General features: G+C 61.0%; 51 protein-coding genes and 2 riboswitches (1 of these 53 running past the window's edge). Of the genes, 33 read left to right on the top strand and 18 right to left on the bottom strand.

All coding sequences use genetic code 11. The features are described from left to right. On the top strand, window positions 1–159 hold the final stretch of the coding sequence (locus J3350_RS11740) for a hypothetical protein (RefSeq protein ID WP_207686746.1). It extends 543 nt beyond the left edge of the window; the window shows 159 of its 702 coding nt (coding positions 544–702); the start codon falls outside the window, past its left edge; its stop codon occupies window positions 157–159. Further along, entirely contained in the window at window positions 146–964 is an 819-nt protein-coding gene (locus J3350_RS11735) for a hypothetical protein (RefSeq protein WP_207686745.1), read from the top strand. The genes J3350_RS11740 and J3350_RS11735 overlap by 14 nt, the downstream gene beginning before the upstream one ends. A gap of 134 nt (window positions 965–1,098) precedes the next feature. On the opposite strand, the gene pflA is transcribed toward J3350_RS11735, so the two are convergent. From pflA to J3350_RS11705, 6 genes are all read right to left on the bottom strand, one after another. Beyond that, a complete protein-coding gene (pflA, locus tag J3350_RS11730; protein ID WP_097791362.1) occupies window positions 1,099–1,848 on the bottom strand; it encodes a pyruvate formate-lyase-activating protein in 750 nt (249 codons plus the stop codon). Next, window positions 1,835–4,087: a formate C-acetyltransferase gene (gene pflB / locus J3350_RS11725; protein ID WP_207686744.1), complete on the bottom strand. Its 2,253-nt coding sequence runs from the start codon at window positions 4,085–4,087 to the stop codon at window positions 1,835–1,837. The genes pflA and pflB overlap by 14 nt, the downstream gene beginning before the upstream one ends. A 546-nt stretch (window positions 4,088–4,633) precedes the next feature. Next, entirely contained in the window at window positions 4,634–5,668 is a 1,035-nt protein-coding gene (locus tag J3350_RS11720; RefSeq protein WP_207686743.1) for a lysylphosphatidylglycerol synthase transmembrane domain-containing protein, read from the bottom strand. A gap of 284 nt (window positions 5,669–5,952) precedes the next feature. Further along, window positions 5,953–7,554: a glycosyltransferase family 4 protein gene (locus J3350_RS11715; protein WP_207686742.1), complete on the bottom strand. Its 1,602-nt coding sequence runs from the start codon at window positions 7,552–7,554 to the stop codon at window positions 5,953–5,955. 16 nt (window positions 7,555–7,570) lie between these two features. Continuing rightward, on the bottom strand, window positions 7,571–8,392 hold the full coding sequence (locus tag J3350_RS11710; RefSeq protein ID WP_207686741.1) for a hypothetical protein: 822 nt from the start codon (window positions 8,390–8,392) through the stop codon (window positions 7,571–7,573). Between the two features lie 57 nt (window positions 8,393–8,449). After that, window positions 8,450–9,586, bottom strand: coding sequence for an acyltransferase (locus tag J3350_RS11705; protein ID WP_207686740.1), 1,137 nt, complete (start codon window positions 9,584–9,586; stop codon window positions 8,450–8,452). Window positions 9,587–9,961: 375 nt separating this feature from the next. On the opposite strand from J3350_RS11705, the gene J3350_RS11700 reads away from it, so the two are divergent. From J3350_RS11700 to J3350_RS11690, 3 genes are all read left to right on the top strand, one after another. Continuing rightward, window positions 9,962–11,473, top strand: a complete 1,512-nt coding sequence (locus tag J3350_RS11700; protein WP_242700272.1) for a class I adenylate-forming enzyme family protein — start codon at window positions 9,962–9,964, stop codon at window positions 11,471–11,473. A 182-nt stretch (window positions 11,474–11,655) separates the two neighbouring features. Next, on the top strand, window positions 11,656–11,898 hold the full coding sequence (locus J3350_RS11695; protein ID WP_097791356.1) for an acyl carrier protein: 243 nt from the start codon (window positions 11,656–11,658) through the stop codon (window positions 11,896–11,898). Window positions 11,899–11,903: 5 nt separating this feature from the next. After that, entirely contained in the window at window positions 11,904–12,041 is a 138-nt protein-coding gene (locus tag J3350_RS11690) for a hypothetical protein (protein WP_207686739.1), read from the top strand. Between the two features lie 46 nt (window positions 12,042–12,087). Here J3350_RS11690 and J3350_RS11685 read toward each other — a convergent pair whose 3' ends face one another. Genes J3350_RS11685 through J3350_RS11675 form a run of 3 tightly spaced genes read right to left on the bottom strand, consistent with a single transcriptional unit; the run spans window position 12,088 to window position 15,303 of the window. Then, complete coding sequence (locus J3350_RS11685) at window positions 12,088–12,894, bottom strand: TPM domain-containing protein (RefSeq protein WP_207686738.1); 807 nt, start codon at window positions 12,892–12,894, stop codon at window positions 12,088–12,090. 13 nt (window positions 12,895–12,907) lie between these two features. Then, window positions 12,908–14,005, bottom strand: coding sequence for a Trm112 family protein (locus tag J3350_RS11680; protein ID WP_207686737.1), 1,098 nt, complete (start codon window positions 14,003–14,005; stop codon window positions 12,908–12,910). 14 nt (window positions 14,006–14,019) lie between these two features. Further along, the gene (locus J3350_RS11675) at window positions 14,020–15,303 is read right to left on the bottom strand and encodes an SPFH domain-containing protein (RefSeq protein WP_207686736.1); all 1,284 of its coding nucleotides are present in this window, start codon (window positions 15,301–15,303) and stop codon (window positions 14,020–14,022) included. 120 nt (window positions 15,304–15,423) lie between these two features. Next, a riboswitch (TPP riboswitch) is annotated at window positions 15,424–15,531 on the top strand. Between the two features lie 176 nt (window positions 15,532–15,707). On the opposite strand from J3350_RS11675, the gene thiW reads away from it, so the two are divergent. The 4 genes from thiW (at window position 15,708) to thiC (ending at window position 19,280) form a co-directional block, all read left to right on the top strand. After that, window positions 15,708–16,223 carry an energy coupling factor transporter S component ThiW gene (thiW, locus tag J3350_RS11670; RefSeq protein ID WP_097791352.1) on the top strand — a complete coding sequence of 172 codons (516 nt, stop codon included), beginning with the start codon at window positions 15,708–15,710 and terminating at the stop codon, window positions 16,221–16,223. Between the two features lie 10 nt (window positions 16,224–16,233). Then, window positions 16,234–17,049: a hydroxyethylthiazole kinase gene (gene thiM, locus J3350_RS11665; protein ID WP_097791351.1), complete on the top strand. Its 816-nt coding sequence runs from the start codon at window positions 16,234–16,236 to the stop codon at window positions 17,047–17,049. Beyond that, window positions 17,033–17,665, top strand: a complete 633-nt coding sequence (gene thiE, locus J3350_RS11660) for a thiamine phosphate synthase (RefSeq protein ID WP_207686735.1) — start codon at window positions 17,033–17,035, stop codon at window positions 17,663–17,665. The genes thiM and thiE overlap by 17 nt, the downstream gene beginning before the upstream one ends. A gap of 304 nt (window positions 17,666–17,969) precedes the next feature. Continuing rightward, the gene (gene thiC / locus J3350_RS11655) at window positions 17,970–19,280 is read left to right on the top strand and encodes a phosphomethylpyrimidine synthase ThiC (protein WP_097791349.1); all 1,311 of its coding nucleotides are present in this window, start codon (window positions 17,970–17,972) and stop codon (window positions 19,278–19,280) included. Window positions 19,281–19,356: 76 nt separating this feature from the next. Here the strand turns inward: thiC and J3350_RS11650 are convergent, their stop codons facing one another. The 5 genes from J3350_RS11650 to J3350_RS11630 all read right to left on the bottom strand — a co-directional run bounded on the left by J3350_RS11650 (window position 19,357) and on the right by J3350_RS11630 (window position 23,975). Next, complete coding sequence (locus tag J3350_RS11650) at window positions 19,357–21,462, bottom strand: heavy metal translocating P-type ATPase (RefSeq protein ID WP_207686734.1); 2,106 nt, start codon at window positions 21,460–21,462, stop codon at window positions 19,357–19,359. Between the two features lie 61 nt (window positions 21,463–21,523). Further along, entirely contained in the window at window positions 21,524–21,811 is a 288-nt protein-coding gene (locus J3350_RS11645) for a DUF6110 family protein (protein ID WP_097791348.1), read from the bottom strand. Window positions 21,812–22,004: 193 nt separating this feature from the next. Beyond that, window positions 22,005–22,160: a hypothetical protein gene (locus tag J3350_RS11640; RefSeq protein WP_207686733.1), complete on the bottom strand. Its 156-nt coding sequence runs from the start codon at window positions 22,158–22,160 to the stop codon at window positions 22,005–22,007. Beyond that, window positions 22,157–22,894, bottom strand: a complete 738-nt coding sequence (locus tag J3350_RS11635) for a response regulator transcription factor (protein WP_118553968.1) — start codon at window positions 22,892–22,894, stop codon at window positions 22,157–22,159. Before J3350_RS11635 ends, J3350_RS11640 begins: the two co-directional genes overlap by 4 nt. 1 nt (window position 22,895) lies before the next feature. Next, window positions 22,896–23,975, bottom strand: a complete 1,080-nt coding sequence (locus J3350_RS11630; protein WP_097791346.1) for an ATP-binding protein — start codon at window positions 23,973–23,975, stop codon at window positions 22,896–22,898. Window positions 23,976–24,203: 228 nt separating this feature from the next. Between J3350_RS11630 and J3350_RS11625 the strand changes: the two genes are divergently transcribed. From J3350_RS11625 to J3350_RS11615, 3 genes are all read left to right on the top strand, one after another. Continuing rightward, window positions 24,204–25,226, top strand: coding sequence for a low specificity L-threonine aldolase (locus tag J3350_RS11625; RefSeq protein WP_207686732.1), 1,023 nt, complete (start codon window positions 24,204–24,206; stop codon window positions 25,224–25,226). A 118-nt stretch (window positions 25,227–25,344) separates the two neighbouring features. After that, a complete protein-coding gene (locus tag J3350_RS11620) occupies window positions 25,345–25,860 on the top strand; it encodes a PTS glucose transporter subunit IIA (RefSeq protein ID WP_207686731.1) in 516 nt (171 codons plus the stop codon). Window positions 25,861–26,044: 184 nt separating this feature from the next. After that, window positions 26,045–27,388 (top strand): dicarboxylate/amino acid:cation symporter, encoded by a 1,344-nt coding sequence (locus J3350_RS11615; RefSeq protein ID WP_207686730.1) that lies wholly within the window; start codon window positions 26,045–26,047, stop codon window positions 27,386–27,388. A gap of 92 nt (window positions 27,389–27,480) precedes the next feature. Here the strand turns inward: J3350_RS11615 and J3350_RS11610 are convergent, their stop codons facing one another. Then, the gene (locus tag J3350_RS11610; RefSeq protein ID WP_207686729.1) at window positions 27,481–29,025 is read right to left on the bottom strand and encodes an alkaline phosphatase; all 1,545 of its coding nucleotides are present in this window, start codon (window positions 29,023–29,025) and stop codon (window positions 27,481–27,483) included. A gap of 323 nt (window positions 29,026–29,348) precedes the next feature. Between J3350_RS11610 and J3350_RS11605 the strand changes: the two genes are divergently transcribed. Further along, window positions 29,349–30,863 (top strand): beta-glucuronidase, encoded by a 1,515-nt coding sequence (locus J3350_RS11605; protein ID WP_207686728.1) that lies wholly within the window; start codon window positions 29,349–29,351, stop codon window positions 30,861–30,863. Between the two features lie 67 nt (window positions 30,864–30,930). On the opposite strand, the gene J3350_RS11600 is transcribed toward J3350_RS11605, so the two are convergent. Beyond that, on the bottom strand, window positions 30,931–31,146 hold the full coding sequence (locus J3350_RS11600; protein WP_370569319.1) for a hypothetical protein: 216 nt from the start codon (window positions 31,144–31,146) through the stop codon (window positions 30,931–30,933). A 20-nt stretch (window positions 31,147–31,166) separates the two neighbouring features. Beyond that, a complete protein-coding gene (locus J3350_RS11595; RefSeq protein WP_097791340.1) occupies window positions 31,167–32,858 on the bottom strand; it encodes a M3 family oligoendopeptidase in 1,692 nt (563 codons plus the stop codon). Between the two features lie 293 nt (window positions 32,859–33,151). Continuing rightward, window positions 33,152–33,247: riboswitch (THF riboswitch) on the top strand. 141 nt (window positions 33,248–33,388) lie between these two features. Here J3350_RS11595 and J3350_RS11590 point away from each other — a divergent pair. From J3350_RS11590 to J3350_RS11555, 8 genes are all read left to right on the top strand, one after another. Next, window positions 33,389–33,904 (top strand): folate family ECF transporter S component, encoded by a 516-nt coding sequence (locus J3350_RS11590; protein WP_118553961.1) that lies wholly within the window; start codon window positions 33,389–33,391, stop codon window positions 33,902–33,904. A gap of 67 nt (window positions 33,905–33,971) precedes the next feature. Next, window positions 33,972–35,252 (top strand): folylpolyglutamate synthase/dihydrofolate synthase family protein, encoded by a 1,281-nt coding sequence (locus J3350_RS11585; protein WP_207686727.1) that lies wholly within the window; start codon window positions 33,972–33,974, stop codon window positions 35,250–35,252. Between the two features lie 805 nt (window positions 35,253–36,057). After that, window positions 36,058–37,434 carry an MATE family efflux transporter gene (locus J3350_RS11580; RefSeq protein WP_207686726.1) on the top strand — a complete coding sequence of 459 codons (1,377 nt, stop codon included), beginning with the start codon at window positions 36,058–36,060 and terminating at the stop codon, window positions 37,432–37,434. An 18-nt stretch (window positions 37,435–37,452) separates the two neighbouring features. Continuing rightward, window positions 37,453–38,205, top strand: a complete 753-nt coding sequence (locus J3350_RS11575; RefSeq protein WP_097791336.1) for an exodeoxyribonuclease III — start codon at window positions 37,453–37,455, stop codon at window positions 38,203–38,205. 37 nt (window positions 38,206–38,242) lie between these two features. Continuing rightward, the gene (locus tag J3350_RS11570) at window positions 38,243–38,725 is read left to right on the top strand and encodes a small multi-drug export protein (RefSeq protein WP_097791335.1); all 483 of its coding nucleotides are present in this window, start codon (window positions 38,243–38,245) and stop codon (window positions 38,723–38,725) included. A gap of 89 nt (window positions 38,726–38,814) precedes the next feature. Continuing rightward, window positions 38,815–40,203, top strand: a complete 1,389-nt coding sequence (locus J3350_RS11565; protein ID WP_207686725.1) for a Sapep family Mn(2+)-dependent dipeptidase — start codon at window positions 38,815–38,817, stop codon at window positions 40,201–40,203. After that, window positions 40,203–40,625 (top strand): DUF3842 family protein, encoded by a 423-nt coding sequence (locus J3350_RS11560; protein ID WP_207686724.1) that lies wholly within the window; start codon window positions 40,203–40,205, stop codon window positions 40,623–40,625. Before J3350_RS11565 ends, J3350_RS11560 begins: the two co-directional genes overlap by 1 nt. 79 nt (window positions 40,626–40,704) lie before the next feature. Next, a complete protein-coding gene (locus J3350_RS11555) occupies window positions 40,705–41,805 on the top strand; it encodes a glycosyltransferase family 2 protein (protein ID WP_207686723.1) in 1,101 nt (366 codons plus the stop codon). Between the two features lie 99 nt (window positions 41,806–41,904). On the opposite strand, the gene epsC is transcribed toward J3350_RS11555, so the two are convergent. Continuing rightward, on the bottom strand, window positions 41,905–42,576 hold the full coding sequence (epsC, locus tag J3350_RS11550) for a serine O-acetyltransferase EpsC (RefSeq protein ID WP_097791331.1): 672 nt from the start codon (window positions 42,574–42,576) through the stop codon (window positions 41,905–41,907). A 440-nt stretch (window positions 42,577–43,016) separates the two neighbouring features. On the opposite strand from epsC, the gene J3350_RS11545 reads away from it, so the two are divergent. The 12 genes from J3350_RS11545 (at window position 43,017) to J3350_RS11490 (ending at window position 55,777) form a co-directional block, all read left to right on the top strand. Then, window positions 43,017–44,207: a dihydroorotase family protein gene (locus tag J3350_RS11545; RefSeq protein WP_097791330.1), complete on the top strand. Its 1,191-nt coding sequence runs from the start codon at window positions 43,017–43,019 to the stop codon at window positions 44,205–44,207. Between the two features lie 181 nt (window positions 44,208–44,388). Further along, entirely contained in the window at window positions 44,389–45,255 is an 867-nt protein-coding gene (gene pyrF / locus J3350_RS11540) for an orotidine-5'-phosphate decarboxylase (RefSeq protein WP_207686722.1), read from the top strand. Then, window positions 45,236–46,009, top strand: a complete 774-nt coding sequence (locus J3350_RS11535) for a dihydroorotate dehydrogenase electron transfer subunit (RefSeq protein WP_118553950.1) — start codon at window positions 45,236–45,238, stop codon at window positions 46,007–46,009. Before pyrF ends, J3350_RS11535 begins: the two co-directional genes overlap by 20 nt. Continuing rightward, window positions 46,009–46,935 (top strand): dihydroorotate dehydrogenase, encoded by a 927-nt coding sequence (locus J3350_RS11530; protein WP_207686721.1) that lies wholly within the window; start codon window positions 46,009–46,011, stop codon window positions 46,933–46,935. Before J3350_RS11535 ends, J3350_RS11530 begins: the two co-directional genes overlap by 1 nt. Before the next feature lie 145 nt (window positions 46,936–47,080). Next, window positions 47,081–47,674, top strand: a complete 594-nt coding sequence (gene pyrE, locus J3350_RS11525) for an orotate phosphoribosyltransferase (protein ID WP_097791326.1) — start codon at window positions 47,081–47,083, stop codon at window positions 47,672–47,674. 33 nt (window positions 47,675–47,707) lie between these two features. After that, window positions 47,708–48,814 (top strand): carbamoyl phosphate synthase small subunit, encoded by a 1,107-nt coding sequence (locus J3350_RS11520; protein ID WP_207686720.1) that lies wholly within the window; start codon window positions 47,708–47,710, stop codon window positions 48,812–48,814. Between the two features lies 1 nt (window position 48,815). Further along, window positions 48,816–52,055, top strand: a complete 3,240-nt coding sequence (gene carB, locus J3350_RS11515; protein WP_207686719.1) for a carbamoyl-phosphate synthase large subunit — start codon at window positions 48,816–48,818, stop codon at window positions 52,053–52,055. A 141-nt stretch (window positions 52,056–52,196) separates the two neighbouring features. Beyond that, a complete protein-coding gene (locus tag J3350_RS11510) occupies window positions 52,197–52,508 on the top strand; it encodes an HU family DNA-binding protein (protein ID WP_055190838.1) in 312 nt (103 codons plus the stop codon). Between the two features lie 126 nt (window positions 52,509–52,634). Beyond that, window positions 52,635–53,822, top strand: coding sequence for a DEAD/DEAH box helicase (locus J3350_RS11505; protein ID WP_207686718.1), 1,188 nt, complete (start codon window positions 52,635–52,637; stop codon window positions 53,820–53,822). Window positions 53,823–53,929: 107 nt separating this feature from the next. Next, entirely contained in the window at window positions 53,930–54,583 is a 654-nt protein-coding gene (locus tag J3350_RS11500; RefSeq protein WP_207686717.1) for a MerR family transcriptional regulator, read from the top strand. Continuing rightward, window positions 54,564–54,875 carry a heavy metal-binding domain-containing protein gene (locus tag J3350_RS11495; protein ID WP_097791320.1) on the top strand — a complete coding sequence of 104 codons (312 nt, stop codon included), beginning with the start codon at window positions 54,564–54,566 and terminating at the stop codon, window positions 54,873–54,875. The genes J3350_RS11500 and J3350_RS11495 overlap by 20 nt, the downstream gene beginning before the upstream one ends. Then, the gene (locus J3350_RS11490; RefSeq protein WP_207686716.1) at window positions 54,872–55,777 is read left to right on the top strand and encodes a CPBP family intramembrane glutamic endopeptidase; all 906 of its coding nucleotides are present in this window, start codon (window positions 54,872–54,874) and stop codon (window positions 55,775–55,777) included. The genes J3350_RS11495 and J3350_RS11490 overlap by 4 nt, the downstream gene beginning before the upstream one ends. Window positions 55,778–56,381 lie beyond the last annotated feature (604 nt).

The raw sequence follows: 56,381 nt of genomic DNA, 5'->3' as shown, positions 1-56,381 counted from the left end.
GCGGAAGAGGACTTTACTGAATACCAGCCGGCACCCAAAAAGGTGAACGTGCAGGCCATCCTGAACAGCATCAACCGCAGGAGCGCAGAGGACGACGAAGCGGCTGCCGGGGAGATGGAGACCGGCGACACCACGGAGGGCAACGATGGAATCGAATAAGACCGAGAAAGTTCCGGTGCGCCGGGTGGGCAGCCTGACGCTGGGCTTCGGCCTGATGGCGGTGGGCGTGTTCTTCCTCTGCTATTATTTCGTGCCGCAGTTCAACTGGGAGCTGGCCCTCAAGATCGCCCCGGCGGCAGGGCTCTGCCTGCTGGGCGGCGAGGTGCTCTACTTTGCAGCGAAGCCGGAAAAGTGGAAGTACGATTTCCTGTCCGTCTTCTACTGCCTGCTGCTGATGGTCGTCTGCCTGTGCGTGGGGGCACTGCCCGTGATGCTGGACCGCTTCGGCCCCGAAAACGAAATGCGGGTGACCAAAATCACCACTGAATACGAAGAGGGACTGTACCATGCCATCGGTAAAGAAGCCCCGGAGATCGAACTGCGGAACCTTTCCGCCTGGCTGCAAAACTACTACGGCGATGCCGAGACGGTGGACGCTGCCGCAGCGGAACTCAACAGCGGCCTTGGCACATTGCAGCTGAACATCGAACTGTTCGGCCCCTATGAGCAGAAGGCGGCGTTTGCCATGGACTGCCGGAAGCTGACCGACATCATCCAGAAACAGGCGGCCCGGCCTGCTTCTGTGACCTTCTTTTATGACGGCACCGCGGGGAACGCGGAAGAAGACCTGAACAGCGGGAGCGTGAAGCCGGGGTGCAGCTACACCCTGACGCTGAATGGCGAAGTCCAGCTGGACTGGACCAGCGACATGATGACCAAGCAGACCGAAGCCACCGCACTGCTGGAGGAAGAAAACGACAGCGTTGCAGAATATGAGGCTGCGGAAAGCGAAGCCGCGGCCTGAACCACGAACAGCCACTGCACGTTTGGTGCGGTGGCTGTTTTGGTGTACGGAAAAGGCCGGAAAAACAACACCCCCGCCCCTCAGAGCGCTGCAACGCACCGAAGGGCGGGGGTGGTTTGATTCAGAGAGGACCGTCAGCCGGGGTATCTCCGGACCTCCAGCAGGTCCTCAGCCCGGCGGACCTGTTCCGCAGTGGGCGGAACCGCGTCGGGCAGGGGATAGGGGATGTTCAGCTTCTGCCACTTGAACAGCCCCAGTGTGTGATAGGGCAGCACCTCCACCCGCTGCACGGTCTTCAGCGAACGGATGAAGTCTGCGGTCCTGCGCAGACCCTCTTCGTCGTCGGTCAGGCCGGGCACCAGCACATGCCGGATCCAGAGCGGGACGCCCAGGTCGGAGATGTGCCGGGCCATGGCAAGGATGTTGGCGTTGTCCCTGCCGGTGAGCTGGCGGTGCTTTTCGGGGTCGATCTCTTTCAGGTCCAGGATGACCAGGCTGGTGGACTGCATGAGCGCGTCGAAACGGGCGAGATACGCCGGGTCCTGCCGGAACGGCTCCCCGGCGGTATCCAGCGCGGTATGCACGCCTTTGGCGCGGGCCAGCTGGAACAAGCGGGTCACGAAGTCCATCTGCCGCAGCGGTTCGCCGCCGCTGACGGTGATGCCGCCCTTTTTGCCCCAGTAATTGCGGTAGCGGTAGACCCGCTGGAACAGCTGTTCCGGGGTCCACTCTTCCCCGCCGTCGGCCCAGGTCTCCGGGTTGTGGCAGTATTTGCAGCGCAGCGCGCAGCCCTGCAGAAAGACCACGAACCGGACGCCGGGCCCGTCCACAGAGCCGAAGCTCTCCAGCGAGTGGACGTACCCGATGGGGTTACAGGGCTGCATGGCAGGTGCGGGAGATGACGTCCATCTGCTGCTCGCGGGTCAAGTCGATGAACTTGACCGCGTAGCCGGAGACGCGGATGGTGAAGTTGGCGTACTCTTCCTTTTCCGGGTGCTCCATAGCGTCCAGCAGCTTCTCCTTGCCGAAGACGTTGACGTTCAGGTGGTGGGCACCCTGGTCGAAGTAGCCGTCCATGACCTGGACCAGATTCTCGATGCGCTCGCCCTCGCTGTGGCCCAGTGCGTCGGGGTTGATGGTCTGGGTGTTGGAGATGCCGTCCAGTGCCCAGTGATAGGGCAGCTTGGCCACGGAGTTCAGAGAGGCCAGCAGGCCGTTCTGCTCGGCACCGTAGCTGGGGTTCGCGCCGGGGGCAAACGGGGTGAAGGCGGCGCGGCCATCGGGCAGAGCGCCGGTGTACTTGCCGTAGACGACGTTGGACGTGATGGTCAGGATGGAGGTGGTCGCCTCGGAGTTGCGGTAGGTGTGGCGCTTCTTGATCATCTCCAGGAAGGTCTTCAGCAGCCAGACGCCGATCTCGTCGGCGCGGTCGTCGTCGTTGCCGTACTTCGGGAAGTCGCCCTCGATCTCAAAGCCGGTGGCAAGGCCGGTCTCGTCGCGCAGGGCCTTGACCTTGGCGTACTTGATGGCGCTCAGGGAGTCGATGACGTGGGAGAAGCCTGCGATGCCGGTGGCGAAGGTGCGGCGGACATCGGTGTCGATGAGAGCCATCTCAGCCTCTTCGTAGTAGTACTTGTCGTGCATATACTGGATGAGGTTCAGCACATTGACGTACAGACCGGCCAGCCAGTCCAGCATCTGGACGTACTTGGGCAGAACTTCGTCATAGTTCAGGTACTCGCTGGTGATGGGGGCGTAGTTGGGGCCGCACTGCTCGTGGCTCTTCTCGTCCACGCCGCCATTGATGGCGTACAGCAGGCACTTGGCCAGGTTTGCGCGGGCACCGAAGAACTGCATCTCCTTGCCGGTCTGGGTGGCAGACACGCAGCAGCAGATGGAGTAGTCGTCGCCCCAGACGGGCTTCATCACATCGTCGTTCTCATACTGGACGGAGCTGGTGTCGATGGAGACCTTGGCGGCGTACTTCTTGAAGGCTTCGGGCAGGGCAGAGGAGTAAAGAACGGTCAGGTTCGGCTCCGGGGCAGGGCCCATGTTTTCCAGCGTGTGGAGGAAGCGGTAGCAGTTCTTGGTGACCATGCTGCGGCCGTCCATGCCGATGCCGCCCACTTCCAGGGTGGCCCAGACCGGGTCGCCGGAGAAGAGCTGGTTGTAGCTGGGAATGCGGGCGAACTTGACCATGCGGAACTTCATGACCATGTGGTCGATGAGCTCCTGGGCCTCGCTCTCGGTCAGGATGCCCTGGTCGAGGTCGCGCTGGATGTAGATATCCAGGAAGGTGGAGATGCGGCCCACGCTCATGGCAGCGCCGTTCTGGGTCTTGATGGCGGCCAGGTAGCCGAAGTAGAGCCACTGGCAGGCTTCCTTGGCGTTCTTTGCGGGCTGAGAGATGTCGTAGCCATAGGCCTCGGCCATCTTCTTCATGCCCTTGAGAGCGTTGATCTGGCGGGCGATCTCCTCGCGCAGGCGGATGACGTCATCGGTCATGGTGCCGTCGCCGCAGTTGGCGAGGTCTTCCTGCTTGAACCGGATCAGCGCGTCGATGCCGTACAGTGCCACGCGGCGGTAGTCGCCGACGATGCGGCCGCGGCCGTAGGTGTCGGGCAGGCCGGTGATGATATGGGTGTGACGGGCCTTCTTCATTTCGGGGGTGTAAGCGTCGAAGACGGCCTGATTGTGGGTGCGGGTGTAGTCGGTGAAGATCTTGTGCAGCTCTTCGCTGGGCTGGTAGCCGTAGGTGGTGCAGGCCTGCTCTGCCATCTTGATGCCGCCGTAGGGCATGAAGGCGCGCTTGAGGGGCTTATCCGTCTGCAGACCGACGATCTGCTCCAGATCCTTCAGCGATTCGTCGATGTAGCCGGGGCCGTAAGAAGTCAGGCTGCTGACGACCTCCGTCTCCATATCCAGCACGCCGCCTTTGGCGCGCTCTTCCTTCTGGAGCTTCTGCAAAGCTCCCCACAGCTGGTTGGTCGCCTCGGTGGGGCCGGCCAGGAACGACTCGTCGCCGTCGTACGGGGTATAGTTCTTCTGGATGAAGTCGCGGACGTTGACTTCCTCTTTCCAGATGCGGCCCTCAAAGCCTTCCCATTGTTCAAAATCGATCATTGGAACCTCCTTGCTCTTTACCATTTCCTCGATGGTTAGCATAATCTAACTAATGAGCCTTTGAAAAACCGCTTCTCGGCGGTTTTCTGGGGGCGTACGAATGAGCTGCAAGGCGCAGGCAGATGCAGACACCCAGCAGCCTTAAGAATATAATATCAGTGTTTTTTTCAAAAAGCAAGAGGGAACGGATGGATTTTACACAAAGGCGGGAAAGGTTTCTTAGTACAAGTGTCCAATTTTTGGAGAAAAAGCTTTTTCCGCAAAAAAATTTCAAATCGGGGCTTGACAGGCATGACAAACTATGGTATCCTGTTGTCACGGCAAGGTTAGTTAAATCTAACCGAGGCTGCGAAACCCTCTGCAAAGGGTTCCGATTCCTCCATTCCATACTCTCTTTTTCTTTTGGCAGGGTGCGGCATTCTGGTTTGCTCCGCCCCTCCTGCGCGGCAAAGGCGGCTCTGGTACAGCGGCCTTTGCGAAAACAGAAAACAAAAACGGGACGCACAGCTTGACCACCTGTGTGCCCCGATTTTTGTTTGTAACGGTCTATTTCTGTGCATCCATCCGGTCCAGATGCTTCTGGGCGAAGAGGGAGGCCACGGCGGAAAAGCCGAAGACGAAGTAGTAGCTGGCGATGCGGAAGAGCATCAGGGTGCTCATGGCCTCGCCGCGGGTCATAAAGGAGCCGAAGACGAGGAGAAAAGCCGTCTCGATGGAACCCATACCGGCCACGTTGGGCAGAGCGTTGGAGAGGAAGAGCATCAGGCTGGCGAGCAGCTGCACCTGCCAGAAGCTGAGGCCGCAGGGCAGGCCCATGAACCGGATGCAGAGATAGGGCAGGGTGTACATCAGAAAGAGCTTGAGGGTGTGCAGCGCGAAGATCTGGATGCAGCGGCCCTTGTCGGCGAGGAGGTGGCGGCTCTCGGTGCCGAGGGTGTCCAGCTGCTCCAGCCATTTTTCCCGGCGGGTCTGCCAGGAGTCAGTCCTGGGCAGGTAGCCCAACGCCCAGCGGGCCAGCCGCTGGATGAGGGGCGATACGCAGACCAGCACCAGCGCCACGATGATGACGGCTACCACGGCATAGGCCATGGGCAGATAGTTCATCACGCCGGAGGTGTTGGCGGCGAGCCACCGGTGCTGCAGCAACAGCATCACGGTGGCGTAAAGCAGAACGGTGGTCTTATGGAAGACGTATTGCAAGGTCATCAGGCCCACGCCGGGGCCAAGCGGCAGGCCGCTGCGGTAGAGGTAGTAGGACTGCATCGGCATGGCACCGGCACCCAGACAGATGACGTTGCCGAAGGTGCCCATGAACGACGATTCCAGCGCCTGCCGTACGGTGAAGCCGGGCATCCGGCTGCGGATGATGACCCAGCTGACCAGACCTTCCAGCACCGGGTAGGTCAGGCCCACGGCCAGCACGAGCAGCACCTGCCAGAAGCGCAGCTGTGCCAGCGCGGCAGAGATCTCGGCCCAGTGGCGCTGGAAGATCCAGAAGACGATGCCGGTGAGCACCACCAGAACGGTGAGCGAGAGGATCGTTTTTTTGCGGGACGGCTGCTGCGGGGTGGACTGGTCCATCAGAGAAGGCTCCTTTCGAAATCGTTGGTTGCAGTATACCACAGCAGCCGGAGCGGTTTGTGAACTTGTACGAAATTTTTCTCGTCAATTTGAGCGAAGTGATAAAAAATCCTCCGTACAACCTCTCAGTCTCGCTCACGCTCGACAGCTCCCCTGGTAGGGGAGCCTCTGGCGAAACCATTGACTTTGCGAGGACTGCCAGTGCCTTCCCTACAAGGGGAGGTGGCATTGCGAAGCAATGACGGAGAGGTTGTACGAAGGAAAAGTGAATCACAAATAAAACGTTAATGCCCTTCGGTCAGCTCTTTCACCGCGGCGGTGAGAGTGTCGGCGAAGGATTGCTTGGAATAATGTGCTTCGTAGAGCTTCCGGCAGTCGGCCCGCATGGCAGCGAGCTTCTCCGGGTGGAGGATGGCCCACTCCAGAATGGAGGCCAGCTTTTCCGGGTCGTCGTCCGGGTAGGTGAAACCATCCACGCCCTCGGTGATGAGACCGGCGGTGCCGGTGTGTTCCGACACGATGGAAGGTTTGCCGAAGATGAGACCCTCGGTGACGAAGGTGGGCATCGGGTCGTCGCGGGAGGCGCAGACGAGGCAGGTGCACTGCTCCATCAGGTTCTTGATCTCATCCCGGCTGAGCCGCTTGCAGTAGAAGACGTTGGCCGGGTGTTCGGTGGTCAGGGTGCGGACGGCGTCCATCATCTCCTGGTCGGCAGCTTTGCCCACGAAGAGGAAGGTTGCTTTTTCCCGCACGGCGTCGGGCAGCAGGCGGATGGCCTTGCAGAAGATGTCCTGCCCCTTTCGGCGCTCGAACGAGCCGACCGTGGCGAAGAGGGGCTTGTCGGCGGGGTAGCCCAGGTCGCAGCGGGGGAAATCCTCAGCGGCATAGTCCGGCAGGCCGTAGATGAGGGGGCGGATGTCGAACTGGGGGCGGACCGAGTGCATGGCGGCGGCAGCGTGTTTGCCGACCGAGTAGAGCTGCACATTGGGCGCAATGTGCTTGGGGATCTGGTGCGCGATGTGGGGGTAGCCCGCAAAGGCGTCGTGGAGCCACCAGAGCACCGGCACCGGCGCGTCACTCAGGGCGCGGATAACGCGGGCCTCGACCACGGTGTTGGCCAGCACGAAGTCGGCGCAGAGCGCCAGCCCCCAGAGGGTGTTCGAGGAGGTGCAGCCCGCGCGGGTGATGACGGCGGCTCCGGCATCCACGAAGAGCTGGAGTGAGCCGGAATCGTCCGGGCCGAGGACCACGACCTCATAGCCCATGCTGCGGAGCACCGGCACGGCGCTGACCAGCACGATGGGGGCACCGGTCATGTCCAGCACATGGCTCATGACGAAGGCCCGCTTGCCGGAGGCAGAATAGGCATCCTCGGCGCAGATGTCCCGCTCGTAGTGGAGCAGGGCCTGCGGGATGCAGACCGGGGCCTGGCAGAGCTGCGCGGCCAGAGCCAGCAGCTCGGTGACGCTTTCGGGGTCCCGCGCGGCGGCGCGGCAGCGGGCCAGCAGGCCGCGGCTGACGAGGGCGAACTTGCTCTCGGCCAGATGTCCATGGCTCTGGTAGAGGGCCGTCTGCCCCGAAAAGCCGAAGACCGCGTTGCAGACGGCGTAGTCCGCGCCGTCCCGCAGGGCCTGGGCGAAATAGGTCAGGGTGGTGGAGAGGCAGGCAACATCCTCGCTGACGAGGAGCACACCGGCCACCGCGTCGGTCAGCTCTCCGGCCAGATGGTCCACCAGACGGAATTTGCGGTGGAGCTGGTCCTGCAGAGCCTGCGCCAGAACGCGGCTGCGCAGCGGCGCATAGACGAGCAGATAGGTGCTCTGGGTGTCGGTGTAGGTCTGCTTTGCCAGCTGTTCCCGCTGCAGGGAAGTGTAACTGTTGTACATGCGCGTCCCTCCCGGCTCAGTGGCGGAACAGCCCCAGCAGGCGGCGCAGGGGCCGTGTCAGCCTCCAGCTGCTGCTGTTCAGGACGCCTTCCAGCGAAGTCTCGTAGGCTTGGCGGCGGGCTTCCGCCTCGGCGTTCTTCTGGTGCAGTTCGCTGATCTGCTGCTGCAGCGCGGCAATGGCCTGCTGCTGTGCGGCGATCTGGTTGTTGAGGCCGGCGATGTGCTGGGCCTCGTTGTCTCTGGTCTTCTGGTAGAACTGGAGGCCCTCCAGCACGGTGTTGAAGAGCGGCTTATCGGCCAGCGTTTCCAGCGGGCAGTAATGGTAGGAGACGCCCAGCTTCATCCCGGCGGGGAAATGGGTCACACCATCCAGCAGATAGTTGGGGTCGCGGTCGAGGAAGAGGGTGCTGTCGCTGGGCAGAGTCAGGCCGTTGGCCGGGCGGCAGAGCACCCGGTCGTCCGAAAGGCTCAGGTTGGTGATGCAGCAGGGCAGCTCGCCCGGATCGAGCCGCAAGGCGCGGGCGGTCACGGGCAGCTCAAAGGTCGCGGTGACAACACTCGTCAGCTCGTCCACCTCATAGTCCGGGGCGGTGAGGGTGTCTTTCTCCGAAAAGCCGAAACCCGCATCAAAATAGAGGGTGGGCTGCAGCAGAGCGGGGGAGTCGGTGTGCTTCTCGTTCTGGGGATGGGCCGCAAGGTAGGACTGCACTTCCTGTTCCAGCCCAAGGCAGCGTTCTGCCAGACGGGAGACGCCCTCGTCCGAGAGCTTGAGCTGCTGTTCGAGGTCCGCGATGCGGGCCTGCAGGGCAGCCGTGGAGGCAGGAGCTTCGTTGTTCATAACCGGATTCTCCTCATCATATATAAATTCACTTCAGCGGGGAGACCCCGCAAAAATTCAATGTCTGGCCGCATAACGCCGCTGCGCCGGGCCCGCACGTCGGGCGGCCGCATTCCGGGCAGCGGTGCGCTGGAGCTTCCAGTCGCGGCGGCGGAGCAGCAGCTCGCAGATCAGCAGGATCGAACCCATAGACACCGCAAAGTGGGTCACAAGGCCCAGAGCCTCCCGGCCCGCAAACTTCTGCGCCATCAGATACCAGGGGATGGCGGTGAGCTCCACGGTGTGGATGCAGAAGATGTACAGCGACCGCTGGCCGATGGCCTGCACGCCGTGGGTGATGAAATTGTCCACATGGCGCTGGAAGAAAAGCAGCAGCGACAGCATACCCAGACCGGTCATCGCATCCAGCAGGATGCTCACGGGGCCGAAGGTCCATTCAGCCATCGAGACGCAGTCGGTGCTCTGGGTGGCCAGCACAAGGCCCGCCACAGCCAGCGTCGAGGCGATCATGCCGAGCTTGAGCTTCCAGGACAGGGGCCTGTCGAAGAGCTTGTGCTGCTTGGCCAGATACCCGACGTAGAGCGCCGGAACCGTGACCATGCCCTGGCCGATGCAGAAGGGGACCTCCCAGGTGATGCAGATGCCCCAGCCCAACAACATGGTGCCCAGCACGGCCCAGGGTATGTATGGTTCGGGGAAGATGTTCAGGATGACGTCCAGCAGGATCCACGCGATCATCAGCGAGAGCAGATACCACATCGGCCCGCAGGAGAAGAAGGTCTGCCCGGCGTAGATGGAGGTATGGGGCAGGCCCAGCGCAAAACCGCCGAAGACCTTGAGGGTCTCTCGGACAGCGCCCTCGACCGAGCCGAAGGTGAGATAGTGGATGAGAAAATGGAAGAACGTCGTGGCAAGCCCGGTATAAAGGTAGGGCTTGAACACCGTTTTGAACTGCTGGTCGATGCACTTGCCGATGGACCGCTTGCGGAAGCCGTAGCCGCTGGCGATGTAGAACGCCGCCATCAGTGACTCCCGGTAGGCGAACAGATAAAAGGTCATGGGCGTGATGGTCGTCGTGGCACCCACCGGATACAGCTCGGCGGAGTGTGCGAACACGATGGTCAGCATTCCGATGCCCTTGAGAAGATCAAACATGCCCAATGAATTGGCTGTGCGGGGTTTGGTACCCTCCATGAAATGCCCTCCTTTGCGCCGAGATCACCGGGGGAGTGGCAGATGCCGAATTCGGGCGCAAGATGTTAAAAGTTACAAAATCGTTATAAATAAGTATAATGCTTTTTTGAGGTTCTGTCAATCAAAGACGGACAGCCTGCAAAAAGCCCTCCCGGTGCAGAAAAAAGTGTACCACACCCGCTGCCCCTGCGCAATGAATGGGAGCAAATCCCATCTGTCTGCACAAGTTGGATGCAAGCTTATGTTGCATATTTGTGCAATTAAAACTTGCATTCGGCTCCGGAATGCGGTATACTGAGAACCATAGCCCCCAAACTTTGCCAAAAAGCGGGATTCATTGGAAAAAACGTCAAACAAACAAGGAGTGTATAAAATATGACCAGAGAAGAGTGCTGCGCCGTTGTTGCTGAAAAAGACATGCCGAGGACGGTCTATGATATGATCGTTGCCATGCAGGAAAAATACGCCGAGCGCCCGGCATTCCGCTGGGTGGATGACGCCACCAAGACCGTGCAGGAGAAGACCTACGGCCAGTTCGTGGAGGACATCCGCAAGATGACCAGCTATCTGCAGGCAAATGTTGCCGATGTGAAGGGCCAGCGCATCGTCATCCTGAGCCGCACCAACTACGAGTACGGTGTGGTGACCTTCGGCACTGTGATGGCCGGTGCCGTCATCGTGACCCTGAACCAGAAAAAGACCTGGCCGGAACTGGAGTATGAGCTGGGCCTGAGCGAGCCGGCCCTCATCTTTACCGACGGCATCGATTACGGCTATGCCGACGAGCTCAAGGCCGCCTACGGCGACAAGCTCCGCCCCATGAACGCCTATGAGGGCAGCACCCCGGCCGAGCTGGCCAACCGCATCGACACCAACGCCCTGATGATGCTGATGTTTACCTCCGGCACCACCGGCCGCAGCAAGGGCGTCATGCTCAGCGAGAAGAACTACTTCAGCGCCGTGCGGATGTATGTTGCAGGCCAGGCAGCCGTTATGAGGAAGGCCCAGGAACTGGCCCCGAAGGATATGGACAAGCCCTTCAGCCACTTCACGCTGGTGCCCATGTTCCACCTGTCCGGCTTCATCTGCTACTTCGCCTACGGCATCCATGGCTGGACCCTGAACCTCTGTGCGGACCCGCGCGACGTGCGCCGCGATATGTCCATGATGCACAGCGACGCCATGTCCACCCCGCCGGTGCTGGTGGAGATGATCTACAATGAGATCCGCCGCGGCAATCAGGACAAGCTGAACGGCCTGTGGAACCTGAGCTGCTCTTCTGCCATCCTCGACCCGGAGATCCTGAGCTACCTCATCGCCCACGGCTTCTACATCAATCAGTGCTACTCCATGACCGAGCTGGCCGGCTATGGCCTGCTGAACATTGCGCAGGAGGGCGAGCACCTGCGCGCTCTGGGCAAGCCGGACGGCTTCTGCGAGATCAAGCTGGATGAGACCGGTGAGATCTGCGTCCGCGGTGATGTCGTCATGCTGGGCTACTACAAGGACCCGGAGGCCACCGCCGAGGCCATCGACAAGGACGGCTGGCTCCACAGCGGCGACCTGGCCCGCGTGGACGAGGACGGCTTCTACTACATCACCGGCCGCAGGAAGAACCTCATCATCTTGGACAGCGGCGAGAACGTCAGCCCCGAAGAGCTGGAGAAGCTGCTGGGCAAGTGCACCGACATCAAGGAGTGCGTCGTCAAGGAGATGGGCAAGAAGATCGGTGCCGTCATCTGCTGCGAGCCGGACAAGGAGCAGACCGTCCGCGCCTTCGTCACCGAGCTGAACCGCACCCTGCCGCTGTACAAGCGCATCAGCGCGGTGGAGTGCACCGCAGAGCCGCTGCCCCGCAATGCCATGGGCAAGCTGCTGCGCAAGTAAGAGCGCATTTGTAGAAAATCTGTAAAGCTGTACGGCGAAATATTGCAATTCCCCTGAAAAACGGGTATTATAAAACTGCATGACGTCGGTATAGGCCGGGACCAGAATGGGAAAACCGGGCCGCGCGGGGCATCCCCTTGCGCTGCGACGCTGAAATCCATCATGGAAAGGAAGATTTTTTGATGCAAAGAGCAGAAATCGTGTCCCAGATTCTCGCGGTCCTGGAGGACGTGGCAGAGATCAGCCCGGAGGACGTGAACGAAGACAGCGTCCTGATGGACGACCTCGACCTGTCCTCGATGGAGATCCTGACCATTGTGGCGGATCTGGAAGAGACCTTTGGTCTGCGCATCCCCGAAAAGGAGCTGCGCAACTTTGTGACCATCGCGGACGTGGCAGATTATCTGGCGGATAACGCGGGGTGAACTGATTGAATGAGACGCAGTGCGCCGTTTTTCAGGGCATCGTGTATGATTACCGCGCCAATCAGGTGATCTGCCGCTATCAGATCGCCCTGCACGACCCTGTGGACCCGGTGCTGGAGGCAGCGGAACTCAACGAACAATAAAAAAGGTGTTGCTGCGAATTTCTTGCAGCAACACCTTTTTTGGTTTTCAGAAGGAACCGCCCGACGAGCCGCCGAAGCCGTCGCTGTCGGTGGTGGAACCGCCGGAGTCACTTTCGGGCTGGGGCGGGTCGTAGACCTCGACGCGGTCGGTGTGGGTGTAGCGGTCGGTCTTGACCCGCAGCTTGAGCCCGGCGCCGATGTAGTCGTCGGCCTCGGTCTTGAGCTGGGCCGTCTTCATCCGGCTGTACAGGATGCCGCAGACCACGGCGGCGATGAGCATCGGGATGCCCACCACGATGAGGATGCCGATCAGGCCGAGGCCGCCGTCCGGGTCGTTGTCGTAGTCCAGCGGCTCGCCGTTCTCGGCGTAGAAGTCCAGTGTGCTGGCGCAGAGGTCGATGTAGGTCTGGGCAGCGTCGGCGTAGTCACCGTCTGACAGCAGGGGCACGACCTCGTCTTCCAGCTGCTCGATGCGGTAGTCGGTAAAGGCGGTGACGCCCCCGCCGTAGGTGATGGTGACGTACTTGCGGGAGCCGAGGGCGATCATGAACAGGATGCCGCTTTTTCCGCTGCCGGAGCCAAGGTCGTTCTGCACATAATAGTTCTTGGCGTAGGCGCGCTGGTCGGTGTCGCCGATGCTGTCCACCGTGAGGAAATAGACGTCGCAGTCATGCCCGGCGGAAGCGTCCTCGGCGCTGGATTCCAGCTGGGCAAGGGTGTCGGCGTCGAACAGGCCGTACTCATCCCGCACAAGGGGCGCGTCGGCCAGTGCCGGGCAGGCGAGACAGGCCGCAAGGACCAGAGCGGCAAGGAATGCGCAGAGGCTGCGCAGGCAATGGGTGTGAGGATTCATTCTGCGCACCTCCTTATAAGTAGAGCAGCCAGGTGAGGAAGGCCATCAGCGGCAGGCTGATGGCGGCGAACCACGCGGCCACTTTGGCTTTGTCCACAGGCAGGTCGCCGATGAGTCGCCCAGTCTGGCCGTTCATCGCGAAGAGAAAGTCGTTGTCCTTCCAGCGGGTGTGGAGCATCCAGACCGGCAGCAGGGCGTAATGCGCCTTGAGCTTGCTGAGGTTGATGTCCTCGTGCAGGGTGTTGACCTCCGAATAGCCGTGGGTGGTCTCGTGCAGAGCCTGGGCCGTGGAGTTCAGCATCCGGGTGCGGGCCCGCTCGGCGCAGGCGTTGGAGTCCTCGTCGTAGCGGTCGGCCAGAAAGCCCGGCAGATACGCAGTGGAAAAGGGCTTCAGTTCGCTGTAATCAAACGGCTCAATGGCGTCCATGTGGGCGTTGGGCATCTTGCTGGAGCCGTCCACCGGAACGCGGGTGAAGACGGCGGTGCCCTCGCGCCGGACGTCGTAGTGCTGGGTGGTGGTCACGTTGTAGTCGCCCTCGCGGTGGCTCTCGGTCGTCAGGCCCTCGTAGCTGCCCCGCGCATCGGCCTCGGCATCGTAGAGCCAGAAAGGGACATAGACGCCCTGCAGCTCAGCGATGTGGTTCTGGCTCTTGAACGCCTTGGGCAGAAAGGCCTTGCCTTTATAGTAGTGGGTCAGCTGGGCGATGGCGGCATTCTTGTCCAGCTTGAAGGGCAGGATGTACTCCGGCTTGAGCTTGCCGGAGAGCTTGCCGCCCAGCACGGTGGGGTTGCCGCAGTAGGGGCAGTTGGTGGCGGCGGTGGTGGCGTCGCAGACAAGCTCAGCCCCGCAGGTAGTGCAGGTGTAGCTGGTCAGGCTGGCAGCCTCCATCTCATCCCAGACGGGAGCGGCTGCTTTGCGCCGCGCTGCCTTTTTCTGGTCTGCCTCGGCGGCGGAGTCGGCCTTTTTCTGCTTGGCCGCATACTGCGCCTCGATGTCTGCCACCTCATACGCCGAGCCGCAGTAGTCGCAGACGAGCTTGCCGGTGGCGCTGTCGAAATGCAGGGGGCCGGTGCAGGCCGGGCATTGGTAATTCGTTACTTTATCAGCCATTCAGGATGCCTCTCTTATGCGCCGAAGGGGCTGCCGCATTCCGGGCAGAACTTCGGCGGGTGGGCCGGGTCGGCAGGGGTGAAGCCGCAGTTCGGGCACTTGCCAGCGGGCTTCGGCTTGCCGCACTCGGAACAGAATTTGCCGCTGTTCTTTGCGCCGCAGCTGCACACCCAGACAGTGGGCGCTTCGGGCCGGGGCTTGCCGCAGGCGGTGCAGAACTTTCCGGTGTTGCCGCTCTGGCCGCAGGCGCAGGTCCAGCCGGATGCCGGGGCGGCAGGCGTTGCGGGCTGCTGGGCCCCCATCTGGTAGAGGGTCTGGGCGTTGACGCCGCCCGCCGCTGCCGCCTGATTGACCCCCATGAAGGCCATGGCCGGGCCGGCAGCGGTGTTGGAAGCAGCCGCCTGCATGGCAGCGGCCTGTGCGCCCACCAGATGGGCGGCGGCGCGGGTGGGATCCATGAAGGCGGCACTGCGCTGCAGGTCCTTGATCATCTGTTCGTCTTCTTCGCTGGCCTTGACGCCGGACACGCCCAGCGAGACGATCTCGATGCCGCGCAGCTTGCTCCACTTGGCGCTGAGGGCCTGGTTGAGGGCGTCAGCCAGCTCGGTGGTGTGGGCGGGCAGAGAGGAGTAGCGGATGCCCTGTTCGCTGATGCGGGCAAAAGCAGGCTGCAGGGCGGTCATCAGCTCGGTCTTGAGCTGGCCGTCCAGCGCGTCGCGGGTGTAGGCGTTTTCCACATTTCCGCAGACGTTGGTGTAAAACAGGATGGGGTTGACGATGCGGTAGCTGTACTCGCCAAAGCAGCGGATGGCAATGTCGAGGTCGATGCCGGCGCGCTGGTCCACCACACGGAAGGGCACCGGGTTGGGGGTGCCGTACTTGTTGCCCACCAGCTCCTTGGTGTTGATGTAGTAGATGCGCTGGTCGGCAGCGGCCTGCCCGCCAAAGCCGAACCGCTTGCCCATCTCGGCAAAGACGCCGTCGATGTCCTTCAGCCCGCCGCTGAGCAGGGAGGGCTGGGTGCCGGTGCTGTAGGTGTACTCGCCCGGCTCGGCGCACAGCTCCACCACCTTGCCCTGCTCCACGATCAGGGCGCACTGGCCCTCCGCGACGGCTACGACGGAGCCGTCGGAGATGATGTTCTCATTGCCGTGCTTGTTGGCAGAGCGGCGGTCGGTGCGCTTCTGCCCCTTGACGGCCAGCACTTCGGCCGGGAGGGCATCGCAATAGAAAAACTCTTTCCACTGGTCGGCCATCACGCCGGAGGCCGCGTTCATTGCAGCCTTTACAAGACCCATATTCCAAATCTCCTTTGAAGTGGTTTCGGTTGCGGAACTGTTCCTAGTATAGCACAGAAGCACTGCAAAAGGAAACTGCCTCTTGCAATTTTGGCACGATGGGTGTAGAATACTCCCGACAACAAAATACAGGGGAGCTCGTCATGCGGGCTGAGAGGAAGTGCTCAAACTTCGACCCTTTTACCTGATGCGGATAATGCCGCCGTAGGAAGTCATCACGATGCGTTTTCACAGGGGCTTCCGCAGAGGGAGCTCCTGTTTTTGTTTTCTGCCGCAGCCGCCGTGTGGGCGGCTCCGGGCCGAGGGGGAGCGCCCTGGGCCTTGAATCGACGCGATGGGAAGCCGTGTTCCGGCGTGAGAGGAGACCAGAAAGTCTCGACCGCTTTGCAATAGGAGGAATCCTCATGAAAGCACTCTCTACGAAAAAGCTGGCTCTGGCCGGGATGCTCTGCGCCCTGGCCGTTGTGGGCAGCGTGTTCAGCTTCCCCATTTTTGGCAGCAAATGCGCCCCGGTGCAGCACATGGTCAACATCCTGTGCGCCGTGCTGCTGGGCCCCTACTACGGCATCGGCGTGGCCTTCGTGGCCTCGCTGCTGCGCAACCTGCTGGGCCTGGGCAGCCTGATGGCCTTCCCCGGCAGCATGTTCGGTGCCCTGCTGTGCGGCATCGTCTACCACAAGACCGAAAAGCTGCTGCCCACTCTGGTGGGTGAGGTGTTCGGCACCTCCATCCTGGGCGGGCTGTGCGCCTACCCGGTGGCCATCCTGCTGATGGGCAAGAGCGCGGGCGATATCGCATTCTATGCCTACATCGTGCCCTTCCTCGTCTCGACCGCAGGCGGTGCGGTCATTGCAGGTGTGCTGCTGGCTGCGCTGCAGCGCTCCGGCGCTCTGCGCTCCATGCAGACCAGCCTGAGCTGAGGAGGGCACCGTGACAGCGTTTGGAGCTCTTTTCGACCGGGTGCGGGAAACCTCGCCCCTCGTCCACTGCATCTCGAATCTCGTCAGCGCCAACGACTGCGCCAACATCGTGCTGGCGGCCGGGGCGTCGCCCATCATGGCGGATGACCCGGAGGAGGTGGAGGAGATCACGGCGCTGAGCCGGGCTCTCTGCCTGAGTCTGGGCACCCCGAACCCCCGCAAGGCCGAGGCCATGGTCAAAGCGGGCCGCACCGCCGCCCGGCTGGGCCTGCCGGTGGTCTTTGACCCGGTGGGCGTGGGCGCATCGCAGTTCCGCCAGAGCATCGCGGCCGAGGTGCTGCGGGAAGTGCCCGTCACCGTGCTGCGGTGCAACGCCTCGGAGCTGCAGGCGCTGAGCGGGCTTGCGCAGGTCTCGCGCGGGGTGGATGCCGGCAAGACCCTGCCGCCGGAGGCCCTGCGGCCGCTGGCTGAGCAGTTTGCCGCGCAGCACCACTGCGTCGCGGCAGTGACCGGGGCCGAGGACATCGTGACGGACGGGAAGACGACCCACATCCTCCGCAACGGCACTCCGCTGCTGCGGCGGGTGACCGGGGCGGGCTGTATGTTGTCGGTCCTGACGGCGGCTTTCGTGGGGGCCAACCCCGACCGCCCGCTGGCCGCGGCGGCCGCCGCCGTCTGTGCGATGGGCCTTTGCGGCGAGACTGCCGCTGCCCGCCTGACCGGCGAAGAGGGCACCGGAACGCTGCGCATGTATCTGATGGATGCCGTGTCCAACCTGACCGGCGAACAACTTGACCAAGGAGCAAACGATGAACTATACTGCTGAGATGCTGCGGCTCTATGCCGTGACCGACCGCGCCTGGGTGGGCGAACAGACCCTGCCCCAGCAGGTGGAAGCTGCCCTGAAGGGCGGGGCCACCTGTGTGCAGCTGCGGGAAAAAGATCTGGGCGACGCGGCCATTCTGGCAGAGGCGCTGGAGATCTCCGCCCTCTGCAAACGGTACGGCGTGCCGTTCATTCTGAACGACAATGTGGCGCTGGCCAGGCAGTGCGGGGCCAACGGTGTGCATCTGGGGCAGGAGGACATGGACCCTGCCGAAGCCCGGCGCATCCTTGGCCCGGAGGCCATCATCGGCGTGTCGGCCCACAATGTGGCCGAAGCCAGAGCCGCTGTGGAAGCCGGTGCGGACTATCTGGGCTGCGGGGCCATGTTTGCGACCGCCACCAAGATGAATGTGACCGCCCTGCCCAAAGAGACGCTGCGGGACATCTGCGCGGCGGTCCCCATCCCGGTGGTCGCCATCGGCGGCATTCATAAGCAGAACCTGCTCAGCCTTGCCCACTGCGGCGAAGCCGGTGTGGCGCTGGTCAGCGCCATCTTCGCGGCTAAGGACATCGAGGTCGAGTGCAGGGAATTGAGAGCATTGGTAGAACAGTTATAACTCCTTCCGTCATCGCTGCGCGATGCCACCTCCCTCCCAGAGGGAGGCTTTTGCGTCGGGGAGGCAATGAGGCCCCCTCCCAGAGGGGGCTGTCACCGCAAGGTGACTGGGGGAGTTATCGGCAGACCGGGGGCACCACCTTCTGCCGGAACAGACTTCATGCAAAGGAGTTTTGACATGAACACCGCAGGGTTTGTCTGCGGAGGCGCCGGAAACCACCCGTTTGATGGGCGAAGTCCGGCTCTTTCGTAACGATAGAAAAAAGAGTAAGAGTGTATCGACTTGTCAAACTGGAGGTAACAAGATGCAGAATTACACCACACAGATGGACGCGGCCCGCAAGGGCATCGTGACCAAGGAAATGGAGATCGTCGCCCAGAAGGAGTACCGCACCACGGAGGAGATCCGTCAGCTGGTGGCCGAGGGCAAAGTCGCCATCCCGGCCAACAAGCACCACACCTGCCTGAACCCGGAGGGCATCGGCAGCATGCTGCGCACCAAGATCAACGTCAATCTGGGTGTCTCCCGCGACTGCAAGGATTACAACATCGAGATGCAGAAGGTGATGAGCGCCGTGAACATGGGCGCAGAGGCCATTATGGATCTGTCCAGCCACGGCAACACCCAGCCCTTCCGCCAGAAGTTGACCCATGAGTGCCCGGTCATGATCGGCACCGTGCCGGTGTATGACTCGGTCATCCACTACCAGCGCGACCTCGCCACCCTGACGGCGCAGGACTTCGTTGATGTGGTCCGCCTGCACGCAGAGGACGGCGTGGACTTCGTCACCCTGCACTGCGGCATCACCCGCAAGACCATCGAGCAGATCCGCACCCACAAGCGGAAGATGAACATCGTCAGCCGCGGCGGCTCGCTGGTCTTTGCCTGGATGTGCATGACCGGCAACGAGAACCCGTTCTACGAGCACTTCGATGAGATCCTGGACATCTGCGAGGAGCACGATGTGACCGTCTCGCTGGGCGACGCCTGCCGCCCCGGCTGCCTGGCCGATGCCACCGACGTCTGCCAGATCGAGGAGCTGGTCCGTCTGGGTGAGCTGACCAAGCGCGCCTGGGCCCACAACGTGCAGGTCATGGTCGAAGGCCCCGGCCATGTGCCCCTGAATCAGGTCGCCGCCAACATGGAAGTCCAGAAGAGCATCTGCATGGGTGCGCCCTTCTATGTGCTGGGACCCCTCGTCACCGACATCGCCCCCGGCTACGACCACATCACGGCAGCCATCGGCGGCGCAGTGGCAGCGGCCAGCGGTGCAGCTTTCCTGTGCTATGTGACCCCCGCCGAGCATCTGGCACTGCCCAATGTGGACGATGTGAAGCAGGGCATCGTGGCTTCCAAGATCGCCGCCCATGCCGCTGACATCGCCAAGGGCATCCCCCATGCCCGCGACATCGACGACAAGATGGGCGATGCCCGCCGTGTGCTGGACTGGGATGCACAGTTTGCCTGTGCCATCGACCCGGAGACCGCCAAGGCCATCCGCGACGCCCGCCTGCCCGAAGACGACCACAGCGACACCTGCTCCATGTGCGGCAAGTTCTGCGCCGTCCGCAGCATGAACAAGGCTCTGGCCGGTGAATACATCGACATCCTGTAAGTTCTTCCTCTTTCAATAGAAAACACGAAGCCCCCTGCACGCGGTATGTGCAGGGGGCTTTGCTGTTGACTGGCGGTCAGCCTTCGAGCTGCGGTGCAGAAGAAGGCTTTTGGATGAGGTTCGTCATACTCCGGAGGCTGATGCCGATGGTGGACAGGTTGTGCAGCATGGCCGATGCGGCAGGCTGCAGGATGCCCAGAGCCCCCAGCGCGATGAGGGTGGAGTTGAAGCTGAGCACAAAGCGGTAATTCGAGCTGACACGGTGCTGCAGCGCATTGGCGATGGTCTTGAGGGTGACCAGCTCCTCCAGGCTGTCGGCCTTGATGGTGACATCCGCGATCTCGCGGGCGATGGCAGCGCCGGAGTTGATGGCGATGCCGATGTCCGCAGCCGAAAGGGCGGGGGAGTCGTTGATGCCGTCGCCGATCATGACGACGGTGCGGCCCTCGGCTTTGGCCTTCTGGACGAAGTTGGCCTTGTCTTCGGGCAGGACTTCCGCGAAGAACTGGTCCACGCCCACCTGCCGGGCAATGGCCTCGGCGGTGCGGTAGCTGTCGCCAGTCATCATCACGGTGTTCCGGATGCCCAGCTTGTGCAGCTGGCGCAGCACGGAAGCGGCTTCGGGGCGGAGGGGGTCTGCGATGCAGATGACGCCCACCAGCTGGCCGGAAGCAGCCATGTACAGGTGCGAGTATTCGGCGGGCATCTGGTCGAATTTTTCCTGCTCGTCGGCGGGAACGATGCAGTGCTCGTCCTCAAAGACGAAGTGGTAGCTGCCGATGACCACCCGCTCGCCGCCGACCCGGCTGGCAATGCCGTGGGCCACGATGTATTCCACTTCAGAGTGCATCTCTTCGTGGGACAGACCCTGCTCTCTGGCGGCGCGGACCACCGCGTTGGCCATGGAGTGGGGGAAATGCTCTTCCAGACAGGCGGCCAGACGGAGCACATCGTCCTTCTCGCTGTTGCTGAAGGGGATGATGTCCACCACCTGCGGGGTGGCGCGGGTCAGGGTGCCGGTCTTATCAAAGACGATGGTGTCGGCCTTGGCCAGCGCTTCCAGATATTTGCCGCCCTTGACCGTGATGTGGGCCATGCCGCACTCCCGCATGGCGGAGAGGACCGCCAGCGGCATCGAGAGCTTGAGCGCACAGGAGAAGTCCACCATCAGGATAGAGATGGCGCGGGTGACGTTGCGGGTGAGCGCATAGGTGACGACCGTGCCGGCCAGACACCAGGGCACCAGCTTGTCGGCCAGCTCCAGTGCGCGGTTCTCGGTGCTGGATTTGAGCTTTTCGGATTCCTCGATCATGGCCACGATCTTGTCGTAGCGGTTGGCACCGCCTGCGGCCTTGGCGAGGAAGACGCATTCGCCCTCCTCCACGACGGTGCCTGCGTAAACGGTGGCACCTTTTGCCTTGCGCACCGGCATGGATTCGCCGGTCAGAGCGGCCTGGTTGACCATGGCCTCGCCCTCGATGACGGTGCCGTCCAGCGGCACCATGTTGCCGGAGCGGACCACGATCTCATCGCCGGGCTGAACTTTGGTCAGGGGCAGGAGCACCTCGGTGCCCTGGCTGCGCACCCAGACTTTGTCCACATTCAGGGCCATGCTGCGGGCCAGGTCGTCCAGACTCTTCTTGCGGGTCCACTCTTCCAGCAGAGAACCAAGGTTCAGCAGGAACATGACGGAACCGGCGGTGCTGAAGTCACCGCGCAGGACGGAAACGCCGATGCTCAGAGCGTCCAGCACTTCGACTTCCAGCCTGCGGCGGAGCAGGCACCGGACCCCTTTCCAGACAAAAGCGATGGAGCGCCAGACTGTGTAGGCGGCGCGGATGGGTGCGGGCAGGAACAGCTTGCGGAAGAAGTGGCCCGCCACGAGGTCGCACATCTTCTCCTGATACTCCTGATTGAGCTTCCGGCTGTCGGCGGTGGTGACAAGGGCGTCCAGCTCCGGCTGGTCGAATTTGTAGCGGCTCAGCGCCTGGACTGCATCGGCGCGTCTGCCGCGGTAATACAGGACCACATCGCCGGTCCGCTCGTAGACAGTGGCCTTCTCGATGGCATCGTGGTGGTTGAGATAGGCTTCCAGCACATCGGCGCGGTGCAGGGTCATCCGCACGTTGCAGACATGCACGCGCATCCGGCCCCGGCCCTCATGTAAAATGGTGCATTTCATGATTACGTTATACCTTCCTCAATAGAAAGAGCCGCCCGCAGGCGGCTCAAGCGCTCAAAAATTATTCAGCGTCTTCGGCGGCAGCAGCCTCTGCGGCTTCGTCCTCGATGACGGCGGCCTCTGCCTTAGCGGCGCGGGCCTCGTTGATGGCCTTTGCGTCGGCCAGGATGTCACCGGCCTGCTCCTGGACCTTGTTGACGGTCTCCATGGTGGAGTCCTTCATGCGCAGGACGGCTGCGGTGGTCTGGGTGTAGACCTTCTTGGCATCGCTGCTGGACAGGAGCTTGAAGCCTGCCGAACCAAACACAACGCCGCCGACGAACAGTGCGATCTTTTTCACATCTACCATAATCGTTTTCCTACCTTTATCCATGTTATTGTAAGCCCCGGATGGGGCGGAAAAACCGAACAGCTTAGCTGTTTCTGCGGATATTGTAGCACGGATTTTGGAATTTTCAAGGGATTTTCAAAATGTTAATCGGTGTAAACTTTTTACGTACCGTAGTTAGAAATGCCTATCCTTAGGTGGATTTTCAACCGGACTACAGTTTGTAATCAAAAACAAACCGGCAAGCGCCGCCCAGCTGCCCCAGAAGCAAAAAGGCCCCGGCTCCGCCAAGGGCCGCAAAGGGCCGGAAGCGGGGCAGGGCCAGCATCAGGCAGTAGGTGAAAGCAAACAGGATCAGAGCAAGCGTCATGCGTTCTCCTCGTGGTCGGCGGGGGCGTCCGGGCCGTCATGGTCGGCATCGATCATCCGGTAGCCTACGCCGAGTTCGTTCATGATGTAGTTGTTGTGGCCGGGGCGGCTGCCCAGCTTGCGGCGGATGTTGGCCATGTTGACCTGCAGCTTTTTGGTGCTGCCGCAGTCGGTATCGCCCCAGATGGCCCGGACGATGGCGGGGTAGGTCATCACCCGGCCCGCGTGTTCGGAGAGGAAGGCCACGATGTTGTATTCGGTCTGGGTCAGCTTGATCTCCTCCCCGCCCACATAGACCTTGCGCCGCTCGTACTGGATGAGCAGGTCCTGTGCCTGAAAAACGCCGGTGGGGTTGGAGCTGAAGCGGTTGAGCCGCAGTGCGGCCCGCACCCGCGCCAGCAGCTCGCCGGTGCTGAAGGGTTTGGTGATGTAGTCGTTCGCGCCAAGGTCCAGGGCTTCGATCTTGTCCGCCTCGGTTGTGCGGGCCGACAGCACGATGATGGGCGTCATGAACTTCTGGCGCACATAGTGGATGAGCTCGCGGCCGTCGCGGTCGGGCAGACCCAGATCCAGGATGATGAGGTCGGGCAGGTAGGAGGTGAAGATGGATTTGCCCAGCTCACAGGTGGGGGCTACATAGGTCTTGTAGCCGTTGGTGTCCAGCAGGGTATAGATGAAGCTGCAGATGGTGGGTTCGTCTTCAACGATGAGGATCTTGAATTTGTTGTTGCTCATTTCAGATGTTTTCCTCCAGATCAGTGGATTCGTCCGTGGATTCGGTCTCCAGCCAGAAGCGGATGGTGGTGCCTTCGCCGGGGCGGCTCTCGGCCTTGATCTCGCCGCCGTGGGCCTTGACGATGGCCGCGCACACCGCAAGGCCGATGCCCATGCCGTGCTTGCCGGGGCTGGCCGTGTCGTCGGCGGGCAGCATCCGGGTGAACAGCCCTTTCAGCCGCTCTTTGGGGATGCCGCAGCCGTCATCCGAGACTTCAAAGATGGCGTGGTCGCCCAGCGTAAAGACCCGGAGGGTCAGCTTGGTCATTCCCTCGGCGTGGAGCACGGCGTTTTCCAGCAGGTTCATCAGCACCTGCGAGATGAGCATCGAGTCCATCGGGATGACCACGAAGCTGTCGGGCAGGTCTACCGTGACGTTCACATCCGGGTAGTGCTTCTGGAACCGCACCAGCACGGTGTCGATCAGCTCTTCCAGCACGGTGGGGGTCTTCTGCACCGAGACGGTGCCGGTGTCGAACCGGGTGACTGACAGCAGGTTCTCCACCATCCGGTTGAGCCACTGGGCGTCCGAACAGACTTCGCCGAGAAGTTTTAACTTCTGCTCTTTGGCCAGCGAGTCATAATTTTCAATGACCGTGGAGCAGGCACCGTAGATGGAGGTGAGAGGCGTGCGCAGGTCGTGGGAGACCGCGCGCAGAAGGTTGGCGCGCATCTTCTCGGTCTCGCTCTCCATCCGGAGCTGCTCCTGCAGCTTGATGCGGGTGGTAAGGGTGCTGGTCATGATGGAGACGACCAGCATCACCAGCGCGGAGAACAGGTTCTCCGGCAGGGTGAAGTTGAAGGCAAAGTAGGGCGAGCGAAAGGCGAAGTTGACCGCCAGCACACACAGCAGCGAGGCGGCCAGACCCCACAGATAACCATCGGTATACATCGAGATGAGAAAGACGGCCAGCACGAAGACCATGGAGGCTACGCCGTCGATCCGTCCGCTGAGCACCTGGATGCCGGACACCACCAGAAAGGCCGACGCGATGCCGGACAGCATCACCAGTGCATCGTGCCTGCGGGTGGAAGATCTCATAGAAATGTCTCCTTTCGGATGGATATTCGTTCGGTGTTCAAAGTATACCACACCGGCGGCTAAGAAACAGCAAAGGAGTCGGAAACAGGTGCCGAATGCCGCAGAGCCTGCCCCGATCATAGCACAAAAAGCGGAACGGTGCGAGCGCGGGCCGGGTTTTGCTGTTTGACATTTCCGCTGCAAAAGCATATCATAAAGGTACCTATTATAGAGAGGATGCAGAACACGATGTTTTACTTTGAGAACGACTACTGCGAGGGAGCCCATCCGGCCATCCTGCAAAAGCTGATGGAGACCAACTTTGAAAAGGTGTCCGGCTACGGCACCGACCCCTACTGTGCCAGCGCGAGGGAGAAGATCCGCGCCGCCTGTACCTGCCCGGAAGCGGATGTGACCTTCATCTCCGGCGGCACCCAGACCAACGCCATCGTCATCGCGTCGATGCTGCACCGGTGGGAAGGGGTCGTGGCAGCCTCCACGGGCCATGTCAACGGCCACGAGGCCGGGGCCATCGAGTACACCGGCCACAAGGTGCTGGGCCTGCCCCACAAGAACGGCAAGCTGGACGCTGCCGACGTCCGCGACTTCTGCGCCACCTTCTACGCAGACAGCAACCACGACCACATGGTCTTCCCCGGCATGGTGTACATCTCCCACCCCACCGAGTACGGCACCCTTTACACCAAAACCGAGCTGCAGGCGCTGCACGACGTCTGCCAGACGTACCACATGCCCCTCTTCGTGGACGGTGCCCGCCTGGGCTACGGTCTGGCGGCGGAGGGCACGGACGTCACCCTGCCCGACCTGGCCCGGCTGGCGGATGTCTTCTACATCGGCGGCACCAAGGTGGGTGCCCTCTGCGGCGAGGCTGTCGTCTTCCCTCATGGGGCACCGGCACATTTCATGACCATGGTGAAGCAGCAGGGCGCTCTGCTGGCAAAGGGCCGCCTGCTGGGGCTTCAGTTCGATGTCCTCTTCACGGATGACCTGTACCAGACCATCAGCCAGAACGCCATCGCCACGGCCAACGCCCTGAAGCAGGGGCTGGCCGCCAAGGGCTACCGCTTCTTCCTGGATTCGCCCACCAACCAGATCTTCATCGTTTTCTCCAACGAGCAGCTGGCGGCGCTGGAGGGCAAGGCCAAATTCGGCTTCTGGGAGAAGTTCGACGACACCCATACCGTCATGCGCATCGCCACCAGCTGGGCCACCCGGATGGAGGAGATCGACGGCCTGCTGGCCCTGTTGTAAGTGTCAAACATCGGCCCGTCTCTTTGTGCAGGATGCGGATTGCAATTTCCGGCACAGTATGATATCTTTATTCAGATGAAGGTCGCGCTGTGTGCAGCGCAGAAAGAAGGGCAATGATATGGGCTTTTTTGATAAGCTGTTCGGCGGCAAGGATGCAGCCGAGACGAAATTCAAGGGCGAAAAGAAGACGGTGATGATGCCGCTGGCAGGCAAGGTCATCCCGCTGGAGGAGCTGCCGGACGAGACGTTCGCATCGGCCATTCTGGGCGGCGGCTGCGGCATCGAACCCACCGGAGATACCGTTTACGCACCGTTTGACGGCACCGTCACTCAGGTACCCGAAAGCCTGCACGCGGTGGGCCTGATGAGCGATGACGGCATTGAGCTGCTCATCCATGTGGGCATGGATACCGTGGAGATGAAGGGCAACGGCTTCACCTCTCTGACGAAGGAAGGCTCCAAGGTCAAGGCGGGCACCCCGCTGCTCAAGGTCGACCTCGACGCCATCCGCGCCGCCGGTCATCCCACGGCAACGGCCATCATCGTGACCAACGGCGACGACTTGTCCGAAATGTCGGTCGTGGCCTCCGGCGACACCGCCATCGGTGTGCCGCTGCTCAAGTTCAAGGCATAAGTGTTCCCACCCGGAAGAGCTTCTTCCGGGTGTTTTTTTGCGGTCAACGCCTTAAAAGTATGACTATTGAAAGAAAATGCCGCATTTGGTCTATTTTTTTCTTGAAGCGGGGAACAGCTTATGATAGGATAGACAAAGTGCGGGCCTGGGCCCGGTATCACCAAGGATTGTGAGGAAAGGTATTATGGAAACGAAAAAACCTGGTATGTCTTTAGCAAAACGAATGGCCATTTCGCTGGTCTGCGGCCTGGCGGCGGGCCTCGCCTTCATGTTCCTGCGCGAGAGCCTCATCTCCGGCGGGAAGAGTGAGATCTGGACCACGATCAACGATCTCCTGTTCCAGGATATCACCGCAGAGGGCGCAGAGCGCTCCTTCGGCATCTTCTATATCATCGGCCAGCTCTTTATTAAGGCGCTGCAGCTGGTCATCGTCCCGATGGTGTTCACCTCCATCGCGCTGGCCATCGGCAGCATTGCCGACACCCGCACCATGGGGCGCATCTCGGCCAAGACCCTGTTCTGGTTCCTGCTGTGCTCTTTCCTGGCTTTGCTGCTGGCCAGCAGCGTGGGCTACATCACCTTCTCGATGGGGCTGTTCAACACCCACATCGAGGGCCTGACCGAGGCCACCGGCTCCACCGGCTCCAACCCGCTGAACGTGGTGCTGAACATCATCCCCTCCAACATCATCACGGCCTTTGGCAGCAATGGTGCAGTCCTGAGCGCCGTCTTCCTGGCAGTGGCCACCGGCCTGAGCATGAATGCGCTGGGCGAGAGCCGCACTGCCACCATGCGCCGCCTGCTGGGCGAGGTGAATGACGTGGTGGTCGTCTTCCTGAACTTCATCGTCAGCAAATTTGCTCCCTTTGCCGTCTTCGTGCTGCTCACCCGCACCTTTGCCATCTACGGCATCAACTACCTCAAGCCTGCACTGGTCTATGTGGTGGTCACGGTGATCCTGCTGCTGGTCTTTCTGGTGGTGGCCTACCCGCTGGTGATCGCTCTGGGTGCCAAGCTGAACCCCATCACCTTCATCCGCAAGATCGCCAATGTGGCTGTGTTCGGTTTCTCGACCTCGTCCAGCGCCGCCACCCTGCCCCTGAACATCAAGGTCTGCGAGGAGGAGTTCGGCGTGGATGAGAGCATCGCTTCCTTCGTGCTGCCTCTGGGCATGACCATCAATATGGACGGCACCGCCATCATGCAGGTCATCGCCACCGTCTTCATCGCGGGCTGCGCCGGTTATACAGTCACCCCCGGCCAGCTGGTGGTCGTGGCCCTGCTGGCTCTGCTGGCCTCGGTGGGCACCCCGGCTGCCCCCGGTGCAGGTGCCGTCATCCTCTTCACCATCCTGTCCGGCGTGGGCTTCGTCAACGACGGCGCTCTGCTGGCCTACTCCCTCATTCTGGCCATCAACCGTCCCATCGAGATGCTCGTCACCTCGCTGAACGTTGTCGGCGATGCCGTCGCCAGCATCTGTGTCGCCAGGAGCGAGGGCCTGCTGAAGGAAGAGGTCTATAACAAGTAATGGGATGAGGCTGCGCCCCATCTGAAATCGAAAAAAGCTCCGTCCCCCTCGCTGCCTCAGCGAAACGGGACGGAGCTTTTCTTGTGGGTCGGTTACTGCACGCCGGTCAGTTCAGCGAGCTTGTGATAGATCTCGGTGTTGTCGAAGACGCCGCGGAAGTTCTCTGCGCCGACGCCTTTGGCATAGAGGTTGACCATTGCGCCGGTGTGGGCGTAGGTGGTGTGGTCCATGCCGGACTTGTGGTTGATGGTGTGGCAGATGGCCATGGAGAACGGGATGTAGGTGCCGTAGAGCTCATAATCCTGCTGGCTCATCTTGCTCTGGGAGGAAGCACCGACTTCCAGCGTCCGCTCGTAGGCCGTGCGGAGATTTGCCACCTCGTAGTCGGTCAGCAGCAGCTTGCCGGCGCTGGCGGCATCGGGGTCGGTGGGCAGCGTCAGGCCGAAGTTGGCCTTGACGTCGGCCATGGCTGCCTCGAACGGGGTCTTGTTCGCCACATAGCCCTGCACATAGGTGGAATCGAACTTGGCGTAAGACATCTTCTGGTGGGTCAGATTGGTCAGGAAGGTGTCGTAGTTGGTGGTCTTGTAGCCGATGGCCATGCCGCCGGTCTCGTGGTCGGCGGTGACGAGAATCAGGGTCTCGTTCGGGTGGGCGTTGTAGAAGTCCACAGCGGCCTGCACGGCGTTGCTCATCTCCAGCACATCGTGGATGGAAGCCGCGGCGTCGTTGGCGTGGCAGGCCCAGTCGATCTTGCCGGACTCGGTCATCAGGAAGAAGCCCTTCTTATTTTCCAGCAGTTCGATGCCTTTCTTGACGTAGTCGGTCAGCTGCCACTCGCCAGCGGCGGCATCCATGGCGTAGTTCATGGCCTTGCCGTCGGCCAGGTTCTCGGCGATGATGAGGGTCTTGCCTGCACCGGCGGTCAGGGCTGCGGCCCCGGCCTGGGTGGTGACGACGTTGTAGCCGGCCTGTGCGGCAACTTCGTGGTTGTTGGGGCCGGTGCCGTCGCCGTCCATCTTCTGGAACTCGCCGCCGGCAAAGTACTCAAAGCCGGAATTGGCCAGCTCGACGCCGATCTGGTAGTAATTCTTGCGGGTGCTCTGGTGGGCGTAGAAGGCGGCCGGGGTGGCGTGGTCGATGTTGACGGAGGACACGACGCCGACCTTGTAGTTCTTCTGCCTGTGCAGCTTTTCGGCGATGGTCTCATAGGGCACATCGCGGGTCCAGGGGCACATGTTGATGACGCCGCTCTCGGTCTTGTTGCCGGTGGCGATGGAGGTCGCCGTGGAGGCGGAGTCCGGGCAGAAGGAGGTGCTGTCGTAGGTGGTGACGCTGCCGACTTCGGGGAAGGACGTGAAGCTCAGCTCCCCCTCGGTGACGGCACCGTTGTTCTCGGTGGTGCCTTTATAAAAACGTGCGGACTGGATCTGGGCGATGCCCATGCCGTCGCCGATGAACAGGAAAACATACTTGGGCTTTTTGGTCAGGCCGAGGATGCAGTTCTCCTCCTCAGCAGCAGAGGCAGCCGGTGCGGCTGCGCTGGCGGCCACCGGGGCAGCGCTCAACAGACCGGCAGCCGATGCCACAGCACCGACCTTCAGGAAATTGCGGCGGGTGATCTTGCTCTCTTTCATAGCATTTATCCTCTCTTTTCGGTCCTCCCGGACCTGTCTTCGCATACTCTCTGGGAACGGTTTCATTCTACCGTTTTATCCCGCCGCCCGAAACCATGGCCGGGAAAAGAGTGGGTAAAACCTTTGGGGCGGAACCGCCGGAAAGGTAAAGAAGAGGCTCGCTTTGTAAGTTTCTTGTGTTTTGCCGAAAACAGCGTCCGTGACAGCTCATTTCTTCAAAATTGAAATATTTTACGGTTTTATCACGAAATCGTCCTCATGGTCTGGCCGAAAAAATGGTATTATGGATGCAGACAAAAAACTTGAGAAAAGGAGAATTTTCCATGGCACAATTTGTGAACCTGAACTCCGGCTCCCTGCGCGAGCTGCACGTTGGCAACGAGCGGCTGGTCTCCTACAACGTCGAGATGACCGAAGTTACCGGCGGCACCTTCTGGAAGGCCTACACCCCCGCTCAGATCGCGGGCACAGAGCCGTTCGTCCTCAAGGGCGGCTTCCTCGGCAACGCGACCGCAAGCACCGACCTGATGCAGTATTATGACCCCATCGACCTCTCCGACAAGAAGCTGCGCAAGCTGGCCAAAGAGATCGGCCCGGCCTGGGTGCGCGTGTCCGGCACCTGGTCCACCAAGACCTATTACGACTTTGACGGCCATACGAACGGCGTCATCCCGGAGGGCTACAACGCCATCCTGACCCGCGAGCAGTGGCTCGGTGTGCTGGATTTCTGCAAGGACATCGGCGCAAAGCTCCTGATCTCGGTGGCTGACTGTGAGGGTCTGCACCACGCCGACGAGCCCTGGAACCCCAGCCAGGCAGAGCAGATCTTTGCCCTGAGCAAGGAGTACGGCAAGGCCATCGACGCGGCTGAGTTCGTCAACGAGCCCAACCTGCTGGCCATGTCCGGCTGCCCCAAGGGCTACACTACCGAGCAGTATGTCCGCGATCAGGACATCTTTATCCGCTGGCTGCATGAGAACTACCCCGACTGTTCCTTTGTCGGCCCCTGCTCCACCGAAGGTGTGCTGAAGAAGCACGGCGAGAAGGCACAGGGCGGCGGAGTCGGCGACATCCTGCCCCAGTGCTCGACCGACGACCTGATGAAGGGTGCCCAGGAGAAGCTGGACGTTTACAGCTACCACTATTACAATGGTGTGTCTGAGCGTCTGGAACCTGTGATGCCGTTTGCCCACTGGAAAGCCGACAAGGCACACACCGAAGAGTATCTGGCGGTCGCCTCCAATATGGCAAAGTTCCACGCCGAAAAGCGGGATATTTACTGCCCCGGCGGCGAGATGTGGGTCACCGAAGCAGGCGACGCGGGCGGCGGCGGCGACACCTGGGCTTCCACCTATCTGGATGTCTTCCGCACCCTGAACGAGCTGGGCAGCTTCTCGGTCGTGACCAAAGGCATCATCTTCCACAACACCTTGGCCTCCAGTGACTACGGCTATCTGAAGCCCGAAGTCTTTGACCCGCGCCCCAACTACTTCGCTGTGCTGCTCTGGAACCGTCTGATGGGCACCACCGTCTACGACGCCGCAGAGCCCATCCGCGAGGGTGCGCACGTCTACGCCCACTCCCGTGCGGACGGCAAGCCGGGCAAGGCGTATCTGGTCATCAACAACAGCCTGACGGAGACCACCACCGTTACCCTGCCGAAGGAAGCGGAGGTCTACCAGCTCTCCGCCGAGACCCTGCGTTCCCAGACCATGCTCTGCAACGGCAAGGCGCTGGTCCTGGGCGAAGGCAATGCGCTGCCGGAGATCACCCCGGCAGCAGCTCCGGCGGGCGAACTCGTTCTGCCTGCTGCGACCTGCACGTTTATTGTGCTGTAAGACAGGAAAGCATGACCCCCTCCATCCGGCCGGATGGAGGGGGTCGTTTTTGCATCTTGAAAACAGGTCAGTCGTTGATCTCCGGGAAACCTTCCAGCTTAGACGTGCAGTGGGGGCAGCGGACGGCCTTGATGGCGATCTCGCTCTGGCAGTAGGGGCCGACCTTGGTGGTCGGCTCTGCGGGAGCCTCGTCCTCGGCCTTCTTCTTGCTGAACAGGGCGTTGAAGGCCTTCAGGACCAGGAACAGCACGAACGCCACGATGAGGAAGTTGCGGGAACTCAAGAGGTTTCGTTCGGTTTCGCTCAGACCTGATGGGCGGCGATCCACTGCTCCATTTCCTCGGCGATGGCCTTGATGGAACCATCGGTGAAGGGAACCTTCAGACCGGCCGTCTCGCACAGTTCTGCGTAGCTGGCCATACCGGCGCGGCGCACCAGTCGGAGGTAGCGCTGCCAGGCGTCCTTGTGGTCCTTAAGGCTGAGCAGGAAGAACTGCAAAGCGGCCATGGTGGACAGGCAGTAGTCGATATAATAGAACGGACATTCATAGATGTGGAGCTGACGCTGCCAGCCTGCGCCGCGGCCGTAGAAGGGCAGGTTGTCGAAGTCGATCCAGGGGCGGTACTTGTGTTCCAGCTCCAGCCAGACGGCGTTCCGCTCGTCGGGGGTCAGGTCGGGGTTCTGGTACATCCGGTGCTGGAATTCATCCACAATGCAGCCATAGGCCAGGAAGAGGAAGCTGTCCTCGGCGTGGAGCAGGGCGTATTTCTCGGTGTCCTTGCCGAAGAGCAGATGATGCCAGGGGGCCGTCAGGAACTCCATGGCCATCGAGTGGATCTCGGCGCTCTCCATACCGGGGCATTCCAGGTCGGCGGGGACTTTCGGGTCCCGCTCGGCCACATAGCCCTCAAAGGCATGGCCGCACTCGTGGGTCAGCACGTCCACGTCGGCGGAGGTGTTGTTCCAGTTGGCAAAGATGAAGGGAGCCTTGTAGGCGGGCAGGCTGGTCATATAGCCGCCGGACATCTTGCCGGGGCGGCTCTCGACATCGAACAGCTCGTTGTCCTGCATGAAGTCGATGAATGCGGCGGTCTCCGGGCTCAGCTCATGGTACATGGTGCGGGAGGCGGCCATCCGGGCGTCGTAGCCCTCGATGGGCCTGGGGTTGCCGTCCCGGAAGGAGACCGGCAGGTCGGTGAAGGTCAGATGCTCGATGCCGGTGCGCTTTTTGCGCAGCTCGATGACCTTTTTCAGCTGGGGGACCACATCGTTGGCCACTTGGTCGCGGAACTTCCGAATCTCTTCCGGGCCGTAGCCGATGCGGTTCATCCGCACGTAGGAAAGGTCACTGTAATCGTGGTAGCCCAGGATCTTTGCCTGCTCGTTCAGGTTCTTGACGATCTTGGTGTACAGCTCGTCCAGTTCGGCGCGGTGGGCGTCGAAGTAACCGGCCTCGGCCTCGTAGGCGGCGCGGCGGACGGCGGGGTCCAGATTCTCCTTATAAGGGCCAAGCTGGGGGATGGTCAGCTGCTTGCCGTCGAACTCGACCAGTGCACCGCCGTAGACCTGCTGGTACTGACTGACCAGCGCGTTGTACTCCTTCTGGAGGTCGATGGTGCGGTCGTCCATGCCCAGCACGGCGTTCTTCATGCCGGCCACGCAGGTGGTGCCGAAGGCCTCGGTCAGGGCATCGACGTGGGGGTTGGCCAGGAAGGCCCGGCTGATCTCCACGCTGGCATTCTGCACGGCGGGGCCGTTGGCATCGAAGAAGTCCTGCTCAGCCTTCCAGGCGGCGTCGCGGGTGTCGCAGGTGTAGTGGATGGAAGCCAGGTTGGCGGCGGTGTTGTAATCGGCAAATGCGCGGCTCTGCTCGTAGTAGACCGCGACCAGCGCTTCGCCGGAGGCAGCGGATTCGGCTTTGGCGGCCAGCTCTTTGCAGCGGGCCAGCAGCGCGTCGATGTCCGGGCGGGTGTAAGTCATCTCACGGAATTTCATAGACGGATACGTCCTTTCTGTATCAAGTTTGTTCCATCTTATCACGTTTTGCGCCTACAGTCAAAGAAAACTGTGAATGGCTTGACTTTTCATCACAAGCGCGTATAATAAAAGTGCAAAGGAAATTGAATCTCCATGAGATTCACAAAAAGCAAGAAGCCCCTCGGTACTGCGAATACCGAGGGGCTTCTGCTTTTTTGGCAGAACTTCTAAAAAAGAATGCCTCAAATTGTGAAATCTGTGGCAGAGGTGCGATTGAAACCGCCCGAAAAAAGGCATATAATAGCAGTATCAACAGAGTAAGACCATGCGCGTTAAGTGCCGCATCAACGGGGAGTTGTGCTGCGGACGAAGGGAGACCCGCGGTGCATGGTCTGCATCCCGCTGCTGCATGGACTTGGGTGCAGGCGAGACCGGCTGCGGCCCTGCCTGGAAGTGAAACTTGTTGGATTCACGCCCTCCTTTGTGCGGTTCGTCACAGGGGAGGGCGTTTTGTCTTCTCCTGCATCATCCGGAATGGAGGATCAACGATGAATCATTCCAAATTGTCCGTTCGTACCCTGACGATGCTGGCCCTGCTCACGGCTATGAGCATCATCTTTGCCCGCGTGTTCACGGTGTCCACCGGATTCCTGCGGTTCAATCTGGGCGCTCTGCCCACCCACCTGGCAGCGGTCTGGTTCGGCCCGGCGGGCGGTTTTGTCGTGGGCGCACTGGCCGACATGATCGGCGGCACCCTGTCCGGCTATTCCATCAACCCGCTCATCACGCTGGGAGCCGGTTCGGTGGGTCTGGTGTCCGGCCTGCTGTACCGGTCTCTGCATGAGATGCGCCTGGGCCTGCGGCTGCAGATCAGCATTCTGGCAGGCCATCTGGTGGGCTCTGTGGTCATCAACTCGCTGGCCCTCCACCTCTTCTACGGCTACCAGTGGGCGCTGCTGGCTGCCCGCATCCCCAACGCGCTGGTGCTGAGCGTGGTGAACACCCTCCTCGTCCGCATCCTGCTGGAAAACAAGGCGCTGACCGCTCTGGTCCGAAAAGCATAAAAAAGCATAAACCAGACCCTCTCTGTCTGCATAGATGGAGAGGGTCTCTCTGAAGGAACGTGGCATCATGAACTATGAAGAAGCAATGCAATACATCCACGCGGTGCAGTGGGCGGGGCATAAGCCCGGCCTGACCCGCACCCGCACCCTTCTGGCTGCGCTGGGCGACCCCCACAAGCGGCTGAAGTTCGTCCATGTGGCGGGCACCAACGGCAAGGGAAGCACCGCAGCCATGCTGGCGTCCTGTCTGCAGGCGGCGGGGTATCGGGTGGGGTTGTACACCTCTCCCTTCATCAACCGGTTCAATGAGCGCATTCAGGTGAACGGCGAGCAGATCAGCGACGAGGAACTGGTGCGTCTGGTGGAAAAAATCCGGCCCGCCGCAGATGCCATGGCCGATGTGCCCACCGAGTTCGAGATCATCACAGCGCTGGGCATGCTCTGCTTTGCCGAGCAGCACTGCGACATTGTGGTATTGGAAGTGGGTCTGGGTGGTGCGCTGGATTCCACCAACGTCATCGACCCGCCGGAGTGTGCGGTCATCACGGCGCTGGGCATGGACCATGTGAAGGAGCTTGGCCCCACCATCGCGGACATCGCAGCGGCCAAGGCGGGCATCCTCAAGCCGGGCAGCCCGGTGGTGAGCTACGGCGGTGTGCCGGAGGCCGACGCCGTCATCGCCCGCACGGCGGCAGAGCAGAACGCCCCGCTCCATGTGGTCGATTTTTCGAAGCTGACCGTGGAAGGCGGCGACCTGGACGAGGTGACCTTTGACTTCGACGGCCTGAACGGGGTGCGCCTGCCGCTCATTGGCAGCTACCAGCCCCGGAATGCCGCCGTCGCCATCACGGTGCTGCGGGTGCTGCGGGAAAAGGGCTGGAACATCCCGGAGGAGGCCATCCGGCAGGGGCTGGAGACCGTCCGCTGGCCGGGCCGGTTCGAGCTGCTGCGGCACACGCCCGCTTTCCTGCTGGACGGCAGCCACAACGCCCACGGGATGCGGGCCACGGTCCAGAGCCTGAACGACCGTTTCCCCGGCCAGAAATTTGTCTTTCTGCTCAGCATCATGGCCGACAAGGACGTGGACGAGATGCTGGAGCTTCTGCTCCCGCTGGCAAACCGGTTCGTGACGGTGGCAGCGCATACCCCGCGCGCCATGCCCGCCGAAACGCTGGCGGAGCACATCCAGGTGCGGGGCGGCACGGCGGAGCCTGCCCCGTCCATCGAAGCCGGAGTGGCCCGCGCGGTGGAGCTGGGCGGCACCGGCCCCGTCTGTGCGTTGGGGACGCTGTACTTCTCCGGTGAGGTGCGGGAAGCGTTTCGGGAGATCTGCCCTCTCAGTCGCTGACGCGCCAGCTCCCCCAGAGGGGGAGCCACTGGCGAGCCGGTTTTGATTGTGCTGAATGAACAGAGTTTCTCGAAACCATAAAATAGAGTGCTCCGCTGTTTCGATTCACAGCATCTACAAAAACGCTCTTTTGTTAGAGCCATCGTGTAGATGCCGCTGGTCTTGACAGCGGAGCACTTTCGTTTACGGGATTCGAAAACGTTCAGCGTTCAGCATGGGGTTGCCCGGCCTGCCAATGGCTCTCCCTTTGGGAGAGCTGGCAACGCGAATGCGTTGACGGAGAGGGTACGAAAAAGCGCTTCCCCATGCAGGTTGGGGAAGCGCTTTTTCTGTCCCGTACAGGACAGGGTAAATGATAAGAAGGTAAATGAAGAAAATAGCAATATAAATTAGAAGGATGAACACAAGAGCCGTGGGGGCAAAGCTCGTCGCAGTCGTTGTATCCCACTGCCACTCTTGTTGGATACAAGATAGCACTTTTCGAAGCAAAATGCAAGAGGTTTTTTGAAAAAAGTTCTGGAAATCGAACAAAAATCTGATATTTTGTCACAACGCACAAAATTGGCAGAACATTCTCGGCAAAACTGATAAAACAAGCTCCCCTAGCGCCGGGAACATCCGCAAAAACACGTGGGTAGGGAAAGAATCTGCAAAACCCGCAGATGGATTCTTTACAACCGAAACCGGGTGTGTTAAGATGAATACAAGCATGTTAAAATGCGGCACTGCGGCCTGTAAAGACGGCAGGAGGGGAGCCGAGCCTTTTTGCGCCCGGCGGCCCGGAAAACGAAACGTGAGGAACTCTATGGAACGAACGATCACCAAAGAAAAAATCCGGTTCGGCGGGCGGAAGCCGCTGTTCACCCAGAAAGAGCTGCTGCTTCTGACCGGCCCGCTGCTGGTGGAGCAGCTGCTGGAAGTGACGGTGGGCATGGCGGATACGATGATGGTCTCCCGCTGCGGCGAAGCGGCCATCTCCGGCGTCAGCCTGGTGGATATGATCAACAACCTCATCATCGTGCTGTTCGCGGCGCTGGCCACGGGCGGTGCGGTGGTGGTCAGCCAGTATCTGGGGGCCAGAGAGCAGAAGCATGCGGATGCCAGCGCCGGTCAGCTCATCCTGCTCAGCGGCCTGTTCGGCGCGGCGGTGGGCGTCGTCTGCTTTGTGATGGCCCGGCCCATGATCCGCCTGTTTTATGGCTCGATCGAAGCCGACGTACTGGACGCCGGTGTGCGCTACCTGAAGGTCATTGCCCTGAGCTATCCGTTCCTGGCGCTGTACAATGGCGGTGCCGCCCTGTTCCGGAGCATGGGCAACTCCAAGATCTCGATGCAGATCAGCCTGTTGATGAACATCATCAACATCGTGGGCAACGCCGTCTGCATCTTCGGTCTGAAAATGGGCGTTGAGGGTGTTGCGTGGCCCAGCGTCCTCTCCCGTGTGGTGGCAGCGGCTCTGATCCTGCGCAAGTGCTATCATAAGGAGACCGGCAATGTGCTGCGCGTTCCCAAAACGCTGCGGCTGGATGCCGGACTGTCCCGGCGCATCCTGGGCATCGGCATCCCGTCTGCCTTTGAGAATAGTTTGTTCGAGGCAGGCCGCATCCTTGTGGTCAGCATGATCTCGACGTTTGGCACAGTGCAGATCGCCGCCAACGCTGTGGCCAACAACCTCGACGGTATGGGCGTCATCCCCGGCAAGGCGATCAGCCTGGCCATGATCACGGTCGTGGGCCGGTGCATCGGCGCGGGGGACCACGAACAGGCCATCTATTACACCCGCAAGCTGCTGCTCTGGGCGTACCTTACCATGAGCCTTTCCAATGGCGCGATCCTGCTGTTCGTGAAGCCGCTGGTGGGCATCTATGAACTTTCCGGTGCGACCATGGAACTGGCCATTCTGCTGGTGCAGATCCATGCGGGCTGCGCGTTGTTCCTGTGGCCGACCTCCTTCGTGCTGCCCAACGCGCTGCGCGCTGCCAACGACGTGAAGTTCACAATGGTGGTATCCATCCTCAGTATGGCGTTCTGGCGGCTGGGCTTCAGCTACCTCATCTGTGTCCGGATGGGGCTGGGCGCGGTCGGTGTCTGGATCGCCATGGTGGTGGATTGGGTCTGCCGCGTGACCTGTTTTGCCGCCCGCTTCCACAGCGGTGCATGGAAGACGAAATATCAAGCATAACATCAAAGGAGCAATGCGATGAAACTCATCAGCTGGAACGTCAATGGCCTGCGGGCCTGCCTGACCCACGATTTTGCCGCGAGCTTTGCGGCGCTGGATGCCGATATCTTTTCGGTGCAGGAGACCAAGATGCAGCCCGGTCAGGCGGATTTCGCCCCGGAAGGCTACACCGAATACACCTATTCCGCTGAGAAGAAGGGCTACTCCGGCACGGCCTGCTGGTGCAGACAGCCGCCGCTGGCGGTGACGACCGGCATCGGCATCGAGGAACACGACCATGAGGGCCGGGTCCTGACGCTGGAATATCCGGCGTTCTACCTCGTCAACTGTTACACCCCCAACAGCCAGGACGGCCTGAAGCGGCTGGACTACCGGATGACCTGGGAGGATGCGTTCCGGGCCTATCTGCTGGCGCTGGATGCGAAAAAGCCGGTCATCCTCTGCGGCGACCTGAATGTCGCCCACACCGAACAGGACATCAAGAACGCGAAGACCAACCGGATGAGCGCGGGCTTCACCGACCAGGAGCGGGCCAAGATGACCGAGCTGTTGGAGGCCGGGTTTGCCGACAGCTTCCGGGTCCTTCACCCGGATGAGGTGAAATACAGCTGGTGGAGCTACCGCTTCCATGCCCGCGAGAAGAACGCAGGCTGGCGCATCGACTACTTTATCGTTTCCCGCCGCATTGCCGACAAGATCCGCGCGGCGGAGATCCACAACGAGATCTTCGGCTCCGACCACTGCCCGGTGGAACTGGTCATTGACCTGTGAGCTTCCATTCGTTTTGAATCAACAAAGGAGAGTATCCATGCTCAAGAACTATCTGCTCGTCTTCTTCGTCTCGATGGTGCCCGTGGTGGAGCTGCGCGGTGCCATTCCCATCGGCCTGGGTTTGGGCCTGCCGGTGCTGCCCACCTACGTCATCTGTGTGCTGGGCAATATGCTGCCGGTGCCGTTCATCTATCTGTTCGCCCGGCGGTTCCTCATCTGGGGCTACCACAAGCCGGTCATCGGACCCATCTGCCGGTTCTTCATCGTCAAGGGCGAAAAGGGAGGCCGCAAGCTGGAAGAGAAGGCCGGCAAGGGCCTGACCGTGGCGCTGCTGCTCTTCGTGGGCATCCCGCTGCCCGGCACCGGTGCCTGGACCGGTACGCTGGCGGCGTCCATCCTCGACATGAAGTTCAAGGATGTCCTCATCGCCTGCATGGGCGGTGTGCTGCTGGCCGGTATCATCATGGGCCTGGCCAGCATGGGCGTTCTGGGCGCGGCCAGCAGCCTGTTTGCGGTATGACGGCGGCAGCCGGGCTGGCAATCTTGCGCGAAATGTGTTAGAATAAACAGCAATGTGTCTGTTAAGACAAAAGAAAGGACGAACCAACCATGGATCAGGCTTTGAACCAGAAGATCGACGCATTCATTGCGGCGAACAAGGAGCAGTGGCTCAAGGATATTGAGGCGCTTGTTTCCATCAACAGTGTGGAGAGCACCCCCGCAGAGGGCGCACCCTTTGGCCAGGGTGCACGCGCAGCGCTGGATAAGACGCTGGAACTGGCCGCAGGCATGGGCTTTGCCACCCGCAACTGCGAAAACTACATTGGCTATGCAGAGCTGCCCGGCGCAGACGCCGAGAAGTATCTGGCCACCATCTGCCATGTGGATGTCGTGCCCGAAGGCAACGGCTGGACGGGCGACCCGTTCCAGATGGAGGTCCGGGACGGCTGGCTCATCGGCCGCGGTGTGGCCGACGACAAAGGCCCCATGATCACCATCCTGTATGCCCTGAAGTTCCTCAAGGAGCAGGGCTATTCGCTCAAGTACCCCATCCGCGCCCTCGTCGGCGACAACGAGGAGACCAGCATGGCCGATGTGAAGTATTACCTCAAGCATTACTCGGCCCCGGTCTTCTGCTTCACCCCGGATGCGGAGTTCCCGGTCTGCAACGGCGAAAAGGGCCACTTCGGCGCTGAGCTGGTCAGCCCGGTCTGCAACGGCGAGATCAAGGACTTCGTGGGCGGCGTGGCCAACAATGCCGTGCCGGACCGTGCCAGTGCGCTGGTCGAGACTGACATCACCAAGCTGAAGAACGCCCCCAACATCACGCTGGAGCCGGAAGGCAACGGCGTGCGCATCCGCGGCTGGGGCAAGTCCGGCCATGCAGCGACCCCGCAGGGCACCGTCAATGCCATCGGTCTGGTGGTGGACTACCTGCTGGACAACGGCCTGTGCAACGAGGCCGAGCGCGCCTATCTGGAAGCGCTGAAAAAGCTGCATTCTTCCACGGCCGGTGAGGGCATCGGTGTCGCCTGTGCCGACGGCCCCTTCGGCCCGCTGACCGTCATCGGCGGACGCATCTTCATGCGGGAGGGCAGATTCGTGCAGACGCTGGACAGCCGCTATCCCACCTGCACCACCGGCGACCGGATGGCAGAGCAGATCCGTGCGGCCATCGGCGAGGGCGCTTCCCTCGAAAACGTCGAGAGCGCTGAGCCGTTCTACATCGGGGCCGACACCCCTGCCATCAAGGCCTGCATCGACACCTACAACGAGGTCACCGGGGAGAACGCCACCCCGTTCACCATGGGCGGCGGCACCTACGCCCGCCACTTCCCCTATGCGGTCAGCTTTGGCCCGGAGCACAACGACGTCAAGCTGCCTGCTTTCGGCGGCCCGATGCACGGTGCCAACGAGTCGGCTCCCATCGACAAGCTGCTGGAGGCCATGAAGATCTACATCGTAGCTCTGCTGCGCCTTGAGGAGATCGACTTCTGATGGCGGCGAAGGTGCTTGTCATCGACGGGCAGGGCGGCGGTCTGGGCCGGCAGCTGGTGTCTGCCCTGGCAGCGGCCTGCCCGGAGGCAGAACTGACTGCTGTGGGCACCAACAGCCTGGCCGCGAACGCCATGCTCAAGGCGGGGGCCTCCCGCGCTGCCACCGGCGAGAACGCGGTGGTGGTCAACTGCCGCCGTGCAGACGTCATCGTGGGGCCCATCGGCATCGTCATTGCGGATGCCCTGCTGGGCGAGATCACCCCGGCCATGGCGGCTGCGGTCTGCCAGAGCGGGGCCAAGAGGGTGCTCGTGCCCATCAACCACTGCGAGAACTACGTGGTCGGTGTGCCGGATCAGCCCGTCAGTCAGCTCGTGGCGGCTGCGGCCCAGAAAGTGAAGGAACTTTGTTCCGGGATCGGTTGAGCAGATTTTTTTCAAACTTCTTGAAACAGGGGAGGCCGCATGTTAAAATAAGGGCCAAAAAGCTCTGGAGGAAATGCGGATGAAAACAAAGTGTGCGAAGCAGCCGCTGGTCAGCGTCATCGTTCCGGTCTACAAGGTGGAAGCCTATCTTCAAACCTGTGTGGACAGCATTCTGGAACAACCGTATGAGAATATCGAGATCATTCTTGTGGACGATGGTTCGCCGGATCGCTGCCCGATGATCTGCGAAGAATATGCACAAAAAGACCCGCGTATCCGGGTGATCCATCAGGAGAACCGGGGTCTGCCTGCGGCGCGGAACACGGGCCTGCGGGCAGCGAGCGGGGAGTGGATCATCTGTGTGGATTCGGATGATCTGTGGAAATCGGATCTGCTGGAATCGGTCATGGAGGTCGCGAGCGATGCGGTGGATCTGATCGCATTCGGCTATATGCCGTATCCGGAAGGACAGCCGCTGCCGCAGCCCAGCCCGCTTCGCACGGGAACCTACCGCACCGGCAAACGGGAACTGCTGAACGCGCTGCAGCTCGGTGTGCTGGATGAATATCACCGCGCCGTGCCGTATTATTCCGGAGCCTGCTGGATCGAACTGGTGCGGAGAGACTTTCTGGAAGAGAACCATCTCTATTTTGATGAGAGCCTGAAGCAGTGCGAAGACATGATCTGGAACCTGAACCTGCTGGAACGGGCGCATTCCGTAGGGCTTCTGGACAAAGACCTTTACTATTATCGGCTGCGTCCGGACTCCATGTGCCATATTCACGACAAGCGGCTGCCGGGCTATCTGGATACAGTCGATCAGCGGGTCGTGGAATTCGGCCAGCGGGAAAAGAAGGGCGCAGACTTCTGGGCGGCCTACGATATCTGGCTCATGAAGACGTATGTTCGCCTGTTGGATAAGTGCTATTTCAACCCCGCAAATCCGGACGGCCCGATCCAGGCCTGGCACGCCTGGCGGAAGATGATCGACGACTGCCCGACGCTCCGGCACCTTTCGAAAGCGCCCCTCAAGGAATTTTGGAACAACCGGAAGCGCTATGTCCCACTGTTCTTTTTCCGGTTCCGGGTGCCGCTGTATCTGATGACACGGCTCACATACGGGAAATTGCAACGGCACGATCAGGGGTATGCGGACAAAGCCCGCCGCCGCGCGGAATGAGTTCCCATGTCGGCGCTTGAAAACACATCTTGACGGAAAAAAGCATCCTGACCGGACGAATCCGGGTCAGGATGCTTTTTTGCTGCGGCAGGATGCCGGTTATTTCGGGCTGCGTTTCCGGATGTCGTGGATGGTCGGAGGCACATCGCCCTGCGCGGCCTTCTCCATGGCGCTGATGCGGCGGTCGAGGTCGGTGATGCGCTGGGCGACCACATCGGGCAGATCCTGCTGGTCGAGGTCGTCGGCGGGGTTGACGGCCTTGTTGTTGATGCGGACCACCGCGGCGGGCACACCGACGGCGGTGCAGTTGGCGGGCAGGTTCTTCAGCACCACGCTGCCCGCGCCGATGCGGGCGTTGTCGCCGATGTAGACCGGGCCCAGCACCTTGGTGCCTGCGCCGATCAGCACGTTGTTGCCCAGCGTGGGGTGGCGCTTGCCGGTGTCCTTGCCGGTGCCGCCCAGCGTGACGCCGTGGTAGATGGTGCAGTTGTCACCGATCTCGGTCGTCTCGCCGAAGACGATGCCCATGCCGTGGTCGATGAACAGGCACCTGCCGATCCGGGCACCGGGGTGGATCTCGATGCCGGTCTTATGCCGGCCGCGCTGGCTGACCCATCGCGCCAGAAAAAAGTGCCCGCGCTCATACAGCCAGTGCGCGATGCGGTGATAGACCAGGATGTGAAAGCCGGGGTACAGCAGAATGACCTCCAGCACGCTGCGCGCGGCGGGGTCCTTGCGCTGGATGTTCCGTGCGTCCTCCAATAAACCCATGTGGGAAACCCTCCCTTTTCCAATGCCGCCCGCGGCGGCTCTCTCGTTTGAGTATTATGATAACACATCTGAACTTTAATGTACAGCATTTTGCTAGGGATTGCGGCCTCAAATTTCCGGTTCGGAGGGGGGATTTTGGTTTTTCGGTAGAGTAGCTAAAATTTGCTGAGTTCGGCCCGAAACCTTTTTACAAAGAAAAAAGCCCGGAAGCATTGACACATTTCGCGCTTCTATGCTAAAATATAACGAAACAAATGCACGAACAAAGGAGACACCGACATGCTGTCAAAAATGAACGCAAAACTGGAAAATCAGTTTGCTGCCTTTTTTGCAGTGGGTTCCGTGTTTCCTTTTTTGCGTGATTCGAACTTTTCCATTTGAGGAAAAGTTCTTTTTTTTGCCCAATCGAGCGCACACCAAAAACAGGGAGGTATCGTACCATGCTGCTTGTAAACGCTGTCAACACGGAAGGACGCCCCGTGGAGCTGTTCGTCAGGGACGGAAAGATCGCGGCGGTCGGCCAGGATCTGGAGGCTCTGGCCGGGGAGAACGAGGTCGTTCTGGATGCCGGGGGGCTTACCGTGCTGCCCGCCTTCGTCGATCTGCACTGCCACTGGCGCACACCGGGCTTTGAATATAAGGAGGACATCGAGACGGGCAGCCGTGCAGCGGCTGCGGGCGGCTACACCTTCGTCAACCTGATGCCCAACACCAAGCCCGTCTGCTCTTCGGCTGCGCAGGCCGCAATGGTGGAGCAGAAGGCCGCAGAGGTGGGCCTGTGCGATGTGAACCAGACCGTCTCCATCACCGAGAACTTCGATGGCAAGACGCTGGACCACCTCAAGACCCTGCCCGCCAGCGTCCGGTTCATCACCGAGGACGGCCACGGTGTGCAGGACAACGCCACCATGGCGCGAGCCTTCGCCATCTGCACCCAGCGGGACATCACCGTGATGAGCCACGCCGAGGATATGGAGATCAGCCCCTGGGACTACCGCCTGGCCGAGGACATCGAGACGGTGCGCAACTGCTGGCTGAGCGAGTATTACCAGACCCGGCTCCACATGTGCCATGTGTCCACCCGCGGTGCCATCGAGGCCATCCAGATGGCCAAGCTGCGCGGGGCCCCCGTCACCTGCGAGGTGACTCCCCACCACCTGTGGTTCACCAAGGATACCTGCGACTACCGCGTCAATCCGCCCATCCGCACCGCAGACGATGTGGCCGCTCTTATTGAGGCCATCCGCACCGGCGTGGTGGATGCCATCGCCACCGACCACGCACCCCACTCGGAAGAGGACAAGCTCAAGGGCATGGCCGGTATGGTGGGCAGCGAGACGGCCTTCGGCGTCTGCTACACCAAGCTCTGCAAGGAGGAGGGCCTGCCGCTGGAACTGCTGGTCCACCTGATGAGCACCCGCCCGGCAGAGATCCTGGGTCTGGCCAAGGGTCAGCTGGAGCCCGGCTACGATGCCGACTTCGTGCTGGTGGATCTGGACACCCCCTATACGGTGGACAAGGACAAGCTCCACTCCAAATCCCACAACTGCCCCTTTGATGGCGCACAGCTCTACGGCAGGGTCTTTGCCACCGTCAAGGGCGGCGAGCTGACCTATCAGGCAGAAGAATAAAAGACGGACCCTCTCAGGCGCTTGCGCGCCAGCTCTCCCGAAGGGCGAGCGTCTGGCAAAAAACGCAAACTTTGCAATCTCTGCCAGAACCTCCCACTTTGGGGGAGGTGGCATCGCGACAGCGATGGCGGAGAGGGGATTCCCGACATAAATCATGAAGAGAGCAACGGAGGAACCAACTATGACGAACATGGACAAACTGTACGAAGCTGTTGAGGCGCGCGGCCCGGTCTGCGTCGGCCTGGATACCGACTTCAGCTATCTGCCCGCGGACTTTGTGGACAGCACCCTGTCCAAGGGCGAGAACATCGTCCGCTTCAACAAACAGCTCATCGAAGCCACCAAGGCGGTCGCCGGCTGCTTCAAAGTCCAGATCGCGTACTACGAGGCGCTGGGTCTGGACGGCATGAAAGCCTATGCCGACACCCTGAAGGCTGTCCGTGAGGCAGGCGTGCCCGTCATCGCCGACATCAAGCGCGGCGACATCGCCAAGACTGCTGAGATGTACGCCATGGGCCACTTCACCGGCGACTTTGAGGCCGACTTTGTCACCCTGGCCCCCTACATGGGTCTGGATTCCATCAGCCCCTATCTGCCCTACGCCGAAAAGCAGGGCAAGGGCATGTTCGTGCTCTGCCGCACCTCCAACGGCGGCGCCAAGGACTTCGAGTATGAGAAGCTGGCCGACGGCCGCCACGTCTACGACCTGGTGGGCGATAAGCTGAACGCTCTGGGCAAGGACTACATGGGCGAGCACGGCTACTCCTCCATCGGTCTGGTCATCGGCGGCACCCACATCGAGGAGGCCACCGAGATCCGCGCCAAGTATCAGGACAGCTTCTTCCTCATCCCCGGCTACGGCGCACAGGGCGGCAAGGCCGAGGATATCGCCCAGTATCTCACCAGGGGCAACGGCGGCGTGGTCAACTCCAGCCGCGGCATCCTGCTGGCTTACAAGAAGCAGCCGGGCACTGCCTTTGACGAGGCTGCCTATAACGAGTGCGTGAACATGAAGGAGGCCATCGCCCATGCGTGCAGCCTGCTGTGAAGCCACCGTTCTGAGCCATGAGGTCATCGCGGCAGACATCCGCCTGCTGCGCGCCCTCTGGCCGGACCGCGAACATCTGCCCCACGCAGGTCAGTTCTTCACCCTGCGTGCCTGGGGTGCCGACGAGGCCCCCTTCCTCTCCCGGCCCATCAGCGTCCACAAGTGGGAGCCGGAGACCCAGACCATCGAGTTTCTGTATCAGGTCATCGGCGAGGGCACCCACAAGCTGGCCGCGCTGAAAAAGGGCGATACCTTCCAGCTGACCGGCCCGATGGGCAATGGGTTCGACATCCCGGCGCTGGCCGGACAGTATCGAAAGATCGCTGTGGTGGGCGGCGGCATCGGCACCGCGCCGATGTATCAGGTCACCCGCGAACTGGCCGCAGCAGGCGTCCGGCCCGATGTCTTCTTCGGCTTCCGGGATGCGCCCTACTGCATGGAGGAATACCGCTCCATCGCCAACCTCGTCAAGGTGTCCACCGACACCGGCGCGGTGGGCTTCCACGGCTTTGTCACCCAGCTGTATGACCCGGCGGATTACGACGCCGTCCTCGTCTGCGGCCCGACGGTCATGATGAAGAACGCCGCCCGCCTCTGCGCGGAGAAGGGGACCCCCTGCTTCGTCAGCCTGGAAAAGAAGATGGCCTGCGGCATCGGGGCCTGCCTCGGCTGCACCTGCGAGACCAGAGGCGGCGAAGGCAAGAGCGTGTGCAAGAATGGCCCGGTCTTTGATGCAACGGAGGTGTTCTTCTGATGGCAGATCTGAAAACGAACCTGTTGGGCTTTGTGATGAACAGCCCCATCATCGGCGCATCCGGCACGGTCGGCTACGGCGTCGAGTATGAGGAACTGGCCGATTTTTCCAGGATCGGCGGCATCTCCGGCAAGGGCCTGACCCTGCACGGCCAGTACGGCAACAAGGGGGAGCGCCTGTGGGAGACCCCTTCCGGCCTCATCAACAGCATCGGCCTGCAGAACCCCGGCGTCCAGCACTTCATTGACGTGGAGCTGAACGAGATGCTGGAGCTGCGGCAGAAATACGGCACGGTGGTCATCGCGAATCTCGGCGGTCACAGCGAGGAAGAGTATGTCGAGGGCGCTGCGATGCTGAGCGACAGCGCCGTGGACATCGTGGAGCTGAACATCTCCTGCCCGAACGTCAAGGTGGGCGGCATGGCCTACGGCGTCAAGGCGAAAGCAGCCGGTGAAGTGGTCCGGATGGTCCGCGATGCCTGCAAAAAGCCGCTCATGGTCAAGCTCAGCCCCCAGGCCGAGAACATCCCGGAGATGTGCAAGGCCGTCGAGGCAGCCGGTGCGGATGCCATCAGCCTGACCAACACCTTCCAGGCCTGCGCCATCGACCTCGAAAAGCGCAAGCCGGTCTTCAACAATATTTTCGCGGGCCTGTCCGGCCCGGCGGTCCGCCCCATCGCACTGCGGATGGTCTGGCAGGCTGTGGGTGCCGTGAACATCCCGGTCGTGGGTCTGGGCGGCATTGCCACCGGCCGCGACGCGCTGGAGTTCATCATGGCTGGTGCCACGGCCGTGCAGGTGGGCGCTGCCAACTTTGCGAATCCCCGCGCCATGGAGACCATCGCCGAGGAGATGGCCGCATGGATGGACAAGAACGGCGTCAAGACGCTGGACGAGATCCGCGGCTGCGCCCGCAGCAATGGATAAAACTTGGAATTAACCGCATAAAAATGCAAATATTCACAAGAAGCAGAAAATCAGTGAATAAATTTGCGTTTCCATAAAAAGCGTGGTACAATACTGCGTGATCGTACGAAAAACACGAACTGCAACAAAGAGAGGGAAAAGTACAATGAGTGAAGCACTTGAGATCCTGAAGAGCTGTGACGCATTCCTGGAGGGCCATTTCCTGCTCTCCTCCGGCCGCCATTCCAGCGCCTACTGCCAGATGGCCTATCTGCAGCAGTATCCCGACCGCTGCGCCGAGGTCATGAAGGCCGTGGCTGACAAGGTCAAGGAGCTGGACGTGGATGTCATCGTCGGCCCGGCCATGGGCGGCATCGTCTACGCTTACGAGCTGGCCCGCCAGACCGGCAAGCGCGCCATCTTCACCGAGCGCGTTGATAATGTGATGACCCTGAAGCGCTTTGCCATCCATCCGGGTGAGAAGTGCCTCATCGCAGAGGACGTTGTGACCACCGGCATCTCCTCTCTGGAGACCAAGCGCGTCATCGAGGAGAACGGCGGCATCTGCGTGGGCATCACCTGCGTGGTGGACCGCACCAAGCCCGAAGCTCCGTCGCCCATCCCCATCGTGGCAAGCGCCCTCAAGCTGGACCTGCCCAACTACGCACCCGAAGAGTGCCCCATCTGCAAGGAGGGCAAGCTGCCGCTGGTCCATCTGGGCAGCCGCAAGATGAAGCAGGAAGCGAAGCAGACCCTGTAAGGCCGCGCATCTGTGTTGAAACAAGGAGTACCTATGAACGCATATCTTCTTTTGGCGAACGGCATGGTCTTTGCGGGCCAGTCGGTGGGCGCAGAGGGCGTCACCGTGGGCGAAGTCGTCTTTGCCACCGGCATGGTCGGCTTTGAAGAGACCCTGACCGACCCCAGCTATTATGGCCAGATCATCACCCAGACTTACCCCCTCATCGGCAACTATGGCATGAACCAGGGCGACATGGAGTCCGACCGCATCTGGGCCAGGGGCTACATCGTGCGCGAAGCCTGCACCACGCCCTCCAACTGGCGCTGTGAGGAGACGCTGGACAGCTTTTTGAAGAAAAACAACACCATCGGCATCGAGGGCATCGACACCCGCCACCTGACCCGCATCATCCGGGAGAGCGGTGTGATGAACGGCGCCATCCTGACCACTTTTGACCCCGCAGACCCGGCCAACAAAGCCGAGACGGACAAGCTGCTGGAGACCATCCGCGCCTATGCCGTGACCGATGCGGTCAAGAACGTCACCTGCGCAGCGCCCGAAGTCTTCAACGAGAAGGGCGAGACCCACATCGTGCTGATGCACTACGGCTGCAAGCGGAACATCGTGCGGTGCCTTGTCAAGCGCGGCTGCAAGGTCACGGTCATGCCGGCCTTCGCCACCGCCGAGGAAGTGGTCGCTCTGAATCCGGACGGCATCATGCTGTCCAACGGCCCCGGCGACCCCGCCGAGCCGGTGGAGGTCATCGAGAACCTCCGCCATATCTTCGAACTGGGCATCCCCACCTTCGGCATCTGCCTGGGCCACCAGCTGTCCGCTTTGGCCGCCGGTGCCAAGACCATGAAGCTCAAGTACGGCCACCGCGGTGCCAACCAGCCCGTCACCGACTTTGAGTCCGGCCGCACCTTCATCACCAGCCAGAACCACGGCTATGCAGTCGTGGGCGACGAGCTGCCCGCCGAGATGGGCGAGGTGGCTCAGGTGAACGCCAACGACGGCACCTGTGAGGGCATCAAATACAAGAAGTGGAACTGCTTCACCGTCCAGTTCCACCCCGAAGCGAACGGCGGCCCCAAGGACACCGAGTTCCTGTTCGACCGCTTCCTGAACAACGTCAAAGCAGCAAAGGAGGCACGCTAAAATGCCTAAGGACCCCAGAATCAAAAAGGTACTGGTCATCGGCTCCGGCCCCATCATCATCGGTCAGGCCGCCGAGTTCGACTACTCCGGTACGCAGGCGTGCCGCGCACTGAAGGCAGAGGGCATTGAGACCGTTCTGCTCAACTCCAACCCCGCCACCATCATGACCGACCCCGACGTGGCCGACCATGTCTACATCGAGCCGATGACCCTCGAAGTCGTGGAGCGCATCCTGGAGATCGAAAAGCCCGACTCCGTGCTGCCCAACCTGGGCGGTCAGATGGGCCTGAACCTCTCGATGGAGCTGGCCCGCTCCGGCTATCTGGACCGCACCGGCATCCGCCTGCTGGCCTGCAAGCCGGAGACCATCGACCGCGCCGAGGACCGCGAGCTGTTCAAGGAGACGATGGAAAAGCTGCACCAGCCCATCATCCCCTCGGAGGTCGTTGAGACGCTGCAGGACGCACTGGCCTGCGCCGACCGCATCGGCTACCCGGTCATCGTCCGCCCCGCCTTCACCATGGGCGGCACCGGCGGCGGCATCTGCGAGACCCGCGAAAAGCTCATCGAGATCGGCACCAACGGCCTGCGTCTTTCCCCCATCCATCAGATCCTGGTGGAAAAGTGCATCGCCGGCTGGAAAGAGATCGAGTATGAGGTCATGCGCGACCACAAGGGCAACGTCATCACCGTCTGCAACATGGAGAACCTGGACCCCGTCGGCATCCACACCGGCGACTCGGTCGTCGTGGCTCCCTCCCAGACCCTGACCGACCACGAGTATCAGATGCTCCGCACCGCTGCGCTGGACATCATCACCGAGCTGGGCATCGAGGGCGGCTGCAACTGCCAGTTCGCCCTCAAGCCGGACAGCTACGACTACGCGGTCATCGAGGTCAACCCCCGCGTGTCCCGTTCGTCTGCACTGGCTTCCAAGGCCACGGGCTATCCCATCGCCAAGGTGGCCACTAAGATCGCCATCGGCTATACGCTGGACGAGATCACCAACGACGTCACCGGCAAGACCTGCGCCTGCTTCGAGCCTGCGCTGGACTACATCGTGGTCAAGTACCCGAAGTGGCCCTTCGATAAGTTCGTCTATGCCGACAAGTCTCTGGGCACCCAGATGATGGCGACCGGCGAGGTCATGAGCATCGGCAACAGCTTCGAGGCTGCCATGATGAAGGCCGTCTCCTCCATCGAGCTGGGCATGGATACCCTGACCCACAAGCCCTTTGAGGAGCTGACCGATGACGAGATCGTGGCACACCTGCATGTGCAGGATGCAGAGCGCGTCTTCTGCGTCTACGAGGCCCTCAAGCGCGGCATCGACCACCAGACCATCTGGAACATCACCAAGATCGACTGGTGGTTCCTGGATAAGATGCAGCACCTGGCCAACCTCGAAAAGGGCCTGGCCAACTGCCACGGCGTTCTGAGCGCTGCGCAGTACAAGGAGGCCAAGAAGTACGGCTTCCAGGATAAGACCATCCGGCGTCTGGCCGAGGTGGACGAGCTGCCCATCGCGAACTACCGTGCCGGTTTCAAGATGGTCGATACCTGTGCAGCCGAGTTCTCGGCCAACACGCCGTATTTCTACTCCACCTACGACGGCGACAACGAAGCCGCCGCGTTCATCGCGGAGAAGGAAGCCGCTGCCCCTGAAAAGAAAAAGAAGGTCCTCGTCTTCGGTTCTGGCCCCATCCGCATCGGTCAGGGCATCGAGTTCGACTACTGCTCGGTCCACTGCGTCTGGACGCTCAAGAAGCACGGCTGCGAGGCCATCCTGGTCAACAACAACCCGGAGACCGTCTCCACCGACTTCGACACCGGCGACCGCCTGTACTTCGACCCGCTGAACCCGGAGAGCGTCGATAACATCATCGCCACCGAGAAGCCCGACGCCTGCGTCGTCCAGTTCGGCGGTCAGACCGCCATCAAGCTGGCCAAGCACATGGACGAGATCGGTCTGCCCATTCTGGGCACCCCGGCGGATGCCATCGACGAGGCCGAGGACCGCGAGCGCTTCGACGAACTGCTGGAGCGCTGCGGCATCCCCCGCGCCCCCGGCCGCACCGTCTTCAATCTGGAAGAGGCTCTGGCGGCTGCCGATGAGATCGGCCTGCCCGTCCTGATGCGCCCCTCCTACGTGCTGGGCGGCCAGAACATGATCGTCGCCTACACCAAGGCCGACGTCATCGAGTACATGGGCGTCATCACCGAGCACGTGGATATGGATCACCCCGTCCTGCTGGATAAGTATATCATGGGCACCGAGTGCGAAGTGGACGCCATCTGCGACGGCGAGAACTTCCTCATCCCCGGCGTCATGGAGCAGATCGAGCGCACCGGTGTCCACTCCGGCGACTCCATCTGCGTCTACCCGGCCCAGCATCTGACCCAGGCCGAGATCGACACCATGGTCGATTATACCGGCCGCTTTGCCCGCGAGCTGCACGTCACCGGTCTGGTGAACGTCCAGTACGCGGTCTCCAACGGCAAGGTCTATGTCATCGAGGTCAACCCCCGCTCTTCCCGTACCGTGCCGTACATCTCCAAGGTCACCGGTGTGCCCATGGTCGATCTGGCCGTCCGCTGCTGCCTGGGCGAGAAGCTCACCGACATGGGCTACGGCACCGGCCTGCACCCCAACGCCCCCTATGTGGCGGTCAAGGTGCCCGTCTTCAGCTTTGAGAAGCTGCACGGCGTCGATACCCAGTTCGGCCCGGAGATGAAGTCCACCGGCGAGGTGCTGGGCATCGCGCCCAACTTCCACGACGCCCTGCTCAAGGGCCTGATCGGTGCGGGCTATACCTTCAAGACGCCCGGCCCCGCTTCCTGCTGCATCTTCACTGTGAAGGACAGCGACAAGCCGGAGTTCGTGGACATCGCCTGGAAGCTCAAGAGCATGGGCTACAAGCTCTACGGCACCTCCGGCACCTGCGCCTGGCTCAACAAGCACATGGTCCCCTGCAACGAGGTGCGCAACATGTCCGGCGAGTCGCCCAACATTGTGGACCTGCTCCAGAGCGGTCTGGTGGACTATGTCTTCTCCACCAGCGCCAAGGGCCGCGACCCCAAGCGCGACTCCGTCCGCCTGCGCCGCAAGGCTGTGGAGCTGAGCATCCCCTGCATCACCGCCGTGGATACGGCCAATGCGCTGGTGGAATGCCTGCGCAGTGAACACGAGCTCAAGAATATCCCTCTGGTGGATATTGCAACGCTGTATCATAGGAATTGACGGTCTGAATGTAACTCGTGCGCAAAAAGATGCGTTTCGTGCGCAATCCATCGTAATGAAGGGCCGCATTTGTTATAATCAACAACGCAAAATTTGCCAAAAGACGTTACTTTTGGACGTTCCAGGAGGATATCGATAAAAATGACTCGTTCCCAGATGATTGAGACCGTGGCGCGCAAGACCGGCTTCACCGAAGCACAGGTCGAGACCACGATGGACGCTTTGTTTGACCAGATCGCAGACTGCCTGCGCGCAGATGAAAAGGTGACCATCGCCGGCTTTGGCCGCTTCGAGATGCGTCCCCGCAAGCCGAAGGCTTACACCAACCCCAAGACCAAGGTCTCCAGCCGTTTGGAGTCCACCTCCATCCCTGGCTTCAAGGCCAGCGGCCGTTTCAAGCAGAAGCTCGAAGCAGGCCGTGCCGCTGACAAGAGCGTCGAAGAGACTGCCTGATCCCTGCAACAGAGATCTGCATCCAAGAGCTGTGCTCCCAAATGGGGGCATGGCTCTTTTTGTTACTGACAAGCGCGGCATTTCATGGTATACTGTAAGAAAATCGGAACGGAATGGAGAAGGATCATGCTGTACAGTGAACTGCATTGCAGCGAAGCCATCCACAAGGCTGTGGAGCAGATGGGCTTTGCGGAAATGACCGAAATTCAGGAAAAGACCATCCCCGTCATGCTGGCGGGGCGGGACGTCATCGCCAAGGCTCCCACCGGCACAGGCAAGACCTGTGCCTTCGGCATCCCGGTGGCCGAACAGATCGACCCGGCCCAAAAGGTGCCGCAGGCGGTCATTCTGGCCCCCACCCGTGAGCTGGCCCAGCAGATCGCCGACGAGCTGACCGCCCTCACGGCCTTTATGCCGGGCGTTGCAGTTGCCTGCGTTTACGGCGGTGCCAACATGGAAAAGCAGGCCAGACGCCTTGCAGAGGGGTGCCAGATCGTGGTCGCTACCCCCGGCCGCCTGATGGACCATTACAAACACCACAGCATCGACCTCTCCCACGTCACCCAGATCGTGCTGGACGAAGCCGACGAGATGCTGAACATGGGCTTCTATAAGGATGTCCGCCACATCATTGAGCTGATGAAGGCCCGCAAACACCTGTCCATGTTCTCGGCCACCATCAGCCGCGAGGTCATGGACATCGGCTGGCTGTACCAGCACAACGCCGAGGAGATCACCGTCCAGCCCAAGGAGGAGAGCCAGCCCAAGATCACCCAGTACATGCTGGAGACCTCCGGCCGCAACAAGCTCTCCGACCTGGCCCAGATCATCATCGGCGAGGGTTACAAGCGGGTCATGGTCTTCTGTGATACCAAGTTCAACACGGCCACGCTGGCCAACCAGCTGGCCCGCCTCGGCTTCTCGGTGGACTGCCTCCACGGCGACCTCTCCCAGAAAGAGCGCAACCAGATCATGCAGAACTTCCGGGACGGCAAACTGGCCATCCTCGTGGCCACCGATGTGGCGGCCCGCGGCATCGACGTCTCGGACGTGGACGCCGTCATCAACTACGACGTCCCCGGCGACAACGAACATTACACCCACCGCATCGGCCGCACCGGCCGCGCCAAAAAAGAGGGCGTCAGCTACCTGTTCTATGTGCCGGAGGAAAAGAAGCGGGTGCAGGAGCTTCTCCGCCTGACCCGAAACACGGAACTGTGCACCCCGGTCCACTTCGATTTCAACCATGAGCGGATCGTGGTGGAGAAACAGGCCGACCATGCCGATCGGTTCCAGATCAAGTGCTATTTTTAAGCGCAAAAAGTCTTTCTCTCGGCGAGGGGAAGACTTTTTTGCTGAAACCCCTTGACCTTCCCCTTTCTGGAAGGTGTAAAGTAGGTGCGTAAGGAGGCCGCCGAGCGATGAAGATCAACGAAGTAGAAGCTGCCGTGGGCGTGACCAAGAAGAACATCCGCTTTTATGAGGAAGAAGGGCTCATCAGCCCCCGGCGGGAACCCGGCAACGGATACCGCAGCTACTCCGAGGCGGACGTGGAACGCCTGCGCCGCATCAAGCTGCTGCGCAAGCTGGATGTTCCGCTGGCGGAGATCCGCCAGATGCTGGAAGGGGAGTATACCCTTGCCGACGGCATGGCCCGCCAGATGGAACGTCTGTGCGCCCGCCGCACCGACCTCGACGAAGCCATCAGCTTCTGCGAGCGATTGCAGCGGGAACCCGGCAGCCTCAGTGAACTGGATGTGGAGCAGACGCTGGCGCGTCTGTCCGCAAAAGAGGAACAGGGGGTGTCCTTTGTGAACATTGAACAGATAGACCGGAAAGCCGAGCGCATCAAAGGGGCGCTGGTGGGCGCAAGTCTGTTTACCGCGATCATGCTGCTGACCATGGGCATTATCGCGTGGACCGTCTGGATGGACCCGCAGGATATGCCGCCGCTGCCGCTGCTGGTGTTGCTGTTCGGCATCCCGGCGGGCTGCATCCTTGGTACGCTGAAGGTTCTGGCAGACCGGATCCGAGAGATCAGAAAGGGAGAAGAAGATGCTTATCGTAACTATTAACGAAGTCCCCGGCAAAAAGATGGAGGCCCTGGGCGTGGTGCGGGGCAGCACGGTGCAGAGCCGCAACTTCGGCCACGACATCATGGCCGGGTTCCGCACCCTTGTGGGCGGCGAAGTCACCGACTATGCCGAGATGCTCACCGAAGCCCGGCAGATCGCCACTGGCCGCATGGTCAAGAACGCCGAAGAGCTGGGCGCGGATGCTGTGGTCGGAATGCGGTATGCGTCCGCCAGCGTCATGCAGGGCGCAGCGGAAGTCATTGCGTATGGAACGGCGGTGAAGTTCGTATGAGCAGCAGAGAAAAACAGGGTTTTGGAATCTACTTTTTAACGGCATTCGGTCTGGCCTGGCTGTGTCAGGTGTATGCAAGCATGCAGCTCCTTCAGGGCAATGCTGCGGTATATCGTGCGCTGCTGTCCGTGAGCATGTTCTGCCCTCTGGCGGCCGTGCTGGCGGCGAAAAAAGTCTATCTGCATCAGCCCACCGGCATCGGCTGGAAGGTGCAGGGCAAGCGCCGCTATTGGCTGGCTGCCTGGTTTGGCCCGGCAGTGTTCACTGCGCTGGCAGCGGTGCTCTATTTTGCCGTGTTCCCGCATCGGCTGGACGTTTCGGGCAGCTGGCTGGTGGCGGCTTACGGCGGCGAGATGGACGCCCAGACTTTGAAAAGCCAGCTGGGGGTATCCAATGTCAGCTACATGTTGCAGACCGGCCTGCTTGCCGTGACGCTGGGTCCGCTCATCAATATGTTCTTTGCCGTGGGCGAGGAGGCCGGATGGCGTGGGTATATGATGCCCTGCCTGAAGGAACGATTTGGCCTGCTCAATGGCCGTCTGCTGGGCGGTGTCATCTGGGGCGTCTGGCATTGGCCGCTGATGCTGCTGGTGGGTTATGAGTACGGCACGGACTATCTGGGCGCGCCTGTGCTGGGCCTTGTGGTATGGTGTGTGTTCTGCTTTGCCATGAACAGTCTGCTGGATCTTCTCTATGAAAAGACCGGCTGCATCTGGGTGCCGGCCATCGCGCATGGTGCATTCAATGCAGTTGCGGCATTGTTCACGGTGCTGACCTACCCGGCAGATGCCTATTATAATGTGCTGGGCCCCACGCCCATTGGTCTGATCGGGCTGCTGCCGGTGCTGGCAGCAGCGGTCTGGCTCACGCTGCGCGAGATGAAACAGGAAGAGAAAAGCTGAATCCAGGCTCCATGTCTGCATCCTCCGATGCCAGGCGTGGAGCTTTTCTATATAATAGGAAGAAAGCTTGAAACAGCAGCACATTGGCAGCAAAAAAGAGAGACCGAACTAACCCGAACGCAGCAATTTGAAGTTTTTTGAAAAAACTTGTAAAAAAGTGTTGACATCCACCCCAGTGTATGGTATTATACTTGAGCGCCAAGCGCTGAGACAAAAGAATGACTTCTGAAGTCCCAGCTGAGAAGCGAGAGAAAAGAACCAATAGACGTTGAGAAGTTCCGGTTTGTTCCGAGAAACTTGAGACGATCCAAGTTCAGAATGTTCGAAACGCTTCGAAAAAAATGCTTGACAAAAAATCACTTCTGTGATAAAATAATCAAGTCGTCAGCCGGTTGGCTGAGGCGCACAGGACCTTGAAAATTGAACAATATCGAAAAACTTGTAACGGAACCTATTTTCGTGTTGGAAAAACACGGTAAACAATTCCAAACAAAGTAATTCACACAGGACGCAAGCGATTGCGTGCTGAGCGAAAAAGATTTAACACTTTTTAAGTGATAAATATCATTTATAAAGAGTTTGATCCTGGCTCAGGACGAACGCT

The organism is Faecalibacterium sp. Marseille-Q3530 (assembly GCF_017377625.1).
GTDB classification, from domain to species: Bacteria; Bacillota; Clostridia; order Oscillospirales; family Ruminococcaceae; genus Faecalibacterium; species Faecalibacterium prausnitzii_E.
Note: the sequence above shows the minus strand (reverse complement) of the source record. Positions and strands in the feature narration are given on the sequence as shown.

Excerpts from the sequence above, each read along its gene's own strand:
- J3350_RS11570 (WP_097791335.1), top strand. The coding sequence starts at position 38,243 with ATGCTCAAGAACTATCTGCTCGTCTTCTTCGTCTCGATGGTGCCCGTG.
- J3350_RS11510 (WP_055190838.1), top strand. The coding sequence starts at position 52,197 with ATGACTCGTTCCCAGATGATTGAGACCGTGGCGCGCAAGACCGGCTTC.
- J3350_RS11615 (WP_207686730.1), top strand. The coding sequence starts at position 26,045 with ATGGAAACGAAAAAACCTGGTATGTCTTTAGCAAAACGAATGGCCATT.
- J3350_RS11680 (WP_207686737.1), bottom strand. The coding sequence starts at position 14,005 with ATGGCTGATAAAGTAACGAATTACCAATGCCCGGCCTGCACCGGCCCC.
- J3350_RS11620 (WP_207686731.1), top strand. The coding sequence starts at position 25,345 with ATGGGCTTTTTTGATAAGCTGTTCGGCGGCAAGGATGCAGCCGAGACG.
- J3350_RS11520 (WP_207686720.1), top strand. The coding sequence starts at position 47,708 with ATGAACGCATATCTTCTTTTGGCGAACGGCATGGTCTTTGCGGGCCAG.
- J3350_RS11585 (WP_207686727.1), top strand. The coding sequence starts at position 33,972 with ATGAACTATGAAGAAGCAATGCAATACATCCACGCGGTGCAGTGGGCG.
- J3350_RS11695 (WP_097791356.1), top strand. The coding sequence starts at position 11,656 with ATGCAAAGAGCAGAAATCGTGTCCCAGATTCTCGCGGTCCTGGAGGAC.
- J3350_RS11530 (WP_207686721.1), top strand. The coding sequence starts at position 46,009 with ATGGCAGATCTGAAAACGAACCTGTTGGGCTTTGTGATGAACAGCCCC.
- J3350_RS11505 (WP_207686718.1), top strand. The coding sequence starts at position 52,635 with ATGCTGTACAGTGAACTGCATTGCAGCGAAGCCATCCACAAGGCTGTG.
- J3350_RS11490 (WP_207686716.1), top strand. The coding sequence starts at position 54,872 with ATGAGCAGCAGAGAAAAACAGGGTTTTGGAATCTACTTTTTAACGGCA.
- J3350_RS11675 (WP_207686736.1), bottom strand. The coding sequence starts at position 15,303 with ATGGGTCTTGTAAAGGCTGCAATGAACGCGGCCTCCGGCGTGATGGCC.
- J3350_RS11685 (WP_207686738.1), bottom strand. The coding sequence starts at position 12,894 with ATGAATCCTCACACCCATTGCCTGCGCAGCCTCTGCGCATTCCTTGCC.
- J3350_RS11610 (WP_207686729.1), bottom strand. The coding sequence starts at position 29,025 with ATGAAAGAGAGCAAGATCACCCGCCGCAATTTCCTGAAGGTCGGTGCT.
- J3350_RS11575 (WP_097791336.1), top strand. The coding sequence starts at position 37,453 with ATGAAACTCATCAGCTGGAACGTCAATGGCCTGCGGGCCTGCCTGACC.
- J3350_RS11710 (WP_207686741.1), bottom strand. The coding sequence starts at position 8,392 with ATGAACAACGAAGCTCCTGCCTCCACGGCTGCCCTGCAGGCCCGCATC.
- J3350_RS11535 (WP_118553950.1), top strand. The coding sequence starts at position 45,236 with ATGCGTGCAGCCTGCTGTGAAGCCACCGTTCTGAGCCATGAGGTCATC.
- J3350_RS11595 (WP_097791340.1), bottom strand. The coding sequence starts at position 32,858 with ATGAAATTCCGTGAGATGACTTACACCCGCCCGGACATCGACGCGCTG.
- J3350_RS11705 (WP_207686740.1), bottom strand. The coding sequence starts at position 9,586 with ATGGAGGGTACCAAACCCCGCACAGCCAATTCATTGGGCATGTTTGAT.
- J3350_RS11580 (WP_207686726.1), top strand. The coding sequence starts at position 36,058 with ATGGAACGAACGATCACCAAAGAAAAAATCCGGTTCGGCGGGCGGAAG.
- pyrE (WP_097791326.1), top strand. The coding sequence starts at position 47,081 with ATGAGTGAAGCACTTGAGATCCTGAAGAGCTGTGACGCATTCCTGGAG.
- J3350_RS11565 (WP_207686725.1), top strand. The coding sequence starts at position 38,815 with ATGGATCAGGCTTTGAACCAGAAGATCGACGCATTCATTGCGGCGAAC.
- J3350_RS11735 (WP_207686745.1), top strand. The coding sequence starts at position 146 with ATGGAATCGAATAAGACCGAGAAAGTTCCGGTGCGCCGGGTGGGCAGC.
- pflA (WP_097791362.1), bottom strand. The coding sequence starts at position 1,848 with ATGCAGCCCTGTAACCCCATCGGGTACGTCCACTCGCTGGAGAGCTTC.
- J3350_RS11640 (WP_207686733.1), bottom strand. The coding sequence starts at position 22,160 with ATGACGCTTGCTCTGATCCTGTTTGCTTTCACCTACTGCCTGATGCTG.
- J3350_RS11715 (WP_207686742.1), bottom strand. The coding sequence starts at position 7,554 with ATGTACAACAGTTACACTTCCCTGCAGCGGGAACAGCTGGCAAAGCAG.
- pyrF (WP_207686722.1), top strand. The coding sequence starts at position 44,389 with ATGACGAACATGGACAAACTGTACGAAGCTGTTGAGGCGCGCGGCCCG.
- J3350_RS11590 (WP_118553961.1), top strand. The coding sequence starts at position 33,389 with ATGAATCATTCCAAATTGTCCGTTCGTACCCTGACGATGCTGGCCCTG.
- J3350_RS11700 (WP_242700272.1), top strand. The coding sequence starts at position 9,962 with ATGACCAGAGAAGAGTGCTGCGCCGTTGTTGCTGAAAAAGACATGCCG.
- J3350_RS11645 (WP_097791348.1), bottom strand. The coding sequence starts at position 21,811 with ATGGTAGATGTGAAAAAGATCGCACTGTTCGTCGGCGGCGTTGTGTTT.
- thiW (WP_097791352.1), top strand. The coding sequence starts at position 15,708 with ATGAAAGCACTCTCTACGAAAAAGCTGGCTCTGGCCGGGATGCTCTGC.
- J3350_RS11630 (WP_097791346.1), bottom strand. The coding sequence starts at position 23,975 with ATGAGATCTTCCACCCGCAGGCACGATGCACTGGTGATGCTGTCCGGC.
- J3350_RS11560 (WP_207686724.1), top strand. The coding sequence starts at position 40,203 with ATGGCGGCGAAGGTGCTTGTCATCGACGGGCAGGGCGGCGGTCTGGGC.
- J3350_RS11500 (WP_207686717.1), top strand. The coding sequence starts at position 53,930 with ATGAAGATCAACGAAGTAGAAGCTGCCGTGGGCGTGACCAAGAAGAAC.
- J3350_RS11605 (WP_207686728.1), top strand. The coding sequence starts at position 29,349 with ATGGCACAATTTGTGAACCTGAACTCCGGCTCCCTGCGCGAGCTGCAC.
- pflB (WP_207686744.1), bottom strand. The coding sequence starts at position 4,087 with ATGATCGATTTTGAACAATGGGAAGGCTTTGAGGGCCGCATCTGGAAA.
- J3350_RS11555 (WP_207686723.1), top strand. The coding sequence starts at position 40,705 with ATGAAAACAAAGTGTGCGAAGCAGCCGCTGGTCAGCGTCATCGTTCCG.
- carB (WP_207686719.1), top strand. The coding sequence starts at position 48,816 with ATGCCTAAGGACCCCAGAATCAAAAAGGTACTGGTCATCGGCTCCGGC.
- J3350_RS11650 (WP_207686734.1), bottom strand. The coding sequence starts at position 21,462 with ATGAAATGCACCATTTTACATGAGGGCCGGGGCCGGATGCGCGTGCAT.
- thiE (WP_207686735.1), top strand. The coding sequence starts at position 17,033 with ATGAACTATACTGCTGAGATGCTGCGGCTCTATGCCGTGACCGACCGC.
- J3350_RS11635 (WP_118553968.1), bottom strand. The coding sequence starts at position 22,894 with ATGAGCAACAACAAATTCAAGATCCTCATCGTTGAAGACGAACCCACC.
- J3350_RS11545 (WP_097791330.1), top strand. The coding sequence starts at position 43,017 with ATGCTGCTTGTAAACGCTGTCAACACGGAAGGACGCCCCGTGGAGCTG.
- epsC (WP_097791331.1), bottom strand. The coding sequence starts at position 42,576 with ATGGGTTTATTGGAGGACGCACGGAACATCCAGCGCAAGGACCCCGCC.
- thiC (WP_097791349.1), top strand. The coding sequence starts at position 17,970 with ATGCAGAATTACACCACACAGATGGACGCGGCCCGCAAGGGCATCGTG.
- J3350_RS11720 (WP_207686743.1), bottom strand. The coding sequence starts at position 5,668 with ATGGACCAGTCCACCCCGCAGCAGCCGTCCCGCAAAAAAACGATCCTC.
- J3350_RS11625 (WP_207686732.1), top strand. The coding sequence starts at position 24,204 with ATGTTTTACTTTGAGAACGACTACTGCGAGGGAGCCCATCCGGCCATC.
- J3350_RS11495 (WP_097791320.1), top strand. The coding sequence starts at position 54,564 with ATGCTTATCGTAACTATTAACGAAGTCCCCGGCAAAAAGATGGAGGCC.